We start from the raw sequence: 57,671 nt of genomic DNA, 5'->3' as shown, positions 1-57,671 counted from the left end.
TTCATCTCCCCAATTCGCTCCTACAATAGCCGTTACCGTCAAAGCCGTCGCCTCCCGATCTTGTTTTGAGCTCACAAGAGTTATTATAATAGCAGTAGTAACATTAAAATAATTCATATAACTAATATCATATATTAGGTGAGGTAATGGATATGATCGTAAATATGGAATGGTACCGTGTTTTTTATTGGACAGCCAAGACAGGCAGTCTCTCCCGAGCAGCGGAGCAGCTATTTATTACACAGCCGGCTGTTACACATACGATTAAGCAATTGGAAGCTAAGCTTGGCGGGCCGTTATTCTTTCGCATGGCCAAAGGGGTTAAGCTTACAGCAGAAGGCGAGGTGCTCTACCGATATATCGAGCAAGCGTACCGTTTTATGGAAACGGGAGAGAAAATGCTTGCCGAAATGCACAATCTGCAGAGCGGTGAGATCAGTATCGGGGCAAGCGATACCCTGTGCAGGCATTATTTGCTTCCTTATTTGGAGAAGTTTCATGCAGACTATCCAGAAATTCGTATACGCGTCACGAATCGAACAACACCAGAAACCATTGCGCTCCTGAAAGCGGGTCAAATCGACTTCGGGATAGTGCATATGCCTGCCTCTGACAGCAAACTTGTTTTCCGGGCTAGTCATCCGCTGCAGGACATATTGGTATGCGGTCGTGCTTATACAACAGAGCCTACGGGGCCTAGTATGCAATTGGAAGAGCTGGCTGCACAGCCTTTGCTGCTATTGGAGAAAGGCGCAGGCACCCGCGGCTATCTAGACGAGTATGCCGAATCACATGGCGTGAAGCTAAGCCCAGAGCTTGAGCTCGGCAGCTTCGACCTGCTCGCTCAGTTCGCACACAGCGGCTTCGGACTAGCATTCCTTATTCGGGAGTATATAAAGGATGAACTGGCCTCAGGAGCACTCGTGGAAATCCCGCTAATTCCACCTATTCCGGCTCGCAGCATCGGCATCGCCACTCTCCGCGGTGTACCGCAATCAGCAGCTGCCAAACGATTTCTCGAGCTGCTTCCCTAACCTAAAGTTTCTGACGAGAACTTCAGACGGATACTCGCAGCATTTAGGTGTGTTTCGAGCACAATCTCAAACTTCCGCATATTCCCACACAAAAAAACTTTCAAGTCCATTTCATTAGACTTGAAAGTTTTCCGAACTTACTATTCCTGCGGAATATAGCGCCACCCTCCATAAGCGGTTATATCCTCAGAACCATCTGCTGCATAGGCCTCGCAGACGAAGCCTGACACCTCAGTTCCGTCAAGCAGCTCGACTTTGCCAATGCCCAGAGGAGCCGGTATTAATGATACAAATTCGCCAAAAGCTGCCGCTGACATTTCCCAAAGCTCAAGCTCGATACTTGCTCCGCCTGCCTGCTGCCTGATCATGCCTGGTTTTGCTGGCGTCGTTGGCAGCTTAACCAGTTTGTAGCGCGGAGCTGAGCACGCTTCCTGCAAGAAGCGTGCTTGCAAGCCCTCCATCTGCTTCTCCAGCGGATAGCCGCGCATATGCAAGCCACAAACCGCGACAGTTATCCGCTTATCCACTTCAAGCGCCAGCTTTTGCCCATCACCATCAGCTAAAACCTTACCCTCTGCTGCACGCCTGTTTGCAGCATCATCCTTATCCACCCATGTGCCGCCATCTAGGAACGAACGTGCAGCGGCTTCGATCAGATGCTCATTCTCTGCAAGCGCGAATAGGGTAATACCGAAGGGCAACTGCGGATCAGCTGCAACCGAAGGAACAGCCACCGCGCATAGATCGAGTAGATTACAATGGTTCGTATAACGGCCCATGTCACTATTCGTACCGATCGGATCTTGTCTCACCTGCTCGCGCGTCCAGGTTCCGCCGCAAGTCGGCATGATGAGCACCGCATCCTGAAGCAGTCTTCTTGCCTGCAGCTTATAGTCCTGCAGCTTGTGCATCGCACGGAACACAGCTGCAGCATCATACTCTGCTGCAGCCGCCGAACGCAATATCTGTTCGGTCACAGGAAATGCTGCGCCAGGGTTTCTTTCAATAAACCCGCTAAGATCCGCCCAGCGCTCAGCTACAAACGGCCCTCCATACAACAGCTCTGCTGCAGATGCGAATAGCTCGACATCTACATACTCGACAGAAGTAAATAACTGCTCGAGTCTATCCAACGCAGCAAACCACGCCTGCTCGTATTTTTGTGCAAACGGGCCATAGAATGTAGGCGTTTCGCGAGGCAAGCATACTTTCACAGGCAATGTTTGTTCCTGCCGCTGTATCATTCGCGACCATGGGTCCCTCGCATCAACGCCTCGCGCAATGCTGTCCACAAGCAGCGCTTCGTCCAGACTATGGGCGAAGACCGTCACGCAATCAAGACTTGCGCATGCTGGCACAACGCCTGTAACCGGCCATGAGCCCAAACTCGGCTTGTAGCCAACTAAGTTATTAAGCGCAGCTGGAACTCGGCCGGAACCCGCCGTATCTGTTCCGAGCGAGAATACAGCATGTCCGCGAGCGACGGCGACTGCCGAGCCAGAGCTCGAACCGCCGCTGATCAGCTCCGGACGAAGCGCATTATGTGCTTCTCCGTAAGGGCTGCGAGTTCCGACCAAGCCTGTAGCGAATTGATCCAGATTTGTTTTGCCAATTGGAATTGCGCCTGCAGCAATCAATCGTTCTACAACAGCAGCATGCTCATTCGGCGTATAAGCGAACTCCGAGCAGCCAGCTGTCGTGGGAGTGCCCCCAAGATCGATATTGTCTTTAATTGCAAAGGGAATTCCCCACAGCGGGGCATTTGCCTTGTTGATCTCAGCTAGCTTATCGATAAACGGCTTCATCAGCTCTAGTGAAGGAGGCGTAATCCAAATGTTCATCGCCATATCCTCATTTGCCCGCCGAACGATTTCCTCTGCTACGTCAGCAGGTGTCAATGCTCCACTCTTATATCCGCTTGTCAGCCATTCTGCGGTCAAATGATTGGGAAATATCAGCTTACCTGGATTCGTCATACTGCCACCTCCGTTTCCATATGCTGCTTAATGCCGACAATTAGCTGGCCTGTATGCACCTGCTCTCCGGGCTCTACATGCACGGAGCAAACGACGCCATCACAGGAAGCCTGCTGAGAGAACTCCATCTTCATACTTTCTACAATAATGAGCGTATCGCCTTTCTTCACCTGCTCACCAGGCTGGACTAGCACCTTCCACACACTTCCAGGCATCGTACAGCGAATTCCCGAGGCACCCTCTTCCAGCTCTTCCTCCTGCTCCATTCGAGCTGACTCCTGCTCGGAGACATACTCCGCTAGTCCAAGCTCCTTCCAGCTCTCACGCTCCGCTTGGAATGCAGCTTGCTGCTTTTCCTTGAACACAGCAGCACTGTCCTCGATTTCATCTAAAAACTTCAAATACTGTCCAAGATCGAAGGTTGTCTCCGTAATATCCGCTTCATAACGACCGCGCAGGAAATCCTCACGCAGCTTCAGCAGCTCATCTGCACCAACTGGATAAAACTGAATTTGGTCAAAAAACCGAAGTAGCCATGGCTTCCCAGGCTTAAAGCTTTCTGTGCTGCGCAGACGATTCCACATTTGAATCGTCCGGCCGACGAATTGGTAACCGCCTGGCCCTTCCATGCCATACACACACATGTAGGCTCCGCCGATTCCGACCGCATTCTCTGGGGTCCACGTACGTGCAGGATTGTATTTGGTCGTTACAAGTCGATGCCGCGGATCAACCGGTGTAGCAACGGGCGCTCCCAAATATACATCGCCTAGACCGAGCACTAAATAAGTTGCATCATAAACAATTCGTTGAACTTCATCCATTTCATCCAAGCCATTAACCCTGCGAATAAACTCAATATTGCTTGGGCACCAAGGGGCATCCGGCCGAACGGTTTGCTGATACCGTTCAATCGCAAGCTGTGTAGCCGGGTCATCCCAGGATAACGGAAGACGTACAATACGCGATGGAACTTGAATGGTCTCTAAAGGAGGAAGCTTGCTGTCCAGCTCTAGAATAAGGCTGCAAGCTTCGCTAACTGTAATACGGGAGCGGTCGATATGCACCTGCAAGGAGCGAATGCCTGGTGTCAGATCAAGTATAGGGATGCTTCCCGAGCGCTCGATCGCTTCCATCAGTGCATGCGCTTGGAAGCGGAGCAGCAAATTGAGCTCCAGATCGCCGTACTCAACAAGCAGATTCTCATCGCCGCTGCAGCGAATCGCAATAGGGAAGCGTCGGCCTTCTGTCTCATTCACGAGCAGCGGATAATCCGGCGTCAGCTCAGACACTGCGGGTGGAAGCTCCTCGGAAGGCAGCCCATCGGCAAAAGATCCGCTCCCGATCAACTGCAGCCGCTGCTCCTGAATATCTCTGAGCGCGTCGGCTTCCTCTAGCGTGAGCAGTTGGAATCGTACCTTGTCTCCCGCATGCAGCTGGCCCAGCTTCCAGAATTGTGCCGAAGCCGTCGTAACCGGACATACGAAGCCACCAAGACTCGGACCGTCCGGCCCAAGAAGAATAGGCATATCTCCCGTCAAATCAAGCGTACCGATCGCATACGCATTATCGTGTATGTTCGACGGATGAAGTCCCGCTTCTCCGCCGTCCTCACGTGTCCATAACGGGGCAGGCCCGATTAAGCGTACGCCGGTACGAGAGCTGTTGAAGTGAACCTCGTAAGCCGTCTCCGACAGCTGCTTTAAGTATTCAGGCTTCAAAAATTCGCCCGTGCAATGCGGGCCGGGAATAACGCCAATCGTCCATTCCTTCGTCATTTGAGGCCGTTCGGCCGCAGCAAGCTCAAGGAATTGAAAAGGCCCCGTTCCCGGGCTTAATCTAAGCACATCGCCTGTCCGCAGCGCACGCCCGCCATGTCCCCCGAACCCACCAAGCGTGAAGGTCGCCGAGCTGCCTAGAATACGAGGCATATCGAGACCTCCGGCAAAGAGCAAATACGTACGCAGGCCTGCCTGCGCTTCGCCGAAGCTCAGTACCTGTCCGCGTTTTGCTAGTGTCGGCTTATAATATTCCGCGTGCACGCCATCCAGCTCCGCCTGCATATCAGCACCTGTTATACAGAACCAAGCATCGCTTCTGAACTTATACGAACCGCCCCGCAGCGTCAGCTCAAGCCCAGCCGCATGATCATCGTTGCCGAGGAGCTTGTTGCCAATTCTGAACGAGTACGGGTCCATTGGTCCGCATGGCGGAACACCTACATCCCAGTGTCCAACACGGCCCGGCCAATCCTGAACTGTCGTTTGCACGCCGCCGTCTACAACCTCAATCGCATGCTCAGCCGGCACAAAGCCGTTCAGAAGCTGCGTGTATACTTGACCATCTGCAACCTCCTGATCCGCAAGCAGCGCCTGCAAATATTGCAAATTCGTCGTCAGGCCATACATTCTTGTTTCACCCAGTGCTTGAATCAGCTTGTCGATCGCTTCCTCGCGGTTATTGCCGTGTACAATGATTTTCGCAAGCATGGGATCATACAGCGTTGTTACCGTTAATCCGTCCCTCACCCAATATTCATTGCGCGCATGGTCGGAGAATATGGCTTGGTCAAGCTGTCCCGCACTCGGCCTAAACCCCTGCAGGCAATCCTCTGCGTATATACGAGCCTGAATGCTATGTCCCACAGGCTGCTTCACAAGTGCTTCCAGCTCAGTAAGCTCTCCTGCCGCTTCACGAACCATCCATTCAACTAAATCGATGCCAAGCACCTCTTCAGTTACACCATGCTCGACTTGGAGCCTTGTATTCACCTCAAGGAAATAAAATTCGCTCGTTTCCGGATCATACAAATATTCAACTGTACCCGCACTGCGATAGCCGGCTTCGGCAGCCAGCCGTTTAGCCGAATCAAACATCGCACTCCGAACCTCATCTGTCAGATTTGGAGCGGGACTTTCCTCAATAACCTTCTGATTGCGACGCTGAATGGAGCAATCACGCTCCCCCAGCGTCACGACCTCACCTAAGGCGTTGCCGAAGATTTGAACCTCAATATGACGAGCTTTTGCAATGTACTTCTCCAAAAATAAACCGCCGTTTTTAAAATTGGTTTCTGCCAAATGCTTAACGCCATCATAAGCCGATCGCAGCGCTTCTTCGTCCGCGCATACCCGCATGCCTATGCCGCCGCCACCAGCTGTGCTCTTCAGAATAACCGGATAGCCGATTCGCTCTGCCTGCTTCAGCGCTTCCGCAAGCTCCGCAATCAATCCGGTACCCGGAAGCAGCGGCACGCCTGCGCGCTCGGCTATTTCCCTAGCAGAATGCTTCAAGCCAAACTGCTCCATTTGCTCGGGTGAAGGCCCGATAAACACGATGCCATGCTCGGAGCAGGAGCGTGCGAAATCTGCATTTTCGCTCAGGAAGCCGTAACCGGGATGAATGGCCTGCGCTCCCGCTGCTATCGCCGTCTTCAGAATAAGCTCTGCATTCAAGTAGCTCTCCTTCGCTGGCCCATCACCGATAAGCACAGCTTCGTCCGCCTGATCAACATGCAGGCTGTCTTGATCAGCGGCTGTATAAACAGCCACCGATGATATGCCAAGCCTTCGCAAGGTTCTCTCTATTCGAACGGCGATAGCGCCGCGATTCGCAATCAATATTTTGTTGAACATCGTAACCACTCCTCGACCTGTCAATTGTATATCTACACTATGAATCGATGCTATTGATTCCAGATAAGCACCCGTACCGGCGTCGGATTGTAAGCGTTGCAAGGATTATTAAGCTGCGGACAGTTGCTGAGCAGCGCTGTAGTACGGCATAACGATTGCAGCTCTACATATGCACCAGCCGAGGATACACCATCAGCAAATTGCAAGCCGCCTTCAGCAGTTACGGGCACGTTCATAAAAAAATTAATGTTAGGTGCAAGATCCCGTTTCGAATAACTCTCGCTCCGCGTCGCAAGCTGCAGCATAAACGTATCTCGGCAATTATGCATATGAAGCTTATCGTGTGAATAACGAACCGTGTTGCTTTGAGCTGAGCATGAGCCGCCAACGGTGTCATGCCGACCACAAGTATCCGCTACGATTCTGAGCAATTCCTTGCCCGATTCGGACAGCAGCACGGAGCCCGTCGTCAAATAGATATTTCCTTGCCCGGCAATCGTTGCGACTGCGCTATAATGATCCTCCGGCTGATCAGCATCGTAGAATAGCGTATCCGCTGCTTGATTTCCGTCCAAATCGACGATTCGCAGCACCTGTCCTGGCTGGAGGTCATACATCCAGCCATCACCAGCAGCAATCACTTCATCATATATAGCATCCTCTTCCAGACGCGGGCTCTCCACTCGATTAAATACAGTCATGCTTCATTCCTCCCATTTGCTCGTATTTGAATGCTACAATCCTTGCAGCAAATAATATTCCTGCGTATTCTCATAGGCACGTCGGTTCTCCGGCCGGTAATTCAAGCAATAATCATCAGCTTGAACGGCCTCTGCTTCCAATACTTCCACTAATACAGGCACCGATGGAAATTCAGTTCGCGGGTCAAGCGGATTCGGTGTATTCGACAGCACCAGCAGCACATCCATATCACTTCTAAGCGTGACGGACGCTCCCGCAGAACAATGGTCCATCGCATACTTCATGTTTCCTAACTCATCGCAAAACACCTTGGAGAACAAATTGACCACAGGCATCAAATCCCTTACACCAAGACCATTCCTGACGAGTTCGACCGCCAAATTTTCTTGACCGCTATGCAGCCAATCATTTCTAAGCTCCTGATAAGTCGTCTTTCCGTACTTCTTGTCAGTAAATTCTCTAGTCGTGTAGCCGCAGAGCGGATCATGCCAACCCAGCCCATCTTCGACGATACTCACGAGAGATCGCCCGTTATCACTCATCAATACATTGCCTCTCGTTAGATGTGAGGTATGCTGCGCTTTTAACGTATCCGGCATATTGTAGCGTTCAGTCAAATCCTTTGCGTTATATAAAAGAATAGATACATTCGCTCCCGCTTCAAGAGCTGTAAATTTTATTAATCGATCTCTACTTATCGTTCCTGACCATTTGCCTCCTGGACGGATGGTCGTGCTCCATATGCTGCTCATCACTATTTCCCCCTTGGAAATGAACTTATTTAGATAAAAATAAGCCTAAGAGAATAATCTCCCAGGCTTTTGTCCTTCCGTGTGCTACAGCAAGCTGTATGCCATCTCTCGGACCAGACCAGCGGATGACCGACAGCAAGGTGTTTCACCTTATCCTTCATCGGCCATCTGAAGCGGAACCCTAGACAGCTATTTGTTCTCAATGGCAATCATGAGAACCGATATGCAGTTATTATCCTTATACGAATCAGGTGCCCTTAAACCCACGGGAAAAGTCTGCGATTCAGGAAGGCGAATATTCGGTCACTGATCAAACCAAGCAAGCCAATGACGATGATGCCTACAAATATTTCATCCGTATTCAAGAAACGCTGTGCCTTCATAATCTGGTAACCAAGCCCGCTGCTGACCGCTACGAGCTCCGCAACGACGAGATAGGTCCATGCCCAGCCCAGAATGAGCCTTAGCGTGTTCATCAGCTGCGGCTGGATCGCTGGAATAATGACCGTTTCAATCGCCTTCCACCTTGATGCGCCAAGCGTGAAGGACGCATGCAGCAAGTCATGTGATACACGCCGCGTTAGATCGGATACCATCAGGACAAGCTGGAAGAAACAGCCGATAAAGATCAGCAGCACCTTCGCCCACTCGCCAATGCCTGCCCATACCATGATGAGCGGAATAAAGGCAACAGCCGGCATGTACCGGATAAACTCCATCGGCGGCTCAACGAATGCTTCGCCATATTTGAACGTTCCCGCGAACACGCCAATCGGAATGGCGATGACGCAGGCGAGCAGAAAACCTGCCGATACCCTGAATACACTAATGCCGATGTGGCCCCAATACTCCGGGCTGCCGAGATTGAGAATAAGCTGAATAAGGACGGCATGCGGCTTAGGCAGGAAAATCGGGCTGACCGTTTCTGTATAGCTGAGCAGTGACCAGATGGCTAGCAGCAAGATGAAGGAGAATCCCGCCGTTACGGCAAACGGCCTCGGGCCAATCTCTTTGAAGATTTGAAACTTATAAGGTTTACGACGTAATGGCGTCTCCATCGTCTATCACTTCCCTGCTCTTTTATTTATGAAGCTAGGATCGAACAGCTCATCTACGCTATCCAGCTTGTCGACCATGTCTAAGTTGTACAAGAAATCGGCTGTTTTCTTACCCGTATAGCTGAGCGATGTATAATCCTCGCCCTTCTCGAACGCTTTGATATTATCATCAACCCCGAACAGCTTAATGCTATCGAGTCCAAGCTTGAAGTCCTCCGGCGTTGTCTCCGCTTTATCGGCAAGCAGCTTAATCGCTTCCTCTTGGTTGTCTTCATACCACGCAAGAGCGTCGAACCATGCATCCACGATCTTCTGTACATCCTCAGGACGCTTCTCCACAACCGATTCACGAAATACGAGCAAATCCGGAATGAGCCCTGGCGTTTCCTTGGATGAATAAAGCACCTTGCCTTTGCCTTCCTTTACAGCTGTCGTTTGGAACGGCTCCCAGAGTACCGAGGCATCCGTATTGCCAGAAATAAAAGCGGGTCCAGCGTCGTTCACCGTCATATTTACGAACTTAATATCCTTCTCGTCCATGCCATTTTCAGCTAGCGCCGTCAGAAGCAGCAGATGATCCACCGTACCGAGCTCTGTCGCAACGGTTTTCCCTTTCAAATCCTTGATCGAGTTAATGTCCGGTTTGCTTACAATGGCATCGCCGCCGAAAGAATTATCATTGACCAGCACGGCCTTCAGACCAATTCCTTTGGACAGCGGCGCAAGCGAGTCGCTCAGCGTCTGACTATTTGCATCCACTTTGCCAGCTGCGATAGCCTGCAAGGAATCACTATATACAGGGAAGAATTCCAGCTTCACATTCACATCATGTTTCTCGAAAAAACCTTTTTCCTCAACCAGGTACCACATATACCACCCCGGCCAAGGGCTTAGAGCGATCGTAATCGGGTCGCCTGCAGCCCCTCCATCTGAGTTTTTTGCATTTCCAGAGCATGCAGCTACCAGAACCATCGTAACGATAAGCATAAGTGCCAGTGAGGTTTTACGTACTTTTTTCATTTCTCCCCGCTCCTGTCTTCTTTTTAGTAGCAATCCATTGTCCCTAAGAAGAAACGGCTATCGCCGACCTTTAGCGGCGCGGCGCGTTTCTTTCCGAGAAATATAGAGAATGTATAGCCCAAGGATATACATTCCTATATTTTTCTAAAAAAAAATAAAAGCCCGGGAGAGTGATCTCCCAGGCTTTTATCCTTCCGTGTTATATAGATGCAGCAGCAAAGCCCCTTCATCTATACGCCGTCTCTTGGACCAGACTTAACGACCTGCTCGGCGTTAACGGAACCCTAGACTGCTTGTTGTTCTCATTCATCTTACTAGAGAGAACCGATATTCACTTGTCATAAAACCTTACGTTATACCGAATTATAGTGTGGAACGTACGGATATGTCAATACCAATGTTAGGTTTTATTACATAAACTAAAAAAGCAGCCACGTTATCTTGAACACACCTCCGTTGTTAGTCCTGCCTAACAAATGAGGTACCATTCAATCTCGTGCTGCTTCTTCGCTTTATTTGGCGTCGCGTCTGCCATAGCTTGCTGCAAAGCGCTTCATCCGATTATACGCCGAGCGATCCAGTTTTTTGAGTGGGTGAAACTGCGGATGATTGGAATTAACCTCTAGCACCCATAGCTGCTGCTGCTTGTCATAAGCAAAATCAATACCAAGCTCATGCATGCCGCGGCGTCTCCTACTTAATGTCCTTGATATACGCAGTGCTACTCGTTTCAATTTCTTGACCTGCTCTTCCGTTTCTTCATCGGATAATCCTTGCTCCGAGCCAAGCTTGCTCATAGAATAAATCGCGCCGCCCTGATAATAATTTGTAACGATTTTGTTCCTCCCGCCTACTTTGACCATAAAGCCTGTGCATACCCACCTTCCTCCCGGCTTGCGCTGCACCATAGCCCGAATATCATAAGGACAATCATTTACTTTATCGAGCGATATGCCTTTCTGGATAATTAATCTGCGGCCGCCTTGCTTCTTCAAGTGCTTATAAATGTCTGCGACAGAATCGTAAGTGCGGCGTATCTGGCTCTTATGAACAATTTCATAGAGCTCAAAGCCCGAATCAATCCGCTTGAGCTTACAAATGCCGATCCCCAGCGAACCGATATTCGGCTTAACATACACCATATCAAACCGATCCAGCATCATTTGCAAGTTGTATAAGCTGAAAAAGACCGTTTTGGGCACATATTGCTTTAAGCTGCGATTAGCGGATAAGTACTTGCACACTCTTAGTTTCCCTCTTATTTTACGGCTTGCATATCTTTTTTTGTACACGATCTGTTCACCTCATCTTACTTTATGAACAGAATCCCTCTAGCAATTGTACTTTCGTTTATAGACGGCAGATATAGTTTTATCAAACAACAGAAATCAATGGCTTTTCAGTTGGATTTCCGATCCCGTACTTACAGATGAGATCCGCCACTTGCATCAATCAATTGACCGGTTACCCAGCGGCTGTCCGATGAAGCAAGAAAAGCGGCAATATCCGCCACATCTTCAGGCTCTCCCCACCTTTTGAAGGTTGAAAGATCAGCAGCAAAATCCTGTCCACTCGGATCTTGCAAAGTTCCAGCATTCATTTCTGTATTAATAATACCAGGCTGGATAGCATTCACCGTAATATTACGGTGCCCAAGCTGCTGAGCCAAGACGAGTGTAAGCGTGTCAAGTGCACCTTTGGATATGATGTAGGTGAAAACACTAGGAGAGGCTGCGCGTGTAACAAACGATGAGATATTGATTATGCGGCCGCCATCCTTTAGACGCTTTCCCTTTTCCCATAGTGTACGGCGACGACTGCACCCTCCTGTGCCAAACGTAACGCAATGCCACGACCGATTCCCCGGCTTGCACCGGTTACTAAAGCAATTTTACCTTTCAACTTACTCATACCTTCATCTCCTTGTTTTCAATTCATGATTAGTTATATCACAAGGAGATGTTTGAAATATTGCTCTTTCATTCGGGATTCATAGTACTCATGCCCCCTTTCGCCTAGCGTGAACAAAAAAAGGCCCCTAATAGGGACCGTATTCCAATCATCATGCTTATTTCTCTACGTTCGAATACCACTCATTCACTTCTCTCGTTATCTCGTCGCCGCCGGATGATTTCCAACTTTTCACAAACTCATCGAAGGCAGTTGCCGGCTTCTCGCCGTATATGATTTCATTAAACGTTTGCGATTCCATTTTTTTCAAATAATCCATCCGCGATTTCATTGTTTTCGTGGACGGACCTGCAAACATATCTTTTTTGGAGATCGCTTCTTGCGCAAGCACGACAGTAGCTGCGTAAGCGGTTTGTGGTCCATATTGCGTTACGATCTCTTTCTCACGCGTCGTGGTCGCTTCCTTGCCTGCCGCTAGATTCAGCAACGCTTTGAACTGTGCATCTGGTATTCGAGCGCCGTCACGTACGATAAAGTAACGAAACGGAGCCGTTATGGAGCCGCCCGGCACATCAGCTACATACAAAGGCTTTCCATTTGCATCCAGAGCGTAATCATAGCCTTCGAAAGCACCCAGCTCGAATGGGCTGCCAGCCTGTGGATCAGCCAGATACTCAAACAAATAATTCTGATAGGTAAAGAAAGCTTCAGGATTAGCCATCTCTTTGTTAATTAGAATAACACCGTTTACAAAATGCGTGCCATGGCGCATCGCCATTCCGTCTTTTCCTGTAGGAATAGCGTAAGGCTTCCATACTGCGCCTTCGGCGTTATTCGCTGTATCCAGAAGAGGCCATCCGCTCATCCAATAAGGTCCAGGAATAATGCCTGCTGTTCCCGCTACTGCTGGTTCAGAGGTTTTATTCTCGTCCCACAGCGCTGCTTCATTCGGAATGTAGCCCTTGTCGCGCCATTCTTTCAGCTTGATTAGACCTTCCTTCATACCAGGATTAGTAGAGCCATACTCCAATGTTCCATCTGCTGCTGTATTCCATTGAGCGGGCAGTGTACCGTATGCCCCGAATACCCATGATGGATCACCCATCCACGTACTCATCGACGTCTTGAAACCAATGCTCAGCGGAACAACCTGATCTGGTGCCAATCCCTGCGGATTGCTGTTCTTGAAAGCATCCATAACAACTTCAAGCTCCGTTATCGTTTTTGGAGCCTCCAGCTTCAATTTATCCAGCCAATCCTGCCGAATCCATAACACGTAATCATTGTTATAGGCGTAATCAAGCAGCGGAATACCTATGCGTTTGCCGTCTTTGATATATGCGTTCCAGACGCCTGGGTCAAGGCTCATAGCTGCTTTCCATTTCTCGTTTGCATATTTATCGAACAGCGCCCCAGCGTCTTGGAACATACCTGAATCGATGAGATCCTGGGCAAGCAGCTTGTCTCCAATAACGGCTACATCCGGCATCTTTTGTCCAGATGACATAGCCAGACGCAATTTAGTCGCAAATGCTCCATTCGTGTCTGTAACAGACCAAAGCGATTCTACTTTAATGCCTAACGTATCTAACGCCCATTTGGTTGCCACATTGTTCTCAATCGTTTCGCCTTCACGGAACGTGAGCGCAGGGTCAACTCCCCATACAGTCGTAATGGTAACTGGTGGATCATATTTCTCTTTGTAAACATGGTCTTCCTTGCCCACCGCCTTGTTGTCGATCTCTCTATTGGATGGCTCACGGTTATCGCCGCTATTCGAGCAGCCCATGACAGCAGAGACGATGAGCAGCATACAAATGGTAAACGCGAACCGTTTTTTTATGATTGCACTCATTTGTACTCCCCTTCTTGATTATGGTGTACGCGAAATCTTTATTGCTCTCGGAACTCCTGTGGCGTCATGCCATAATATTTTTTGAATGTTTTGCTGAAATATTGCGGATTCTGGTAGCCTAATTCGCTCGTAATTTCGTAAATTTTTTTGTTCGTATTTTTGAGCAAATAAAGCGCCCGCTCCATCTTCATGCCGATGATCCACTCACTCAAGCTCTCTCCTGTTTCATCCTTGAACAATTTGGAGAGATAAACCGGATGCAGGAAAACACGATCGGCAATCGTCTTTACCGTCGTATCCTGACTAAGATTAGTGGCTACGATTTCCTGCACCTGCTTCACAACGAAGCTTTTGGAGCTTTCTTCTTTCACCGAAAGCTCACTTTGAAGCTTATGAAGTACACTGATTGCCCACTCCTCCAAGCGATCCGGAGACAAGACCATGGCCTGATCCACAATAAAATCGATACCCAGCTCGTTTATCTGCGATACATATTGTCCCTGACGATGTGCAATATACATAAAGGCGTTTGTAAGCGCCAAATAGACCTCATAAAGATGTTCTCTCGAATAACGGGTTTGCTTCAAATCAGCGAATACATCTCTAATCTTCTGCTCCACCGCATCCCATCGTTTGGATTCAAGCAGCGCAATCATCGTCGGCGGCTTATATAAGATTTCCATTGATTTCACGAAGGTATGATCTTGGGTCACACGATCTTCAAGAAATTGGATCGATTGCTGCTCCTCGTTGGCAATGATGAACATCGCACCGAGACCCGCACGGTATGCCGTTGTAATGGATGAGGGGAACTCAAACCAATCGGTAACCACAATCGAGATTTCTCCTTTCAGATAATTGCTGACATTCGCACGAAGAATCCTCGTTGCTTCCACCAGCTTCGTTTTGCGTAAGGTGTGACTCTCTGCGCTGTACTCGCGTATTGCCCCTGACTCATCTTTCGGCTGCGCTATAATTAGCAAATACTCATGAGGCGCTTTGCAATGCCATACGTTGTAATCACTAGCAAACGATTCCTCTGCAATATTACCTACGGCGAATTCCATCAGTGAGGCCGAATGGTAATCCAAATGTGCGAATTGCTTGCCTAATTGCACCAGCATCATAACAGTCGGGCGCTCGATCACAAGCGGAATCTCATACTGTGATAACTTTTCCTTAATCGTTTTCGGAGACAGCTGTCTCCCCAGCACCAGATCAACCATAAAATTCGCACGAAGCACCTTGAAATCCGACTTGCGGTCATACAGCAGCTGTTGATATTTCTCCGCTTGCTCCCATTCGTCCTTCAGCGCCTTAATTGCACTAGAAACCGTTTTGACGAATTCGTCGTCATTAACCGGCTTCAGAATGTAATCGAACGCCTGCAGCTGCACAGCCTTTTTCGCATAATCAAAATCGGAATGTCCCGTAAGCAGTACGCATTTGATATGCGGCCAGCGCTGTCCAATTTCCTGAACAAGCTCCAAACCGTTCATCTCCGGCATCGCAATGTCGGTAACGACGATATCAATGGCGTTCTCCTCCAGCAGTTCCAGCGCTTCGAAGGCAGAGGCAGCTTGATAGACGCTCTTCACGCCCATCGCGGACCACGGAATCGTTTTCTCCAAGCTTCCGGTTACGTATGATTCATCATCGATTAATAGAATTTCAATCATTGCAAATCCCTTCTTTCTCTAAGCTGTTGACCAACTAATCGTAACCTTTAGTCCTCCAAGCTCGGAGGAGGTGAAGCTAACACCTGCGGTTCCGCGGAATCGCAAATGCATGCGCTGATGTACATTCCATAATCCGCAGCCCATATTTTCATCCATTTGATCCCGCATCTTGAGCTGGAGAATCCGCATATCCTCTGCGCTCATCCCTTTGCCGTCATCTTCAACGATCAGTCTAGCGCCATCCGAGATCCACTCTCCGGTAATACGAATGCTCGAAGCATCAGACCATGCCTCCATGCCATGAATAACAGCATTCTCGACAAGCGGCTGCAGCATTAGTGGTGGAATTTCCAAATGTTCCATGTCAGGTGGCATATCAATAGAATAACGAAGCCGCTCCATACGCATCTTCTGAATTTCCAAATAGCTGGTGACGAAATTAATTTCCTCCGACATTGCGACCAGATCTCGTTCCTGTCTAGTCGTGTAACGGTAATAATTCGATAGATGATGAGACATAGCGACAACGGCTTCGTTGCGTTCCAGCTTCGCCATGCTTGAGATAAACGAGAAACAATTATAGAAGAAATGGGGGTTGATTTGCGATTGCAGCTGCTTCAGCCGAGCTTCGCGCACATGAATTTTTTCCAAATAAACCGTTTCAAACAGCTCTTGGATTTGGGCAACCATCAGATTGAATCGTGTATATAGAAAACCGAACTCACTTCTCCCGCGCGGCTTCATCCTTACCGAATAATCACCGTTTTTCAGCTTCTGGAAGCCGATGATGAGTCGCTTAATAGGTACCTGAACCTGTGCGTACAAGAGATAAGCTGCGGTACAGCAAAGCAGCAGCAAGCATGCCATAGAAACGTAGAACAGCTGGTTCGTTTTCTGAATCGGACGAATAATTTCGGATATGGGAATATAATCGATCAAATACCAGCCAATCGTTTCAGATTTGACGATATTGACCATATACTTTTCTTCTCCTACCTCAACGGTTCTGCTTTCCTGATTGCGCAGCGGTTCTGCTCTCAAGACGGTCAGAATTTGTTCCGTAAGCACCTTATCTACCGAGCGATTGAAGATAGTGCCTACACTTTCCATATAATAGAATGGCTCTCTACGCCCGCCGCTCTTGAACTTATCCAGCATATCCTTGATGTTCGAGCTGTCGAATTGCACTTCAATAATAAGGTTTGCACCGCTCGGGTCCAAATAGCTGGAATAGGGGGTTACCGCATAGCGAGAGAAGACGAACTGCCCACTCTGTCCATCGTTAATCGACTTCACCTGCCAGCCAGGCTTCAATCGTTTTTTCAAATCGGCATCATCATACATAACGACATCACTGTCTGTAATATCCCGGTGCAGAATGGGTGAGTAGATATGCAGGCTGCTGCGCCATTTGGAAGAGTTTTCCTGAATGGCCAGCTTCATTTGAATTCTTTTGATTAACGTAATCGTGCTCAAGCTCAGTTCATCCATTTCGGTAAAATAATCACGAAGAGAGGAAATATCTGGATCTTGAATGAGCAGGTCCGGCCAAATCGCCAAAGAATCGATCGTCGTATTGACTTCATTTTGGAAAAAGACTAGCTGATTCGTATTCGATTTATTCAGCTCTTCGCGAAGCACATCTGTACTCGTTTTGTTGGAATAGAAATATAGGAGCAGAATCGGCGTCAGCATAACTAGAATCAAGGCGACGATTTTGGTAAACAAATTGATTTTCGGCATGTCGGTATCGCACCTTTGCTTGATGTGGTATGGGCTGCTGGATTGCAAATTCCCCCGCCCTCTTCACCATACGTGGACACTTATTATATAGCAAGCTGTAAAATTAAAATATATGCAATGTTTTGATAAACTTTTGAGAACGATCTCATTAGAAACATAAAAAAACCGAAGCTTAGGCTAATTTGCCTATACTCCGGTTTCTTCAATACTAGCGAAAGGCTTGAAACAAAGCAGTCGTATAATAAGGGATCGGCTCAATCCGATGGAAGACTGCGATCTCGACACCTTCAAACCTTTCTACGAGCGCTTGGTTCACGAATGTGTGCACCGTTCCTTTACGCAAAGGTGTAATTGACAGATGCAGCTGCTTGTTCTCCAAATCATCCTTGAATTGCTTCAAGCCAATTGGCCAAGCCTCTCCGTAATGAATATGATCCGTAAGCATACGGTTATCCAAGTAAGCCGCAGCAACATCACCATCGTACTCCACCTGTAGGAATATATCCGACACATGGCTTGGCCAGTTCGTATCCAGCTCGACGAGGGCGCTTCTCTCCTGCGGTTTGTTCACCGTTATGGACGGCTTATAGACAGGAACTTCGATCTTGTAGGTTTGGAATATGCCTGCTTGTTCTGTTTGAACGGTCCCCTCGCTTGCTTGCAGCAGATGTTTTGGAACTTCAGGCGCAATCGATACGCTCCAGCTTGCCTGTCCCTCAGAGGTTGAGATTAGACGTTCATCCTTCGCATACAAGCGACTGTCGCTAATTACAAGTCTATCCTCGCCCCATAGCCGGAATTTGTAGGTACTAAGCGCTTCCTCTCTCGATAAGACGAGAACGCTAACCCTATTCCCATTCGTCAGCTCTACTGTCCATGCATGCTGCCTGCCGATTCGCGGTGTTACGACTATAATATCATCTTCGATGGACAGCTGAGCATCATCAAGCGCAACCGATGCCACGCTTGAGCGGGCGAACACAAGCTCCGGTGCGAGCGAAGGATGAGCATAAAAGACGAGAAGAGGTTGATCGTCCACACTCAGCTTCGTTAATGGTTGAACGGTTGCACTTACGATAAGCGCGCCTTCCAGCTCAAGTTGGAAAGGCAGAACCGCGCACACATCACGTTTTAAGGTTAATTCACCTTTGTGTGGGAATGAGACTTTCCCTTGTGCGGTATCCAGCTCGATCCGAACCTCTTCACGGTCTGGCAGCTCCAGATGATCTTGGAAGTTGTTCAGGAACAAGAATCCCGAGCCATCCTTCTGCCTGACGCACCAGCGAAGTGACTCCGTGTCCTCCGGGTGAATGGCGGACTGCCCTTGCGGGAGCACTGTTCCCATCGGTGCCACAATCGATCCGAATGCGTCCATAAATAAGGACAAGGAACGAATGCGATCATAAGATTTGCCAACTCTGCCGAATTCACCGAGCGGGGATTGATAGTCATAGGTTAATTTGGGAAGGCCATATTCATTGAGATAGCCGCGTTTCCCTACTGGATTGGAGCCGCCGTGATACATATAGTAGCCTAATAAATTGCTGCCGCTGGCCAGCTTGACCAGCGTCATCGCTTCTACACTTTCTGCGCTCACATTAGGACGGGCTGTATAGCTGACTTGCATGCCGCCTGCCATCTCACAATACGCAACCGGATAATCGAGCGTATCGTAATTGACCTCTTCTGACGGTTTCACATGCAAATCACGATAAATATACTCGCCGCTCGGCGGCTGGTTTGGGATCCATGGCGTATAAGCATAGCCTGCAAGCATCGGCAGCGTATCCGACTCTGGCACCGCAGCACCGCCCCATGCAGTAGCTGTGAAAAACATAGGCACGATGCCCGTTTCCTCTGCGAGCCGTCTAAGCTCGGCCAAATGCTCGTTGCCGCCTTTCCCCGAACTCATGAATATGCCGGCTTTATATCCCCAAGAATCAAGCGGCGCACCACAGTGCATGAACTCGTTCTCAAGCTGCACAGCAATAATCGGTCCTCCCTCTGCGAACAGACTGCCCTTTACCTGCTTCGCAATTTGACGGTAAAGACGTCTCGCATAGAAGAGATACAGCTCGTCATTCGAGCGAATCTCAAGCGGCTTCTCGAATACCCAATCCGGGATGCCCCCGTTTCTGACTTCCCCATGACAGAAAGGTCCGATACGGAGTACCAAAGGCAGCTCATGCTTTGCACACAGATCGACGAAGTGCCGCAGGTTCCGATTCTCGTTCCAATTGAAGCTGCCTTCCTCTTCCTCATGATAGTTCCAGAAAATATAAGTCGCGATGACATTCACGCCGCCAGCCTTCATCTTCAGCAATTCTTCCTCCCAGTGCAAGTAAGAGAACCGTGAAAAGTGGAATTCGCCAACGACTGGAATAATCGGCAGTTCATTGCGCAGCATATAAAAATTAGTAAAACCAAAGCTTTCTCCCTTAGGGTTCGTACCTCTATTACCTGCCAGTTTGCCTGGCTTAATCTCTTTGTTAGGACCGTCCAGCTTGAGTGAATAAGTTGTCATTGGTTTGCTTCCTCTCTGAGCCAGCATCTTTAATTATTATTTTATAACGCAGCCTTGGCAGCTAGTTCGCTTTAGACTAGATTCAGCAAACCTTTGCACGCTGAAAAACCAGTCGGCCGGAGGATATCGAAATGGAGCTCACCTGCAAATGACGGGCGTACCTCCACATCGTCCTTCGTAATGACCAAGCGGTACTCTTCGCCTGGCTGCATCAGTGGAATCGCATATTCGCTGCGGCTTCCGTCCGAGCTAATAAGGATGAACCGGTATCCATTGACAGCGTGCTTAGGAATATCATTCCGAACAGACAACACTACCGACAGTTCTTTCTCTTTCTTCAAAGTGGCCTGCTTTACGGCAATCGGCGAGCCAATCTCACGCAGCGCTTGGTAGGAAGGCTTAGGGTTGCCGTACAGATCGGTTGTCCCATGCACCCGCTGCCGCAGCCTGCCTGTACCCTCTTCTCCCATTTGCGTGCGGTAATCATTTAGGCTGAAAAAAATAAGCGCTGCAATACCCTCATGCTTGCGGTATTCCTCCGTCTTTTCCTGCAAAATGTTGATCCTTCGTTCATCTCCGCCTGTAAAAGCTGGCTCACATAAGCCATACTCCGCTACGATAAGCGGTTTATCTGGATAGGCATTATCGATGCTTTGAATGACCTCCACCATGTCCAGATCACCATGCCAGGTTCCGATATAATCATTCCACATCAGCAGATCACCCGTACCAGTTGCATCGATGTCCGGCTTGAAATGAACCGAGTTGCTCACATAATTAATAAAGCGATGCTCGTCAAGCGTTAACATGTAGGACTTAAGCTGTTTCATGTAATGAACTGTACGCTCGTCCTGCCCATCCACCTCGTTGCCCATCCCCCATGCATAAATAGACGGGTGATTGTAATGCCGGAGAATCATTTCCTCTGCATGCTGTTTCGCAAGTGGAAGCAAGCTTTCATCTGGCTCTGCTGGCTGCTGCCAATGCGGGATCTCCTCTTGCACGAGAAGACCGTTTCGGTCACACCAATCCAGCAGACGGCTGTCCTGCTGCCAGTGGAATCTCGTAATTACGCAGTTTGCGTGCTTGATTTGCTCCAGCACCTCTATAAGCTGCTCCTCCGTCTCTGCCACGCCCCTATCGGGATGGGAGCCTGGCATCCATTCTACGCCCATTAACCGCACAGGCTCACGATTGAGCAGCAACTGATGACCGGCCGTTCGAATCTCGCGAAAGCCTACATTTATTAACATGCGATCTGTTTCATTGCCCGCTGTTACAAGCGCAACATGTACGTTATACAAGTTAGGATGGTCGAAATGCCAAAGTGCTGGCTTGTCTATTCTCATTTCCTTCAACTGCAGCTTACCATCCTGTGGATATGCTTCATAACGCTCTCTGCCGATTAACACATCTTCCCGCCAAACGGACAGGATCACCGTAATCGGCAGTTGCTCGTCTATTGGGATCTTCCACAGCTTGATTTGGCCATTCAGAATGCCTTCCTGTACAGAATGCTCAGGGCCAGTAAAAACGGGAATCGCATCCAGCTTCACGTAGTCGATGGCTGCCGCTCCCGTCACAATCATGGATACGCCACGGATAATGCCCCCGTCATCCGCCCAATCAAAGCTGTTGCGAATCGGCAAAGCCGTCTCACTATTTTCATTGGAAACAGAGACGACGAGCCGATTGGACTGCCCGTAAACCACGTAATCTGAGATTTCGATCGTGAATGCCGTATATCCAGAGCCTCCATGCTTCCCAGCCTGACGCCCGTTCACCCATATAACCGAATCCCGATATACCGCATCGAACTGAAGACGAATGATCCTCCCCTCATACTCATGAGGGATATGAAACTCACAGTTGTACCACGCAAGTCCTCGATACTCCTCGAGACCTTCCTCTACATTCCATGTATGGGGAATGCGTACGCTTCGGGCACTCGGTAAACCGTGTTCGAACCATTTCTCTCCCATACCAATGCCATCAGCATCCGCTTGAAACTGCCAGTGCTCTGCTAAAGCTGTCGTTATCCGTGTATGCATAGCTAGTCTCATTCCTTTCGCTTATCCGTATATATAAACCTGCGGTGCTAGGCAGAAGATTCTGACAGGCACCGCATTTATATTTATTCGCTCATACGCTTATGAATCGCTGCTCCCATGTGACTGCGATCCATTGAGATCGCAAGCTCGAATTGCTCCTTTGCCTCCTGTTGCCTGCCTAAGCCTAGATGTCCCAGTCCCATCATGAAGCGGCAATGAATCACATTGCGTCTGTTCAAATCCTCTTCAAAGACGAGGAAATCCGGCAGCGATACCGCAAAATAATCGATTTTGACATCGTCGAACAAATGCTTCTCAGCGAAATCAATCAGCTTGTTGAAGCGGCGCTTTGCTTCTTTAACGTTAGTCAGCTTCAGCCAAGCCAAGCCTTGATAAAAAATCATTTCTGGGGGCTGGTCGTTATAATACATGGCGCTGGCCGGATCCTCCAGTCCATCGGATGCCGTCTTGAATGCAGCTTCTGCTTCGGCCGGTTGTCCAAGCGACTCAAGCGCGCATCCAAGATAATAATAAACATTGTTTTCTTGTGCGCCTGCAAGCTTCGCTTCACCTAGATTATCCGGATTATTCAGTGCCATCCTCAGCAATTCAACTGCTTTCTCGTACTGCTTCTCTGCCAGCTCTTTTTTCGCCAGTTCAACAAGTGCAAGTACATATTGCCCAAGCGTCTTGCCTTCTCCGCCTTCCCAAGGATGAAATCTGTGTGATTGGAGCAATTCAAGCGCTGATTCATGCTTCTCCAGCACATTATGCAGCGTCACATATTCCAAGTACAGATCGTCTCTAGCCTCAACGAGCGGCATATGCTGCTGCAGCAACGCCAATCTTTGCTCCGCCCCAAGATCTATTTTCTTATATAGCTGATCCAGCTCATAGAACACGCGCGCGTCGGACTTGTCGCAGACAAAAGCCTTTTCAAGTGCCTGCCTCGCTTTCTCTGGTTCGTTCAGCTTGTTAAAGTAAGCAAGCGCTGCATTCCGGTGCACCACAGAGAAAGATGCGTCACTAGCAATGGAACGTTCCCATAGCGCTACAGCTTCTAAATGTCTTTTCTTGTCATAGTAGAAATTGCCCAGGAAATAAAGCGCTTTGGCATCCTCTGGACGCGCTTCGACAGCATACTGCAGCACAATGAGATCAAATAGGCTATTCGGGAAGCAATAGTCTGGGTTCGCCTTATTGCCTGCTGTCAAATAACGAGCTGCCGATTCCTTATCGTTTTGTTTGTTATAGCAGTATGCGATTGTGTAATGAACCAAAGGATACACATCCGCCTGATCATCCGGTGCAAGGAACTGCAGCACTGTGATCGCCTCATCATATAGTCCTGCACCCGCATAGTCCGCTGCAAGCGCAATATGGTTATGAGCATCCCCGCGAAGCAGCGTCTTCATATCCTTTAACGCCTTGCTTGCGCTTCCCAAATCTCCGGCTTCCGTATAAACTAGGGACAGTTCGTTGTATGCGCCGAAGTCAGCAATATCAAGCCCCAGCGTTTCTGTCGCATAAGCGATTGCAGCATCCAATCGGCCAAGCTTCCGAAGCAGTGCCGTTTTCAGATCCCTTGCTTTATAATTGCGGGAATTCCGAATCAAGGAACGCTCTGTAAGCTCAAGCGCTTCCTCGTACGAACCTTTTTCAGCAGCAATCTGTGCTAACGAGAAGTATCCGCTGTCCTGCCATGCAGCCGACCACACTGATTTGTACAATGCCGTGAAAGCTTCCTCCAAACGTCCTTGAAGCTTCAGCGTTAGGCCAAGCTGGTAATACGCTTCGCTGTCATAAGGGTTCGGATTGCGCCAAGTCAGGCGACTGATCGCCTTCCGGAAATGCGCTTCGCTCTGCTGGAACAATCCTCTGCGCAGCAGCAGCGTTCCGTAAGCGACATTCAGGCGCGAATCCGAATCATCACGCTTCAGTCCTTCCAGGTAATAATCCTCCGGCTCAAAGGTTGCGTGGCGATACTGCTCAAGATGAAGCCCAGCAAGATAGAGTTCCTCATTCGTTTGGAGCTGATGAGGCTCTGGAAGCGGCTTCGCTGCATCCGGCGTTTCCTCTATGCTAGGCTTCTTAGGCTGATAGCTGACCAGCACCCTGCCCGCGGAATCCTTCACCGTAAGTCTCAAATCATGCTCCTCATCATCGGAATGAATCGGAACGATTGAAGTAAAGGTTGCGCCCGGTGACAAATCCACTGTCTCCAGCACATAATTTCTACGGCGGCTCTTGAGCTCAATAGTAGCGGCTGCATACGCAGAGGTCGTATAGACGTGAATAGCAGCAGTACCCGCCTGTGCATCAAGCTCTAGATTAACAGCAGCATCAATAGTTGCGTTCTTGACGACACCGATATTTTTATAGGGCATGAAATACTGTTTGAATGACTTCTCCTCATAGGGCTGGAGCCATGTGAAGTCCGGTTGATTGTCCGTATACACGCCCGTCATCAGTTCAATATATGGGCCATCCTCGTCCGTCAGGCTGCGGTCCCAAGCTTGACCGAATTCACCGTTACCCCAAGTCCATTGCTTCTTACCTGGAGAAATATGATGATTGGCTACATGCAGAAGTCCCGCTTGTACAGAGTGGTCATAACCACCGACGAAGTTATAATCCGATTTGTAAGCCATATACGAGGTCGGCACTGGAATGTTCTTATACCTCGAAATATCTACGCCTTCTGAATAATCCATCTTATAGTAGGTTCCTGTCGCGATCGGAAACTTCGATACATCGCGTTTGCCGTGATCGAAGACAGCCGTTACATCCGGAGGAAATACCGATTGTGTATGATCATTGACCGCCACGGCTGGGTTAGCCCACCATAGGAAGGTTTGCGGCTCCGGTGTCCGGTTATACAGCTGTGCGTGAATTTCGAGATAGGCCTTTCCTGGATGGAGCGTAAACCCTGCCGTAACCTTCGTTCCATACATGCGATCGATTTCGCTTACCCATACCGTAGCGCTGCCATCCTCGTTTTCTTCCAATCGATACTCGACAGGACCGAACGTATTCGGACGGTGATGCTGGGGCCAGTTAAATTCAATGCCGCCAGAGATCCAAGGTCCAGCAAGACCAACAAGCGCCGGCTTAATCACCTGGTTGTAATAGACGAAATCATATTGATTCGTCTTGTCTACCGCTCTATAGATACGTCCCCCAATTTCGGGCATGATTTCAATATGCAAATATTCATTCTCAAGTATGACCATTTTATAAGGCTTTGGCACCTTCTCGTCGTCAATCTTATCAATGACTGGATGCGGGTAGACGCGTCCTGAACTGCCTTGATAGACGCGCTTTTCTAGAAACATCGGATTCTTATCGGGCTTGCCTACCCCGTAGGTTGGAATATGAACGATTTCCTCCCATACGCGTGAACGTGCTTCTTGCTTATTCAATTCACTCACTCCCTCTGGTCGGTTAACTATTGTATAGCTATACCTTACTGGAGCAGGACATCACTTACCATTGATTATACGCTGTACATGATGGACAATAGTCTGATTTTAAAAGGTGGGTAAGCTTGTTATTGTGCTTGAGGAATTGTAAACTACTCGTAGTTGAAAGGGAAGGAGACTTGATTTCTATTCGTAAAAAAGCAGATGGCTTTCATGGTGAAAAAATCATTGTGCTGCCGCAATACCAGCTAAGCGAAATGATCGCGAATCCGCTGATCAGCGGAACCTATATAACCGATATTGGCTATTACCAGCGTGCGGCAAGTCACTTTCGTGAACGTCAGCAAGGGAGCGATTCTTATATTGTTATATTCTGTGTAGGCGGACAAGGCTGGATCAAGCTTGCTGACCAAAGCACGATTTCATTAAATGAGCAGACCATTGCGGTTATCCCGCCTGAGCTGCCGCATGCATACGGGGCAGATGAAACGAACCCATGGAGCATTTACTGGTTTCATCTCAAAGGTGACCAGGTTGGCGCTCTCATCCAAAGCAGTGGTCTTGATGCTGGTCCGCTTCAGGTTTCCTTAACCGATTCGGACAAAATTAGGGAGCTGTTCAATCAATGCTATGACCTGTTGTCCTCCAAGGCTTATTCCGTTTCGCATCAAATCCATGTCTCGCATACAATGCGTTATTTGCTCAGCTTCATCGGGCTTATTCCGCGTAGAAAGCAGGAGGCCAAGACGCTGGCCTATATCGAGCAGGCCATTCTGTACATGCAGGAGCGAATTGAGAACAATATGACCATCGACGAGCTCATTTCGCATATCCGCATCTCTAAGCAGCATCTGAATCATCTCTTCAAGCATGCAACCGGCTTCGCCCCTATCGATTATTATTTGCGTCTCAAAATGCAAAGAGCATGCCAACTGCTTGATTTGACCGACAACAGCATCAAAGAGATCAGCGTGTCTCTCGGACTAAGCGACCCTTATTACTTCTCTCGTTTGTTCAAAAAAATTATTGGCAGCTCACCATCGGACTATCGCAGCAAGCTGAAAGGATAAAGTGCTCTCTTAAGGCAATAACTCACTCCTTGCGTGGCTTCATGATCCAAGCTCGATATCGAGATCCCATGAATAGGTTTCATAGGGCTCAAGCGTTCTAGCAGTTCCGTTCTGGACAGCGGTATTCAAAGAATCGTAATAACCTATTCCAGGCTCAAGAGCGCAAACCGAACGATCATTAAACATACCCTCGTCAATCCAAATGCCTAAGTAAGGTGCTTTCTCTACTGCCCAGCTTATTTTCAAATAATTGCCCGATATTTGCTCACGCAGGGTGGACCAGCCTTCCGTAGCGTGATCTGGATAATAAAACTTTTTCCCATTGCCCGTTACCTCCGGATGCAGGTAACGATGTTCAGAAGCAAGATAGCTCTCTCCAGCTATAAGCTGTTTGCCGCCATATACACATTGCAGTTTCTGCATATCAGATGGAAGTATCATTTCAGTCGGTTCCGTTATAACAAATTGAGGATGGGCTGCCCACAGAAAAGAAAGCGGCTCTTTGCTTTCGTTTTTCACTTCATAAGAAAGCTTGATCGTATCTTGAGCTGACAGGCTCACCTGTCGGCTGAAACGGTACGGCAGCAACACGCCCTCCACCGCACACGCAATAGAAACACCCGTTTTCTTGCAGGACCAAGGCAATGACCACAGTTCACCATGATCGGGCAGCTCCACCCCGCTCTCGAATCTACAGCTATCAATCGTAGGAAAACATTCATCCCATCCGCTCATATCCCATTCTCCAAATGCTGAAGCAAAGGCAGGAGCAACGAGCGGTCTGTTTCCTGAATCGACCAGCCATTCTTTTCCTGTTGGTTTATAAACCAATGAAACGAGCTTCGCTCCGATTAGAGGCACCAGCTCCAGCCGCAATGTATCATTCTCCATGACAATGGAGGAGTGTCCTTTATAGACACTATCAGAGATTTCAATTTTATCAGTTGACATTTCATTCTCCCTTTCACAATCATTTACTTTCTTATATCGGCAGGAAATGGACAAAATAAATCCCCTCCGCGAAGGCGAAGGGGATTTATTATTATTGACCTAACAATATTTTGGCATATGGTGAATCGATTGGAATCATAATGACAGGCTGATTCTGAAGCGTGGTGGTATAGCTTTCGAGCGTCCGATAGAAATTGTAGAACTGCGGATCGCTGCCGTACGCTTTGTTATAAATAATGGCTGCTTCCCGCTCGCCTTCTGCTACAATTTTTTTGGCGTCTGCCTGCGCCTGAGCAAGCAGCTCAGTTGCGGTACGATCTGCTTTGGACGTTATTTTGCGAGATTCCTCATCACCCTCAGACAAGTAGCGCGCCGCAATCGATTGACGGTCGGAGATCATACGATTATATACGCTCTGCTTGTTCTCCTCAGGCAAATCAGTGCGCTTGATACGAACATCAATGACTTCTATTCCGTAGTTATCTCTCGTAAGCGCTTGGATAACATCCTTCGTAATCTCGTCGTTAATGTTGCCCCGCTCTGTGTTCTCGCTAATGATATTATCATAATTGATTTCGGATAGCTTCCGTCGAACGGAGTTGTATACCGCCTCGTCGATCCGCTGAATACCTCCGCTAACGGACTGAACCGTTCTCAGAAACTGCGATGCATTCGTAATACGCCATACGGTATAGTTATCTACGACGATCGGCTTCTGATCCTTCGTCAGGATGTTCGTCGGGCTGCTCTCATAGGTCATTTGATACTTAGGCAGCGTCGATACGTTCTCGATGAACGGCAGCTTGAACTTCAGTCCTGGATCGGGAACTGCTCTTATGGCCTCTCCGAATCGAAGTACGACCTTATACTCGCCTTCTTTGACAATAAACATGGAGCCTGAACCTATAATCACAACGAACAGCACAACGATGGCGGCTACCCACTGGTTTCTTTTCATTGTGCGTCACCTCCTTTAGGTGCTTCCACCACTGGTGGTGTCGCAGCTGGCGGTGTAGTTGCCGGCGCTGTAGTCGTATTGCTGCTGCCCTTAAGCAGCTCGTTCAAAGGCAAATAGTTAACGGTATCGCTGTTGGAATTGGTAATGAAGATTTTGGCGTTCGGCAAAATTTTCTCCAACGTCTCAAGCACTAAACGGCTTTGTGTAACGTTTGGATTGTTTTTGTATTCACCGAATATCGCGTTGAATCTGGCGACGTCACCTTCCGCGTTCAAGATACGCGACTTTTTCTGACCCTCTGCGTTCTCAAGCAGCGCCTGCGCCTCACCACGTGCTTTCGGTATACGATCGTTTTCGTATTTGGCAGCATTATTGATTTTCGTATTTTTTTCCTCGCGCGCATTCGTTACTTCACGGAACGCCTCTGCTACTTGCCCGCTTGGCGGCTCGATATCCTGGAACTTAATGTCGATGATCTGAATGCCGGTTTCATATTTCGCCTGCAGCTCAATCAGCTTCTCGCGCACCTTATCCTGAATAACCGTTTTTCCGTCCGTAATCGCATAATCAAGCTTCTCAGAGCCGATTACCGCACGAATAGAAGAGCTTGCTGCATTACGCAAAAATTGCTCCGCATCCGAGATGTTGTATAAGTAATCATGAATATTGCTAATTTTCCATTGAACAACCGCATCTGCGGACACGATGTTCTCATCCCCTGTGATCATCATCGCTTCCTCATCGACTGGAATAGATTCCGAGCCCTCTTGACGGTAGCCGATATGAATCCGTTGCGTCAACTCTGCCGGAACGGTAATAACCTGTTGAATTGGATAAGGAAATTTGAAATGAAGGCCTGCGGAGGTCTCATTCGAATATTTGCCAAACGTAAGAATGGCAGCCCTCTCCTGCTCCTGCACCGTGTAGAAGGAAGTTGATCCTACATAAATAACAACAACTGCTGCCGCAACACCAAACAAAATTTTCTTTAAGGTGCCTGGCTTTAATTCTGGAGGCCGGCGGCCGCCGCCCATACTATGATTCTGCGGCTGGTTCTGGTTCTGATCCATGAAGCTCAATGACATCTCTCCCCTTTCAAACATCTCTTTGAAATGGCGATCACAATCGCTATAGAGGATAATACGGGAAAGTAAGCCAAAGGTCACGGATTTTTCGCAAATTTTATTGTTTTTCTGATTAAATAATCAATTCTCTTCGTTTCTCTGCCGATTAAGCTGTCTATATCGTAATTAAGCTTGTTTGAAAAGCAGAAGCTTCGACTCGGCAGGTTCCAGTTCGATGCCATGCTCACCGCTTCCCGCTTCAAGATGCACCTCTTGCCCGCTCCACAAGTCCCGAACTACTATCCCCTTAGAGGAATCTATGCCCAGTCTTGCAAATGATGCAACAATCGTGCTCCCGGCATCTCCATCAAAATTAAATGCAGCTGCATATGTGCCATGCTCGGCATGAAGCATAAATAAATTCTCCCCCTGGGTGCCGCTTCTTCCCTCAACGGGCTTAAACGTTTCGCCTAAGCGCGCAAGTGCCATAACTTCGCGGTTCGTCATCCATTCCTTCGCCCGCCTAGCAGCCTCCGGCTCTCTGTAATCATCACCTAGCAGTAGTGAAGTACCTGCAATGACTGCGCTGTTCAAACGGCTTCTGCCTTCATGCTCTGTAGTCGATCGCTGGTTGTCGCTCTTGTACAGCACCACATGGTCCGGATCGTTAAACCGATAGAGGCTGTCGTTGATCCACCAGCCGTAAGTAAGAGCATTAAGCATATATTCGGTATCGCTAATCATGCCGAATGCGTCACAGGATACACGGCGGCTGTGCGCATAGCTATGCGGGAACAACGGCGCAATAGACAAATTTATGAAAAAGGGACGTCCGACTCGCTCTGGAGCAAGCGTATCTCTTACAAGTGCCATCCCTATATTGTAGGCTTGAATGCCCGTCCGCACGCCCGCATTATAGAAACAGCCTTCCATCGCCCCATGCGTCAGGAAGTCGAGCTTCACATAGTCAAATCCGAGCTCCACAAAGCTATCCAGACTTCTCTTAATCCGCTCTTGTGCTTCCGGATGCGTCGGATCGATCGGGAATGCGCCATCCAGCTTCGGCAGAGGCTGTCCTGCACTATCTTTCGTAAGGATTTCTCGGTACAGAACCTTGCCCTCCGTTCCTTCAACTGGCGTATCAGGGTCACTTCCCCAGAACGCAAATGGCGTATAATAGATACCCGGCTTCTGTCCATTTCCCTTCACTCGGCGCACCGCATCCTTAAGCTGCTCTTCAGGGAGGCTGTTCCAGAACGCATCAAAATTCACATACAAGCTGTCGTTGTCATCAGCGAAGCCGCTTTGCTGCAGCTCCTTGGCAAAGAAATCGGAGGTATGCGTATACACATCGTAATCCAGCTTGCTCATAACAGCCGACCAGCTGTTCCAGCCCATCGGAATGCCCCCTTCCCATGGAAGTGCTGGTGTAAGTACAGCATTTGCCTTGCCATATTGCTCAAGTCCGTCGCGATAATCGGCGAATGCGCCTACGAAGATTGTCGGCGATACGATGCTTTTCCCGCGAAGAGAGCCATGCGCGACAGTGTCTCTCGTCTGCATGTCGGCTGCGCCCCCAAAGACACGGAGTCGCCCAACGGCTTCCGCAAACGTACCTTCGACGACGATCCCTGTTTTCCATGTATCATGTGTAACTGAACCAATAACAAAGCCGTTTCTGCTCTGCGAACGATAAATAGCTGTCGTCTCATAACTCTGTACGCTGCATGGAATCGCATGGGAAGCAAACCGCACCCACTTATCATTATCGAAGGGGATAAACAGTGTTCTAATCTCCTCCACTGGCTCTGAGCTATCTCCGAATTCAGCTACACTTCCATCATTCAAATAGGCAGCTAGTGGCGTCAGCTCGTTCGTTTCCCATTCCGTTTCACTCTCTGCGCTAAGCTCTGTCAGCAAATAAGGCAGCTGCTCATACATTCGGAAATGCTGACGCAGCGTCGGCTTTCCAAGCTCTGTATGCTCGAAACACCAACGCAGGCCTTTGCCAAAGCCATCCTCGATCGGCTGAATTTCAGCCTCATGAACGAGATGGCTGCTGTAATAAGTAGAGCGCAGCTGCGCGAGACCATAGCGTGCTTCGGCATAAAGACCGCTCAGTGCTTCGCCGCTGCTCCAGCGCAGCGTAAGCTCACCACTCGCGAGATTTGCCTTTGCTTGAATAACCTCATTAGCCACAATAAATTCGTCTTGACCACGCTCAATCTTGAATGCTCCAATTCCCATTTTCTTCAGCTCCTCTATCCATTTAAAAGGAGGCCGACTGAGCCGGCCTCCTCTATGCGCCGCTTGGATTATTTCCAAAGCTCCACGCGTTCTTTGTAGTTAGTTGTAAAGATCGCTTCAACCTTCTCATCGCCAGCAGCTTTCATGTCGCTCAGCATTTTGTCATAGATTGTGCCCGCATCCTCAGCGGTCTTAGCCATAATCGCTTTCGTCAACGCTTGTTTCGTAATGTCGTTCACCTTCTGCTCATTCAGTGCTTCAGGTGTTCCGCTCTGAGGCCCTAATGCATCATAGAGTACGGTATCGTAAACGGAATCAGATAAGTTCTTAATCGCCATCTGGTCGACAACACCACGCTCATAACGTCCAGCTAGGTCATAAGGCATTCCATCTGTGCCTTTACCGTTCTTGATAAACCAAGTCCACTTGCGGATACCGGTAGATTTCGCATAGTTGTTGAAATCATTTTTAAAGCCTTCCAGCACTTCAGGACGTGGCGTGCGTTTGCCATCCTTCATATCCCAGTGAACGTTCTCAACACCCCACATCAAGAGGTATTGTCCTTCCTCACTAGCAAGGAAGTTCATAAATTTCATTGTGCGCTCTGGATTTTTGTTTTTCTTCGTGATCGTAATCGCATCCCAGCCTAGTGAGCTTCGTCCACCATACGTTGTTTTGCTAGGGTCTACGCCGTCTGCAACTACCTTATACGGGAATAACTGCGACTGCTCGCCGCGATCCTTCAATAGAATCGTATTTGCCGCACCTGGGTCCCAGTAGGAGCCGGTCGTTGAGAACACGTTACCCGTTGCGAGCTTCTGCTCCCACACTTGCTTCTTGTTAATCGCCCATTCCTTATCGAGCAGGCCGCTGCGGTACAAATCGTTCATATACATAACCATGACACGGTATTTAGGGTCTTTGACATCAAATTGAATTTGACCATTATTCTCGTAGAACTGCTTCAGGCCAAACATGCCCTTGAATGTGCCGAACGATCCGCCAAAGTTTTCACCATCCATCGTAAGCGCGGTCGTATCCTTGCCTTCGATCGTCGGGTATTTCGCCTTGAAATCTTGAAGCAGCTGCTTGAACTCAGAAGCCGTGAACGGTACGCCACCCTCCGCTTTATCCGGAGCAAGCTCTTTCAAAATATCTTTACGAATATTAAAGCCATATACAGGTTCGTTCTCAACGCCATACCAATTGGAAAGGTAGTAGTTTTTTCCGTCCTTATAGCGTGTTTTATTCAATACATCGCCATACATCGTCGTTACGTCCGGACCATACTCGTCAATAAGACCATTTAAAGGAATAATGGCGCCTGATTCAATATATTTGTTAACTAGATCACTGCTGCGGTCAAACATAATCATGTCCGGCAGATCGTCGCTCGCCAGCATCAGGTTTAGTTTCTCTGCTGGATTGCCCGTCGGCTGTTGAATTTCAACGGTAATGCCCGTACGCTTCGTAATTTCCGCCGCAACAGCATTACTGAATTTATCGCCCGTATTTTTATCAAAAAAAGTGATGGTCAACGGCTCATTACCGTCCTCAGCACCAATTGCATCATTCCCAGTAGCCGGAGCATTACTGTTATTTTTTGTATGATTGGAGCCGCACGCGGACAACACCGAAATTACAACGATAACGCTTAGAAACATAACAAACCATTTTTTCATTTTCATCGTATAAATCCCCCTTGTTCGTGATCTTATTATAGTACATTTTCATTTCAAATTATTGAGAATGCGCGATCGCATCACCTCCACTAATCGTGTTTTACAACACTAGCTCTTAACTGCGCCCAGCGTCATACCCTTCACGAAATACTTTTGAAGGAATGGATAAACCATCAAGATGGGAAGTGTTGCAACCATAGTTGCGGCCATCCGAATCGTATCCGGCGATACCGCCATCCGTTTCGATGCGTCGGCAAGCTGCTGAGCATCGCCAACCATAGCCCCTGTCTGGTATTGATTCAAAATTTTGACCAGCACCGCCTGCAGTGTTTTCAGATCCGAGCTATAGGTGAAGACGTAGGAATCAAACCACGAATTCCAATGCATAATTGCGGTGAACATACCGATCGTTGCCAGCACAGGCGTCGTTAGCGGCAAGATGATTTTGAAAAAAATTTGCATATAATTGGCGCCATCTATTTTGGCAGACTCGTCCAGCTCCTGAGGCAGCTGCTGCATGAAGGTCCGCACGATAATCATATAGAAGACATTCATCATGCTCGGCAATATAAAAACCATAAAGTTATCGATCAGGTGCAAGCTCTTCAGCACCATGTAATAAGGAATCAGACCCCCGCCGAAATACATGGTGAATACAAAGTACAGTGACCAGAAGCGATTGCCGACCAGCTCTTTCTTACTAAGCGAGAAGGCAAGCATGCTGATGACTACGACTGCAAGCGGCGTACCAATGAGCGTTCGCAGCACAGTTACTTTAATCGCCGTCCAAATCTCGCTGTCGGATAAAATCTGCTTGTAGCTCGCTATGCTGAAATCCCTTGGCCACAGATATAAATTGCCGCGCAGCGTATCCTCAGCGCTATTCAATGAAATAATGAAAATATTCCAGAACGGATAGAAGGTGACGATAAATACAGCGATGATAAATAAGTAGACGCCGGACATAAACAGAAAGTCATTTTTAGACTTAATCATAGCGTGATCTCCTCTTTCTTTTTTACTAGAACAACGACTGCTCATTCATTTTTTTGGCCATCGTGTTGACGCTTAATACGAGGATGAAAGCGACGACCGATTTGAACAAACCGACAGCTGCACCGTAAGAGAACATCCCGTTTTGCAAACCGTATTTATACGTGTACGTATCGATAACCTCTGAATATTGAAGAACCGTATTGTTCTGCAGTAAAAACTGTTGATCGAAGCCTGCGTTCAAAATACCTCCAACAGCCAAAATCGCGAGAATGATAATTGTAGGCTTGATTGATGGCAGCGTTATGTGCAAAATTTGCTTCAATCGACTTGCTCCATCAACCTTTGCCACTTCATATAGCTCGGGGTTAATAGCCGATATGGCAGCCAAGTACATAATGGCGTTAAAGCCCATATCCTTCCATGTGTTCGATATGGCGATAATCCACCAGAACAACGGCCCCTTCTGCATAAATTGAATCGGTTCATCTATCAAGCCGATACCCGTCAGTATATTGTTGAGAACGCCTTCGGATGAGAGTACCGTAATGATGATATTGGCCGCGATAACCCACGAAATAAAGTGAGGCATGTAGGATACGGTTTGAAAGGTTTTCTTAAACCAGCCGTTCCTCAATTCATTGATCATGAGTGCTAGAATGATTGGCATTGGGAAACCGAACAGCAACGATAGGAAGCTTTGCGCCAGCGTGTTGCGCATAACCCGGTAGAAGTCGCCATTCGTAAAGAAATAGTTGAACCATTCCAGTCCGACAAATTCTGTTGTGAAAAACTGTCCGAAGAACGAACCGCCGCCAGGCGAGTAATTAATAAATGCCATGTACAGCCCGAACATCGGGACGTACGAGAATAACAATGTGACGATTAGCGCTGGCAGCATGAGTACATACAACAGCCGCTGCTCCTTCAGCCGCCCCCATACGCTGGCCTTTCTTATACCGCCCTTTCCACTCGGGGTTAAGGATTTGCTTGGTTCCGCTTTCAATATTGATTCCATGTGATAGCCTCCTGCCAGTCTTGCGCTTCTTTGTGTTCTCATTATAGGTCGGTAAGAGCGGCTCATTCTATACAAGCATTTACCGATTCATAACACAAAGCTACACACTTGCGAATGCTCCATTGTTGAAATGCGTCATAGCGGATAAACTAGTTAAACATCCCGTTACATGAGATAAGAGGTGGGGACAGGTATGTATCGTATTTTATTAGTAGATGACGAAGCGATAGAGCTTGAGACGATAGAGCATTATGTGCCGTGGGACAAAACCGGCATCACCGTGGCGGGAACCGCGCGCAACGGAAAGGAAGCGCTTGGCAAGCTCGCCGAGTTGAAACCTGATATCGTGTTGACCGATGTCCGCATGCCGATTATGGATGGACTTGAATTCGGCAGACGCGCGAAGCAAATCGACAAAAATGTAAAAATCATCTATTTAAGCGGACATAACGAGTTTCAATATATTAAGGCTGCGCTCAATCTTGAAGCTGCTGGCTATCTATTAAAGCCGATCGATATGGAGGAGCTGCTGGTCCTCCTTGAGAAAGTGAAGAAGAAATGCGAGGAGGATCAACTGGCCGATCAGAGCGGAGATTGGGTACGCGAGAAGCTGATGATGCGAATGATAAGCGAGCCGGACCCGACCGCCCGGTCGGAATGGATTAAAAAGTGGGAGCAAAGCGCAGTCGACTTTGTTGCTGGAAAGTCGTTCACAGCGGCTTACATGACCTTTGATCCGCCAGTAGACTATCCTGCAGTTGCAGCGTCGGTATCTGTTGCTGCTCCTGCCGACAAGCTTGATCTCATCCGAACCCTAGCACGTCAGTCATGGACATCCGCTACGATCGTTGAAGCTGCACCGCATGCGTTGTTCGTTCTCCATCAATGGAAGGATGCGCCAATGAAAGATGCTGCGATCTGGGAAAGCTTCCAAGCGCAGCTTTCCCTTACTTTCGGATTCGAGATCACGATAGGCTTGTCTTCACCGCGGATGGAGCTTGAACAGATTTGGGATGCCTATGTGCAAGCCCGCTCCTGCAATGAAGAGAAGTTCTACCGAATAGGCGGCAGCGTCATTGCCCCTGAAGACCTTAAACCGACCGTGCAAGCCGATGGAAATATTGATCTAACCGCTGCGAAGCTCTCCTCCTCTATCCAAGCTGGCAACATGGAGCAAATCCGTATAGAGCTTGAAACGCTATTTATGAACATTCAAAAAGAACGCATGGATCGAAACTTTGCAATTCGGGGTATTATCCGTTTATTGACTTCATTGGAGCAGCATTTCTCTATGCTGCTTACAGGCTCACTTAAGGAGCTGCTGCTAGCTGATCATTGGAAAGCGATTTCGATGATGCCCTCTGCAGCGCATATTCAGGCTTATGTTCTTCATTTCTGTGATGAGATGAGAAGAGCATCCAGTGAAAGAGAGATCGATCGCAATCAAGCAATCGCTGAGCAAATGGTTAGGATTATCGCCGAGCGGCATCATTTGCCGTTAACGGTTGAAGAAATAGCCAAGGAGGTATATCTCTCACCGAACTATATCCGTACGATATTTAAAGAGAAAATGGGCGAAACCATTCTTGATTATTTGACAAAGGTTAGAATCAATCACGCAGCTGAGCTGCTGAAGGATAAAGCGCTCAAGGTGCGCGAGGTTGCCCATAGCGTCGGATATGAGAATGTCTCTTATTTTTGCTCAATCTTCCATAAGCATAAGGGCAGTACCCCTAACGAGTTTCGGAAAATGTATTTTTAGGCTGGAGTGAGTACGCATGAAACGGCTAACGGGCTGGCTGACCAGGCCCTTTAATAATTTACGACTGAGAGAAAAGCTGTTTCTCATGTTTTTACTCGGTGCGATTATTCCCTTGCTCTTCTTTGTTTCCTATTCCTATCAAACGGTCAAAAGTGAGCTTTCTGACCAGATGTATACGAATTCCGTATCGTCAGTTGCCCAGATTAACTCGAACTTAGAGAACAAGCTGGATACCTACACGAAGCTTTCGGCAACGCTCTATCTAAACAGCACACTCCGTGCCTATTTGACGAACGATTATTCAATTGATCCATCCTTGTACGTGGATGCGTATCAATACATTAACAGCACCTTCTCCAACATGCTGACAACCAATCCAGATATTAAATCAATTTCGGTTTATATCAACAACGACTCGCTTCCAACAGACGATATTTATATCAGAAGGATGGATGACGAATTCCGCAAATCGGTCATATATAGCTCGCTGCTCAACACCTATGGGAATGTTCGATTCCTATCCACGCCGCCGATCATCGATCAGCCTTCGATGTTCACCCTCGCGCGCATGTTGAATGTCGGTAAGCTAGATACGGTATACGGCATCTTGACGATCAACATCCTTGAATCGGATATATTTCGTTTGATGGAGAAAGAGTCCGCGGACAAAACCGTTCTCATCGTGAACGAACGAGGCATCATTATGTCTACGAAGGATAAAAGCATGCTTAACCTTCCTTTGCAGCAATTTATAACGACTGACTTTCCTGATAGTGCGGAAGGGCGCTTCGACAGCACTTTTCATGGTGAAAAAATGCTGGTCGTCTATAACACGACCAAGTTCGGCTGGAAAAGCGTCACGCTCGTTCCTTATAGCAGCTTCCTATCCAAAGCTAATAACACGGCAAAAAGGATACTTATCTTTGCGCTGATCAGCTTCAGCGTTATGGCGCTGCTTATTTATGTGACAGCTAGGTTGTTCACTAAGCGCGTCGAATATTTAGTCGGCATCATCCGCCGTATTGAGCGGGAAGAATTCGAGCATATTGACATTCGTCCGCTTGGCCGTGACGAGATCGGACAGCTTGGGAATGTACTTCGCAAAATGTCACAGCGGCTGAGCAATCTCATCTCTGATGTGTACAAGAAGGAAATCGATAAAAAGGAAGCGGAAATGAATGTACTGCAAGCCCAGATTAACCCGCATTTCCTGTACAATACGCTCGCTTCTATCTCGTCGCTTGCCATTCGTAATTCAGATCCTAGAATGAATAAAATGGTCACCGATCTCGCTAAGTTTTACCGCATTTCCTTAAATAAAGGGAAAAACAAAATATCGATCCACGAAGAAATACAGCTTACCCGTTATTACGTAGCGATCCAGCAGATTCGCTTCGCCGAGCTTATTCGCGTTCATTATCAGATCGACGAATCCGTTTTGCCTTGTCCGATCGTCAAGCTGACGCTGCAGCCCTTCGTAGAGAATGCGATGAACCATGCCATTTGGGACGATAAGCTCGGTATCAACATTATGATCAAAGCTTACCGGGAAGGCCCAGATATTATCCTCAAGGTCATTGATGACGGAATGGGTATGCGCATGCAGGAGAGCCGCTCTCAGGAGCTTCCAGCAAGAGGTGACGCATTATCCGGCTATGGGATTCGCAACGTCGATAATCGGATTAAGCTGCTGTACGGCGATTCTTACGGTGTATCGATATACAGCAGGCTCGGCATTGGCACTACTGTTACGATTCGTATTCCCGGGCGGTAAGCATATTGCACTGACATAAATGACCAAAGAACCCCCTTCGGCATAAGAATGCCGAAGGGGGTTCTTCGATTAAGCGCGGCGTACGATTCCTACTGTTTTACCTTGATTTTGAAAAGCTTGGACTGTGCGCCAAGTAGATTTACTTGCAAGCATCCCGCCGGTTGCTAATCCGGGAATTGATGAGGCAACGATATTTAGACCACCACATATGTCGCCGCTTATTCTTTGACCGCCTTCAGCATTTCACCCATTGCACCAATGCTTCCGAGCGTATCAACAACTCTGGTTGGAATGAATATTTTATTCGCCGGCCCCTTCGCTATTTCGGCTAATGCTTCCAGCGAACGGTACGTCAAAATATGGTCATCAAGTCCCGCCGATCGTATAAGCTCAATTCGGCTTTTCTCTGCTTCGGCAATGGACTGTATCGCCTTCGCTTCCCCAAGCGCCTCAAGCTCCTGCGCATGACGCTGACCTTCCGCTTGGCGGATACGCGCTTCTTTGTCACCTTCAGCCTTTAATATTTTACTTTGCTTATCACCTTCCGCCCGCAGAATCATATCCTGCTTCGCGGCTTCCGCATCTAGTACCATCGCCCGCTTGCTGCGCTCAGCTTTCATTTGCTTATCCATTGCATCCTGAATATCAACAGGCGGCTGAATATCAATAACCTCGACCCGCTCGATGCGAACGCCCCATTTCTCAGTCGCTTCATCGAGTGCAATCCGAATGTCTGATGATATTTTCTCCCGTCCAGACAATGTCTCATCCAGCTCCATCTTGCCAATAATTTGGCGCATCGTTGCCGTACTGATGTTCCGTACACCATATACATAATCGGAGATGCCATATGTAGCCTGTTCCGGTCCCGTCACCTGATAGAAAATAATCGTATCGATTTTCACTTGGACGTTGTCTTTCGTAATGACCGTTTGCGGTGGTACGTTAGCCTGTTGGATCCGCAGATCATGATAGGTGCGAACATGATCGATAATCGGAATAAGAATGTTGACGCCTGGCGTCAGCAAACGATTAAACTTTCCGAGGCGTTCTACGACGCCAATTCTTTGCTGCGGCACAATCTTTATCGATAAGGAGACGAATACGATAACGATCACTAACAAAATAACAGCTACAATAATGCCCATTTACAGCTAACCTCCCCATTTTTGCACGCGGAGCATCGCGCTTCCCCGACTAATGACAACAACAGCCTCGCCCTTTGTAAGCTTTTCCGTAGACAGTGCGCTCCATGTTTCATTCCCTACCTTAACGATGCCAGGTGAATCTGCTCCGATCTCCTCCAGCACAATGCCATGCTTGCCAACTAATTCATCAACCGCATCTGTGAAACCAGCAGCCAATTGGAAACGGCGAGTGATCGGCTTCGTGAAAACCATAAGCACTAATACGATAATAGAAGCCACCAACAGCTGAAGTACCAGCGAGCCTGGCCAGATCCAGTCCAGAATGGCTGCTACAATGGCTCCTACGCCCAACCATAGCAAATAAAAAGTAAGCGTAAGCATCTCAACGACCAGCAAAATACCGGCAAGCACGAGCCAGATTGCCCAAAGTTCCATGCAGTCACCGCCCCTTCTCCATTAATATATTCACGCATGTTCATCCTATGATTAAGAAAACACTTGCCAAACCGATAATGAGTATGTAGAATCATCAAGGGTCTTTTCACAAACTACATATTATTGGAGGCAATCTTGACCATGAAAAACACAATCGGGGTTCTAGACCGACCACCTGCACTGCAAAGCTTTCTGCTAAGCTTACAGCATCTATTCGCCATGTTTGGCTCCACCGTACTCGTTCCAAACATTCTCGGCGTCGATCCGGCTGTCTGCTTGCTTATGAACGGAATCGGCACGCTGCTCTACTTGTGGATATGCAATAACAAAATTCCTGCTTATCTTGGATCAAGCTTCGCCTTTCTTGCACCTGCTGGTGCTGTCATCGGCGACCAAGCTGCTGGGGGCGGCAACTACGCAGCTGCGCTAGGCGGATTTATAGTATCAGGCGTTATCTTCACGATCGTCGCGCTCATTATTCAAGTAGCTGGCACCAACTGGATTAACATTGTATTCCCTCCAGCAGCTATGGGAGCAATCGTTGCCATTATTGGACTTGAACTGATTCCCGTAGCTGCACAGATGGCGGGCTGGATCATGCCTTCAGGCCTGAATTCTGCAGAAGCCGCAGCTTGGACTATGGATCCTAAGCTAGTCATGCTCTCTACCGTTACACTTGCCGTAACCGTTCTTGGCTCTGTGCTGTTTCGCGGCTTTATGCGTATCATTCCGATTCTGATCGGAATCGTCACAGGATATGTGCTCGCGCATTTCATGGGCTACACCGACTTCAGCAAGCTTTCGGAGAACGGGTTCGTACAATTGCCGCATTTTACTTTACCTGAGTTTCAATGGACAGCGATTATTGCAATTGCCCCCGCAGCGCTTGTTGTCATCGCAGAGCACATCGGCCATCTCGTTGTAACGGGCAACATTGTGGACAAGGACCTATCGAAGGATCCTGGACTACACCGCTCTATGCTGGGCAATGGTATATCTACCATCCTATCCGGCTTCGTGGGTTCCACACCGAATACGACCTACGGCGAGAATATCGGCGTACTCGCCATTACGAAGGTCTATTCCACATTCGTTATCGGCGGTGCAGCAGTAATTGCTATCGTACTCTCATTCTCCGGTAAATTCTCGGCGCTTATTTCAGGTATTCCGACGCCGGTAATGGGAGGCGTATCACTGCTGCTATTCGGAGTTATCGCCGCATCCGGCTTCCGTATGCTCGTTGAATCCAAAGTAGATTACAGCAAGCCAACCAACCTTTTCCTAACGACGGTTGTTCTCGTAACAGGACTAAGCGGCGTGAAGCTGACGATCGGCGAGTTCTCTTTAACAGGCATGGCACTCGCAACTGTAGTCGCGATCTTACTGAGCCTATTGTTTAAACTGTTCGAGGTGCTCAAGCTCTCGAACGACTTCGAGTCTTCGGGTCATTAACAACAAAGGCTGTCCATGAAGGTTATTAACCTCACACGGACAGCCTTTGTTCAAGCCTGAAGGACAGACTTCAATTTTATGTTCATCAACGCTGCAACTGAGCATCGGCTTATTATCCAATACTCAAACTTGCGGGCCCACTAGTTTCAAATATTCTTCCAGCTCTTCCTCCGAAATGACCTTTATACCGTTTCGTCTAAGCAAAGCCGTTGTGACACCGTTACCTGCTGCTTTTATCCCTTTGAACTCGCCATTATAGACCATAGCGCTCCCGCAGGAGGGGCTGTACTCTTTCAGAACGACTACAGATGCCTCAACCTCTTGAGCTTTACTGAGCGTCATATAAGCGCCTTTCACATAGAGCTCTGTTACCACTCTGCCAGAGAGCTCCACCACTTCCGCCGTTCCATTCAGCACGTCATCTCCGTCCCCGCCGATGACTTCCGCAGGTTCTCTTGGCGTCATGAAGCCTCCGAGCAATTCAGGACATACCGAAACCGCTTTGTTCTGGTTCAACAGCTCTCGAACAGTATCATTCAGACTATGAGTTCCGTTATATCTAACCTCAAATCCAGCTAAGCAAGCACTGACCACAATCATGAATTACACCTCATTCTCCCGCTCGAAAGGCACCTGATGTCGTTTACAATCTACTTTTCTATACGTAAGTTCTCATTATCCAATGCCTGTGTAACACTCGCCGTTCTTACAGCCATATACGACGACAGCCCCCGTATCCTCATCGATCATTTCCGCTTCAAAATCCGCTGGTTCCCTTTTTTTCAGCTCCTCTACCAGCGCATATGCAATCGCATCCACGTCCTTCTGCTCCTGATAACCACCAATTGCAAAGCCGCTTTGGCCTTGATAGGCGGACAAGCTCCACTGGTTTCCTGCTGTGTCCTCAGCCTCAATCCTATACATGAAGCCCTGCTCATAATCTTCCGATTCATGGCTTGCAGGGCCGAACATCGTTATCAACTGACCTCTGTATTTCGCGATTTCTTTTCCCTCCAAGCTAATGCTTGCTACCTTCGAGGAGCCGAATAACTGGTCATGCTCTTTCATTAATGTGAATTGCAGTCCCTTATACCGGGCTGCACGTTCTTTTGCTCCATTCTGAATCACCTCATATTCATAGCGCCATATAAATGATGTGTATGTCCATGTATCGGGATTAACAGCATAACTCGCTACATGCTCTTGATCCGTTTTAGTCGTTATGATTACGCTAAGATCACCGTTGTAATCGAGATCTCTAGATTCAATCAACAAATTGGAGTCAAGACACCATTTCTCGCAATCCTTTTTCACGATACTAATGGCTTGTTCGACCATCTGCGGATCCAAGGCTTGTGATCGGCCCATCATTGCTGCTGCAATAATAATAAAAATTAAGATACACGCCGGCACGAATAGATGCTTCATTTCACTATTCAACTCTCTTCTCTATTAAAACTCATATGCAGCCATAAGATAAGTTTACCATATCCGCTAACCATCTTAGCTGAAAATATTGTTGATCCCCGCTGCTGTCTTGATTCCTATGCTTCCCACACCGTTCATTTTGCTCATAGTTGAAGCAAATAGCCTCCCCACTTCATAACATAAACACAAAGGAGTGGAGTCAAATGCCCAACTACCGTATCATCGTCGATCTTTCCGACCGGATGCTGCATCTGCTTGATGACAATATCGTCACGCGCTCATTTCCCGTAGGGATCGGAAGAATGGTTACTCAGACCCCTACAGGCGAGTATTTCATCATTAATAAGCAAGCTAACCCCGGTGGTCCGTTCGGAGCCTTCTGGATGGGACTATCAAAGCCTCATTATGGTATTCATGGCACTAATGATCCCGCTTCGATCGGTCATCTCGTGTCGCATGGCTGCATTCGTATGTACAATACGGACGTTGTCGCACTATCAACCATAGTGCCTATCAATACACGAGTCACCATACGCCCTTAGCTGCCTGCTCACTCCAAAAAGTCCGTTCTATTATGATACACTATGAACAGGAACCAACTTTTTGAAGTGAGGATGTGACCCGGCTTGTCTTACATTCATAACGTCAATCTAACAGATGCTCCATTTTATTTTGCATACAAACGTAAGAACGACAAGCCTGATTACTATGAAGGGACTTTTCATGCCCATCAAGGGCTTGAACTGCTCATTATACATGAGGGCACAGGAACGCTTATTGTCGAGCAAAAAAGCTATACGCTTGCGCCAGGCATGATCTGCATATTCCAGCCCTATCAACTGCATCATGTACAGGTGGAGCTTAGTCCTGACACACCTTTCATTCGTTCCATCGTGCATTATGAGCCGACTTTGTATGAGGGTTATCTGGAGAGATGGCCGAGCCTTCTGGCCTTCTACAAACATATTCATATGGGTAGCCTGACAGAGTCTTGCATATATACTGCAGAAGAGGCAGAACCGCTCGATTACTTGCTGAGAAGCTGGGAGCAGACTCTACCCTCTATGTCCAAAAGCGATTATTACGAGGAGTTTTCTTTGTTTCTTATTGCCTTCCTGAGAGCCTTCCGGCCTATGTGGGAGCAGCGTCAAAAGTCTTCATCTGCAAAGACACCATTAAGATTGCCTCATCAAGCCGAACGAATACTGGAATGGCTGCAGCTGCATTACAAAGAACCGCTGCGGCTGGAGCAGATGGCCAGCGAGCTTCACTTGTCCCCCCACCATCTCTCCCACTTGTTCAAGGCTTGCACGGGAAGCAGCATATCCGACTATATTGCCGCCAAAAAAATACAACAGGCCATATTGCTCCTGACCTCTTCAAACTTTTCAATAAGCCGAATTGGAGAAGAAATAGGCCTGACAAATAGCTCATACTTCTGCAAGCTGTTCAAATCACAGCTTGGCATTACGCCGCATCAATATCGGAAGCAGTTCCGCAGCAAGCGTTACCCTATGCCTACTTAGCTCTGCGCTTTATAATCACTGCCCGCTGTAATTGCCTGTTCAGCGAAATTGGCAATTGAGCTGGTCTTCTCATAGAAATGAATAGCATTCGCTTGCATGCCGCTGCGCGAGTAGAACGGATCCTCCGGCAGAATCGGGAAGGAGACAAGCTGCTTTGTACTCGCCGCTTTATATATGCCAACGATGACCTCCAGCGTCTGTCGGCCGCTGTCGCCGTCAATAAGCAGTGGCGCGTTACCCTCTACTGCAGCTAGTAGATTGTCGATTTGACCGGCATGTCCTTCATAGACAACCTCTGGCAAAGCCTCATACACCTGCTGCAGCTCTGTTTCCAGCCGCTTATTAGACTCTGGGAAACCATTCTTCTTTGACGTAGATGCAGCTACCCGCCAAGGCGCTGATACACGAGCCTTCGTCCCTTGGAAAATAAGCTGCTGCTCTTCCCCATCATGCACGACCGAGCTCGTAACCTGGGCGAGAGCACCGTCTCCGTAACGAAATATACCGATGGATATATCCTCCACTTCAGCATTGTCATGCGCTGCGTTCGTCATGAAGGCTTGAACCTCCGCAGGCCGACCCATCATCCACACCAAAGCATCAATATGGTGAACCGCGTGGTTAAGTGTGCAGCCGCCGCCTTCCTTCTCCCACGTTCCGCGCCACCATAAATCATAGTAGCAATGACCCCGCCACCAGTGGGAATCAATCTGGGCATGGACGATTGAACCAGCTAGACCGCTATCAAGCACCGACTTTAGCTTCATTAATGGTGTCTTGAAGCGGTTCTGAGCAACAACCGACAGCAGCTTCCCGCTTTTCTTCGCAGCCTCGTTCATTTCGTCGCATTCTTCTAAGGATGAGGCCATTGGTTTCTCAACCAGCACATTCACCCCAGCCTCGAGAAAAGCAACAGCCAACTCTGCGTGGGTATACGGCGGTGTGCATATCGATACGATATCCAGATCCTGCTGCAACAGCTCCCTATAATCACTAACAGCATGCGCATCCAATTGATGATCCTCTATGCGAGCTTGCGCTTTTTCTACATAAATGTCGCTGACCGCGACAATCTTGCACCGCTCCGGAAACGTTAAATAAGCTTCAATATGTGCATTCGAAATGGCTCCTGCGCCAATAATAGCTACTTTAAGCACCGTCTTACCCTCCTTCATCGTCATGCTATCAACTTAACAAGGAAGCGCTCCCAAATGTATGCATACCTTGTTGAAAAATAGTGCTACTTTGCGGTTTTCTTTAAGGCTATTGTAAAGTAATCGTACAACTTGGAGGTCCTTTTATTTGAAAATAAGAGTGAGTTACCTGTAGAAGTGAAAATGAAGGTTATTGAAATGAGGTTTCAGGCATGCCTGTATAGGGCGTGATAGAACAGTTGCTCTTTCGTATTCAAACGAAGCTTAAAAACCAGTCACCGACTTAATATCGGCAACTGGTATCTTAGTTAGCTGTTCATTCCTGTCACAAAAACAGAGGTCACTTCCAACCAACCAAGGGCTTTTGTCATGTCTACATTTTATTACTACCGCTTATCGTTCTGTAAAAATACGATAAATAAGTGCTGCTGCTTCCTGCTTCAATGTTATTTTCTTCGGCCTAAAGCTGCCGTCCTCATAACCTTTCATAATGCCGATTTTTTTCGTCAGCGCAACGCTGTCCTTCGCCCAGGCGGACACGGATTTGAGATCGGTGAATACGGTATCCGCCGCTTCTACCGCTTGCTCAGCACTTGTCACATTGGAGTATTGCTTCAGTGCGCGTGCCAAGATCGTCGCGATTTCCTCTCGGGTTACGCTTCTCTGCGGCGCAAATGTAGTCTTGGTTACACCATTGAAAAGCCCCGCCTGGTAAGCTGCTGCAATATCATCGGCGAACGGTGTTGACTTCGTTACATCTTTGAAAGGCTGACTCAACCCATCCACACTAAGCCCGAGCGCTTTGACCAGCCAGGAAGCCAGTTCTCCGCGTGTGACTCCCTGCGCTGGATAGAAGCGATCGGCCGATTGTATAATTCCTTTGGCCAGCAAATAATGAATCTGCTGCTCACCCCAGTTCGCCTTCGAAATATCAGTGAATGTGCCCCCTGAGAGCATAACTGTATATACGCTGAAATGACTCCGCTTCACGTGAATCATTCCGCTTTCAGCATCATAGATTCCACCTGTCGCTTCCCACTTACCAGTCCTCTCATTTAGGACAAAAACTGTAAGCTTTGATTGCTGATTGATTGGCAGCTTGTCGATCATACTAGAGTCCAGCGGAATCGACATCGTAATTGGCTTGTCGAACCGGGTAACCGTTTCACCACCGACTGCGACATGAAACTCCAGCACTGGTGCTCCACTCAATTCGGAGGCAGATGTCGGAATTGTTCCGTTCGCCTGTGCAAGCGGCGTAATATTAAGCAAGAGATTCCCTGCTTTCTGACTGTTGACGAAATCAGGGCTGAATGCAAGGTTCGCAAGCTTATGCTGAATCGTTACGTAATCTATGCCGCTCTCTTTCGCAATACGCATCAGGTCGGCTGGGAATTCTGCTGCAATTCCAAGTTGTGTTCCCACATCCTTGAATGAGATGGTAAGGTGCTTCATAACTTTACCGTCAGACAGTTCTCCAAGATTTGCTGTCAACGTTTCATTGATCTCGTCAGCAGCTTGCTTGACAGACATAATACGCTGACTCAGCAATGTTGTATCAAGCACGATGGAAGCTGTGCTTCCCTCGAGCTTTAGTTCATCCTTACTCACGCCAACATCGCCATTCTTATTCACAGCGGCTTGTCCAACCGCAATGATCGCTTCGCGAACACTGTTGATCAAGACTCCTGCCTCTGATGCTTCTTTCCATAGTACTCCTGCTTCTCTAATCAACTTCTTAGCCATATCCACAGCCGCAGCACCGTCACCCGCAGCATTAACCGCGGAGGTCGCATTGTTGCGTACAACTTCAGTGACAGCCTGAAGCCCTTTTTCATAATCAGCACCTTCTAGCTTGGAGGCAATGAGCTGGACCTTATTTAAAAATACACTGATTAGCTCTGCTGCCGCTTTGGCTTGCTCGGAAGTAGTAATATTGGCAGTAATCTCCTGCATATCTTTCGCAATGAGCTGTACCGATGCTGACTTATCCGCAGACGAAGTGGACGATTGGAGCAAATGATCCAGCTTGCCCAGCTTCTGGTTCATCTCTTGTAAAACTTGGTCGAATTGGGAATTAGACGTTCCCGTCGTCGATCCCGATCCTCCTGTGCCCGGATTCGTACCTGGGTTCGTACCTGGATCCGTATTCCCTCCATCCGAAATCATCTTGATCATGACCTCATTGGAAGCCGGGCTATCTCCTCCCTCGTTGACCGCTTTTACGGTGAAGTAGTAAGTCGTTCCGTCCCCCGTCAGGTCAGTAGCTGTATAGCTGTTGACAGAGCCTGAAACGGTCGCAAGCTCGGATTCGTATTCACCGGGTTCCGTACTCATATATATTTTGTAGCCCGTTGCTTCATTTACGAATGTCCAAGCGAGCATCGCCTTCGCATCGCCGGCAGTTCCAGTTAGTTCCGGTGCTGTTGGCGGTGAAATATGAGCAACAGTTACTTTGGATGTCATGCTCGTATCCGAAGATGTCGCCGCGCCAATTGTATTCTTAACAACTGCATAATAGTACAGAGTACCTTCTGCACTGGTCGACGGCACATAGGTTTCGTTCACCGCTCCAACGATCATCGTTCCATCTGTTGTGCTATCTACATTACTACTGTACCACTGGTAGCTCAGCTGTCCACCATCACTCACCGATGTAGGCACATGCAGTGTGACGCTGCGGTCAAGATTCACTAAAAGCTCCGACGGCTCAACTTTAAGAGGCGCAGTTACCTCCTCTGCTATAACAATCAACGTTTTGCTGTCGATCACGCCTGCAATATTTTTCCAGTCATTTCCGTTCCATTGCTGCTTCTGGAAGACTGTATTAATCGTATAACTGCCGGCATCATCTATTTGATAGACGGCTTGATAGCGCCCGCCAATAACTTTAAATAATCCAGCTTGCTCCGATGCTTCCGACGAGCTCCAACTGATCGGCACATATCTCTCATCACCTGTCATTACACCTTGCTCGAATTGCCGATCACCATTTGCAGTCAATTCAACAGCAGCCCCTGATACTGACTTCTTAGCACTCGCACTGACAGTATTGTTATCAGTTTGAGCAGTGATTGGTGCGTTATCATAGACCATGATGTTCAACTTATTTTTTTCATAGCTACTTTTGTTATCCGCATAGGCCACATACAGCTTGCCGTCGTAAGATACTGATGACAACTCGTTTGCAGCGCTATCCGTAAATCCTGCGTTGCCAAGTTGTACCCACCCGCTACCGGTATACTTCAACGCAGTCGCTCTGTCGCCATTTACCTTGTCTACATAGGTCAAATACAATTGACCACCTGATTCGGACAACTTCGGATTGCTCGCATCTCCTTGCGATAGCTCTTTTCCTACTGATACCCAACTGCTCCCATCGAATGTTTTGACATTAACTTGGTATACAGTTTGGCCCGGAGTCTTCGACGAATTCTCGAGATAAGCCACGTACAATTGACCGTTGAATGACAGAAGGGATGGTGTAAGCGCAAGCCCTTCATCCGAGATTTTATTCCCGCCTATGTACTCCCACTTGCCATTATTTAAGGTTTGGACGACAAGTCTGGTGTTCACCCCTGTATAGCCATCCGTATATGCGACATATAACTTGTTGTCCATAAGCTCAATTGAAGGTGGACCAGGGTTTGCCGGGGCAGTGAAAGCTTGATACCCTGTAGACCATCCTCCACTATATGTCGTTAACGATAGGCCGTTATATTTGTCCATGTAGACAGCGTATAAATTCCCGATATCGTCCGTATCAAAGGAGAGGAAATTGACATAGCTCATGCTGACCCTATCACCAAGATATTCCCACTTGCCACCATAAAACCGTTGGACAGACAGTTGGCCGCCATTAGAATAATCTGCATACGCCACATAAGGAATACCGTTAATTACCTTAATGCTCGTATACGAAGCCTTTGTTTTGGTGAAATACTGATTCCCTACGTACTGCCAGCTGTTTCCGTCATACATCATGACCGAAATGGAACCTTGGTACCTATCGACATACGCCACATAAGTCAACCCATCATAGCTATCAATCGAGATGCCCTCTTTATAACCTGAGAACGGATTGAATCCGCCTATCAACCGATTTTGACCACCTAAATCATGCCAATATTCATTTGCGCTGATCGCCTTGATATTTACAGTTTTGGTTTCTGTAGTATCAGTAATATCTTTCCATGCAACGCCGTTCCACCTCTGTTTCTGGAACGTAGCCGTTATCGTATATTCCCCCACCTTAAATGGGTTATAAGTAGATGTGTATAGGCCGTTCTTCAAGCTAAACGATCCACTCTGACCCACTTCTGTCGATCTCCATGAAGTCGGTACGAACCGCTCGTCACTGTCAACTGCTCCTGTTACCGATTGACGGTCGCCTTGAGCAGTTAGTGTCATGGGCATACCCACTTTTACGGTCGCAGAGCTTGCGCTTATACGGTTATTCGAGCCATCGGCTGTCACAGCTGGCATTCCCCCAGGCTTCTGAGGTTCTGTCGCCTGAAGTACTTTTACCTTCGCCGCATAGCTCGCGGCGGCTGTTACTCCACCTGTGTACGAATCGCTGATTACCGCAAAATAGTAAGTTGTGCCGGCCGTTTCTGTAGGCGCATGGAATACGACTTGATTCGCTCCATCTATAACCTTGGCATCCGAAAGGTCGTAGGTCGAGCTGCTGTACCATTGATAGCTGAACACATTGACGTCGCTTGTTGCAACATAGACATTTAGCGTGACGCTTCCGCCTTCGCTAACACGTGCGTCCTGCGGATGTCCAGTAATGACAGGCAATGCAGCTTTAACATTAAGCTCCATGGATTTGTCTGCCGTCTGCTCAGTGTTGACCCATGAACTGCCGTCCCACACTTGCTTCTGGAATGTTGCCGTAACCGTATATATGCCCGGTGCCTTCGGTGAATACTTAGAGGTGTATCCACCCATTGCGAGTGTGAATGCCCCGTTCTGTCCGTACTCAGAGGAGCTCCAGACCGTCGGCACGAACCGCTCGTCTTTCAGATGCTGCCACGGTTCCGATTGACGGTCCCCCCATGCCTGAAGCGTCGCTTGCGCTCCCAGCTCTAATGTCGCTGAGTTTGCCGCGATGACGTTGGCATCAGCGCTCGCTGTAATCGGCTTCAAGTATGATTGAATGGCCTTAATTTTATTTTTCCTACCATCGTTCACACCGCCGATATAACCTAAATACAGATTATCTTCACTGCTAACCAGCTGTATATTATTCGTAATGAATGTGTTGGTAATATCGAAATTGGAGGCGACCTCCATCTGAATCCATTTGCCACCCACATATTTTTTCACAATCGCCTTGTTTGGTCCGCCGCTTTGGTACAAAGAATCCCGGTATGCCAAATACGGTACCCCATCATTTAAAACAAGAGAGGTATAGCTCACGGCAGCTGCTGAGACTCCTGCTTGGCCTCCAAGCGATTCCCATGAAGCTCCGTTATACTTCATGACCACCGCTTTCTGGCTTGTTCCGTTATCGGTGTAACCGACATATACAGTACCGTCAGTCACATCAAGCGATACATAATCAGCCGCACCGGCCGAGAAGCCAGCATTGCCCATAGACGTCCATTCGTCCCCGTCCTCATTCCATGTTACAACCGTCGCCTTCCCTTCATTAGCCAAATCTTTAAACGCGAGATATAGTGTACCGTTCACTGCCTTCAAGACTGGATAATCAATCTTGTCGGCCGAGAAGCCTTTGTTGCCTACGGGCTCCCATGTGGTTCCATTAAACTTCATGACTGTCGCCTTAGAGCCATTAGCCACATCGATGTATGCCAAATAAAGCGTGTCGTCCTTGCTGTCCATAGCAAGGCTAAGCTTATCGGCTCGGCCGTCGGAGAAGCCCTTGCCCCCCAAATCCGCCAGCTCAAATGAGTCGAAAGCTCTTTTCACCACTGTGGCCTTACTACCATTATCTATATCTTGATATGCTAGATAAGCGGACTTATTCTTCATTACAAGTGACGGATAAATACCATGGATAACACCATTTGAGACTGTGCCATCAAGAAACGTATCCCAGCGATTCTGTTCTGGAATATAATATTCAATTGCTAGATTGGAGTCAAAATACCCACTGTAAGCCGTATACAGTGTTCCGTTATCGGCCGCCATCGAGAACCCTTTGACCCAATAGTCCGCAAAGTCTTCCGTGCTATTAGTCCCGAGATTGGACCAATCATCCGTGATCGTTATCGTCAGCAATTTCTTATCAATATCACCGGCAATATCCTGCCATTGGGTGCCACTCCAACTTTGTTTCTGAAAACTTGCTTCCAACAAACCACTAGAAATCGATCCATTACCGTTAAACACGTAAGTTTTCTTCGCTTTATCGTACTTGAACGGATCAAGCGGCATGTACCGTTCATCTCCAACCGTGATTCCCTTCTCCGCCTGACGGTCTCCTTGCGCCGTTGCCGTATAAGTTTCTGACTTCATTATACTCATAGAACTAATACTTACCTTGTTGTTCTCTGCATTTGCTTTGATCGGACTGACGCCGACTTGAATGACAGCAGTTGAATCTTCGGACGCGAAGACAGATACGCCGTTAAACAAACTGCTCCATAACATGCCGAAGAGTGCGGCCCATACCGCTATTTTTATTATTCGTTTCTCGTTGTACAACAAATTCGCCTCCTAGTGTGTTCTCACAATGAATGGGTTACTATACTTATCATTGTACGAATTGCACTGACGAATCTCTGACAAAATTCGCATTTTTCATTCGAGAACGACACCGATTCACGAGGTTTTATCATCTTGCTGACGAATCAATTCGAAAAGTGTCCATTTTTGCACTAATGCAATAGGCAGATGCAGCAGCATCCATGTCGATATCGAACTCCTGCACACACAGTTGCTCAAGCCAGTCCGCCAAGCGCCTGAGTTCGCTTAAACCTCCGCCGGTATACGCGCTTCTCAGCAGCAGCAGCTGAATCTCTTTAATTGGTTGTCTCACCAGCAACTTCATGCACCATTCAATTGACGATCCAAACCGTTCTTCCTCATAACTGTTTTTCGCAAGCCACTTCAGCACATCCTCATATTTTTGCGACAAGCTAACTTGCGAAAGTTGCGACCAAGGCCAGTCCTGATTCCCCATATAGTCCCCATGGTATAACGAAGCTGCATTCTCAAGCAGCGTTTGACTCGGATTCACAAGAAGGGCATCGTACTGCAGTTCGAATTCCCTCACATCTAAGGACAAATGCCCAATCGTCAGCGAATAGCAATCGTCCGAAAATGCAAGATAAAAGATATCCGGACTTAAAGTCCCCAAACATTTACGCAAAGCATAGATGCTTGTCTGAAGGTTAACCAGCGCTTTCTTCGGTTCTTGGCCCGGCCACAATACTTCACAAATCTCATATTTATGCTTCTTCTTTCCGTTGCAATGGAGCAGATAAGCGAGCAGCTCCTTTGCCTTGGAACGGCTCCATCTTACTGAATGACCATTTATCGTCACCTCAAAGTCGCCCAATGTTTGAATAGACACGTTCCCACTGACGGCTCCATGTTCCTGCTCTTGGCTCTGATTCACAGCCAGCCGCTGCACCGACTTCGCAAACCTCGCCGGATGAATCGGTTTCAGCAAATAATCCAGCGCATTCACCTCAAAAGCCTGCGTAGCATAATGATTAAACGCGGTAATAAAAATGATCTGCACATTCGGCTTCCGCTCCAACAGGCGTTCGGCTAAATCCAGTCCATTTATGCCAGGCATTTCGATATCCAAAAACACGCAATCCGCATCGCTCTCTTCTATTGATTCAAGTGCATCCCGCGGGTTCGTATATGTACCTACTAGTTCAATACCATTCTCGAGCAGTAACGCTTTTAGTTCTTCCAATGTTTCGTATTCATCATCAACGATGAGTGCTCTCATTCGCGTCTGCTCCATTCTTGACCGCTTGGAATCATGATACTTACTTTTGTGCCTGACCCTGGTATGCTTTCGATGCGCAGCCCAGTTCCGTACAGGGCAAGCAGCCGTTTATTAATATTACTGAGACCAACGCCTTTTTCTTTGCTGCCTTGCAACAGCTTTGCTAAACGTGCTTGTTCGATACCAACACCATCGTCCTCTACAACTATGATGATCAGATCCGCATCCTGCTTGACACTTAAGTGAACCGTACCGCCTTCCACTTTCCCCATTAATCCATGTCGAACCGCATTTTCCACAAGCGGCTGAATCGCGATCATCGGAACAAATGCTTCAATATCCGGATCCATATCATAAATGACGTTCAAACGGTCTTTAAAACGTTCCTTCTCTATGGTCAGATACGCCTCCACCGTCTGAAGCTCCTCCTCTAATGAGACGAGTCCTCCTTTATTGTCGAATTGAAAGCTGCCTCTTAAATAATCCGACAGGTGGAGCACTAGCTCCTTTGATCTTTGCGGAGATCGAATACTTAACGAGGAAATGACGCTTAACGCATTAAAGAGAAAGTGAGGCTTGATCTGCGCCTGCAAAAAGGAAAGTTCTGCGGTCACAAGCGCACTTACGGATGCTCGGAGCTGAAGCAACGTATTCATCCGAGCAATCAACTCTTCTACCTCAAATGGCTTGGGGATATAGTCATTCGCCCCGGCTTCCAATCCTGCCCGAATTTCTTCCTGTCTGGTCTTTGCTGTTAGCAGCAAGACAGGAAGCTCGATGAGGGAGAAACGCTCCCGAATGCTTCTTAGCACCTGCAGTCCCGTTATACCAGGCATCATAATATCGAGAATAACCAAATCATACTGACGAAAGCTGTCGATATAGTCCAGCACTTGCCGTCCATCCCGCGCCGTATCAATTGTGAAGTCCTCATCCGTGAGCAAATTCAAGATTGCCCTCATACTGGCTGCATCATCCTCAGCGATTAAGATAGAATAGCGGCCTCGCCGCTTGCCACTAATAGAGAATGGAGGATTCGGCCACTTTTCCGCTATGCTTGTTGCCTCTTCCATCTCCGCTTCAATGCTCTCCATACGTACCGTATCGGCAGAAATATCTCGGCTAATTACTTCACTAATCGGCAACGTGAAGCTGAATCTCGATCCTCTCTCTGGAATGGATGATACCTTAATTTTCCCCCCATGCAGCTCGACCAATTGCTTCGTTATTGAAAGTCCCAATCCCGTTCCATGAACGGCTTTATAATCGTTATCATCCGTCTGATAGAAGGCTTGGAAGATCAACTCTTGCTCCTCGAACGCTACCCCTCTGCCGGTATCCTCAACCCATAGCTCCAGCATCATGCCAATCTGCCTGGCACCTACCTCCACATGGCCGTTGGTTGTGAATTTCAGCGCATTGCCAAGCAGATTGTAATAAATCTGACCCAACCGATCCTTGTCAGCCAACGCAGCAGGCAGCTCTGCAGGTATCGCGTTTATCAAGCTAAGCGATTGGGCATCAGCCCGAGGCTTCATCACATCCATGATGGTATCTACCATGCTGCTTACGTCTACAGGCACAGGATAAATCGATATCATACCAGTCTTCAGACTGGACATATCGAGAATGTCGTTGATTAAATTGTTCAGGCGCCGCCCAGCCGATACCACAATCTCCAAATCCTCCCGATGAGTGGTAGCCAACTGATCGCCTGATTTGTTCAGCACCGACTGCGTCAGATTGATCATGCCGTTAAGCGGTGTCCTTAGATCATGGGAAGTATTTGCCAGAAATTCATCTTTCAACTTGTCGAGCGACAACAACCTCTTATTCATATTCTTCATAGAGAGAAATGCGTTATTATAGTGCCGCGATAGAATCATCGACGTAATAAGTGTGAACATCACATACGATCCATTGCCCAGATAGTTGTCGCTCTTCACGTTATTCACATAGAGCATGCCGTCCGCTAAGGATAGAATGACACAAATAAAAGCGACCAGCAGGTAAACGACACCTCTCCTCTCCAATCGACCATAGCGGCCGCGAGCTAGAGCTGCAAACAAGCGCATAACGATAGTAGTGTAAAGAACAAGTCCGAACAACAAAAACATGTTTTCCACCCGGGTTATGATATCAAGCGGCAGCAGAATATAGAAAAGCGCATATCCGCCCATAAATATAAGAATCGTCCGCAGTAGCCAACGCGGCAGCAAGTGATCCATAATTTCCTTCAAAAATAAGACGACAAACAGTATGGTCGCATACATCATCGCATTTTGCAGACGGAACAAGATGTCCGCAGGCCAATCGGGAAACAACTGCAGCATCAGCTTTTCACCATACATCAGCTCATATAGTCCACCTGTCAGGCAATAGCCGCTGTAATATAGGAAGCTGACATCCTCGCGTCTGCCAATATAGACGAACAGATAATACAAACCACTGACCAGCAGGCAGGCTGCAATCATCGTGTTAATAATGATTAGGCGATTGGACATCGTTAGAATATCAGATGCGCGTCCCAAATAGATGCTCTGGACGATTCCTCCGGCTTTATAGTCGAAATCGGCGACATGGATCGTAATCTCTAATTCGTCGCCTTTTGGAGTAAACACCGCCGAATAAGGCCTGTTAGACATCGTGTACTCCTCTACGGTGAGACTAGGGTGTCCGCTTGCTCCGACCTCCTCACCATTCACGAATATCCGGTGCGACATTCGGATGCTGGTCATTCTGAGCCCCAACACCTCACCTGCATCCTTGATCTTGACTCGGACATGATAGGTTGCCGCTCCATAGTCTGTCGTCTTATGAAGTGGATCTTTTGTCCAGGCTGAAGGCACATTCATATATTCCGGGCTTACTCCTGGTATGTCTCCGGATCGGAGCTGTGCCGGCATCTTGAGCTGCTGCCAGTAAAACTCCCATTCGCCATCCAGCTTCACCTTGCCATCACTATTGAAATCCCAATCAGAGAGATCCATATAGCCCTGCTTGGCAAGAGGATGATTGGGTTCCGAATGACTAACACTTACCCCAATCATGCTTAAAATTACTGCGGCAAACATAATCGGAACGGCATACTTGAACCGTTTTATTGTTGAGAACAATTTCACTAGTTTTGTCGTGTTCATCATGATACCATCCATTTCATTCTTCTCTATTAATCCTCGGCTAGATTGGTTCATCTTGTTAACGCTTTGAGCCAAAAGATATCACTTGCGAAGTATATGGCTATGTAATGAATAGTTTTATGCTATACGGTACTGCTACGAACAAGTTAACGTATAATTTCACATCGTAACTATTCACAAAAATAAAACAAAAAGAACCCTTACCGTAGTAAGAGTTCTTGGGTTTTTATGGTTTGGTGCGGTAGACAGGATTTGAACCTGCACGTCCATTGGACACTACCCCCTCAAGATAGCGTGTCTGCCGTTCCACCACTACCGCACATTTGAAGTTTAAGGTTCCATTACTCGTACTTGCTAGCAGAGTAAATGGTGAGCCATGAAGGACTCGAACCTTCGACACCCTGATTAAAAGTCAGGTGCTCTACCAACTGAGCTAATGGCTCTCACTGTGACGTGATCTGAGCTCATTAGAGCTGATACACATTGAGGATGAATGGTGACCCGTAGGGGACTCGAACCCCTGTTACCTCCGTGAAAGGGAGGTGTCTTAACCACTTGACCAACGGGCCGT

Annotated in this window: 36 protein-coding genes, 3 tRNA genes, 1 pseudogene and 2 riboswitches (1 of these 42 running past the window's edge); of the genes and pseudogenes, 7 read left to right on the top strand and 33 right to left on the bottom strand. The window is 48.0% G+C overall.

Annotated elements, in window-relative coordinates; all coding sequences use genetic code 11:
• A protein-coding gene (locus FGT79_RS20495) for an adenylosuccinate synthase (RefSeq protein WP_138754701.1) crosses the window boundary here: on the bottom strand, positions 1–42 show its start. Its footprint begins 1,239 nt before the window's first position; only the first 42 of its 1,281 coding nucleotides appear in the window; it begins with the start codon at positions 40–42; its stop codon lies beyond the left edge, outside the window.
• A 110-nt stretch (positions 43–152) separates the two neighbouring features.
• Between FGT79_RS20495 and FGT79_RS20490 the strand changes: the two genes are divergently transcribed.
• Positions 153–1,034: a LysR family transcriptional regulator gene (locus FGT79_RS20490; protein WP_138754700.1), complete on the top strand. Its 882-nt coding sequence runs from the start codon at positions 153–155 to the stop codon at positions 1,032–1,034.
• Positions 1,035–1,174: 140 nt separating this feature from the next.
• Here the strand turns inward: FGT79_RS20490 and atzF are convergent, their stop codons facing one another.
• The 14 genes and pseudogenes from atzF to FGT79_RS20420 all read right to left on the bottom strand — a co-directional run bounded on the left by atzF (position 1,175) and on the right by FGT79_RS20420 (position 25,362).
• A complete protein-coding gene (atzF, locus tag FGT79_RS20485; RefSeq protein WP_138754699.1) occupies positions 1,175–3,010 on the bottom strand; it encodes an allophanate hydrolase in 1,836 nt (611 codons plus the stop codon).
• Positions 3,007–6,645: an urea carboxylase gene (gene uca, locus FGT79_RS20480; protein WP_138754698.1), complete on the bottom strand. Its 3,639-nt coding sequence runs from the start codon at positions 6,643–6,645 to the stop codon at positions 3,007–3,009. Before uca ends, atzF begins: the two co-directional genes overlap by 4 nt.
• Before the next feature lie 50 nt (positions 6,646–6,695).
• Entirely contained in the window at positions 6,696–7,346 is a 651-nt protein-coding gene (locus tag FGT79_RS20475) for an urea amidolyase associated protein UAAP2 (protein WP_138754697.1), read from the bottom strand.
• A gap of 33 nt (positions 7,347–7,379) precedes the next feature.
• On the bottom strand, positions 7,380–8,099 hold the full coding sequence (locus FGT79_RS20470) for an urea amidolyase associated protein UAAP1 (RefSeq protein ID WP_138754696.1): 720 nt from the start codon (positions 8,097–8,099) through the stop codon (positions 7,380–7,382).
• Positions 8,100–8,155: 56 nt separating this feature from the next.
• A riboswitch (guanidine-I (ykkC/yxkD leader) is annotated at positions 8,156–8,295 on the bottom strand.
• A gap of 61 nt (positions 8,296–8,356) precedes the next feature.
• Positions 8,357–9,157 carry an ABC transporter permease gene (locus FGT79_RS20465; protein ID WP_138754695.1) on the bottom strand — a complete coding sequence of 267 codons (801 nt, stop codon included), beginning with the start codon at positions 9,155–9,157 and terminating at the stop codon, positions 8,357–8,359.
• Between the two features lie 6 nt (positions 9,158–9,163).
• Positions 9,164–10,177: an ABC transporter substrate-binding protein gene (locus FGT79_RS20460; RefSeq protein ID WP_138754694.1), complete on the bottom strand. Its 1,014-nt coding sequence runs from the start codon at positions 10,175–10,177 to the stop codon at positions 9,164–9,166.
• 173 nt (positions 10,178–10,350) lie between these two features.
• A riboswitch (guanidine-I (ykkC/yxkD leader) is annotated at positions 10,351–10,476 on the bottom strand.
• 213 nt (positions 10,477–10,689) lie between these two features.
• Positions 10,690–11,469: a YheC/YheD family protein gene (locus FGT79_RS20455; protein ID WP_138754693.1), complete on the bottom strand. Its 780-nt coding sequence runs from the start codon at positions 11,467–11,469 to the stop codon at positions 10,690–10,692.
• 131 nt (positions 11,470–11,600) lie between these two features.
• Positions 11,601–12,088: pseudogene (locus FGT79_RS20450) on the bottom strand (SDR family NAD(P)-dependent oxidoreductase).
• Positions 12,089–12,245: 157 nt separating this feature from the next.
• Positions 12,246–13,943, bottom strand: coding sequence for a type 2 periplasmic-binding domain-containing protein (locus tag FGT79_RS20445; protein WP_246096521.1), 1,698 nt, complete (start codon positions 13,941–13,943; stop codon positions 12,246–12,248).
• 38 nt (positions 13,944–13,981) lie between these two features.
• A complete protein-coding gene (locus FGT79_RS20440; RefSeq protein ID WP_138754692.1) occupies positions 13,982–15,622 on the bottom strand; it encodes a response regulator in 1,641 nt (546 codons plus the stop codon).
• A gap of 18 nt (positions 15,623–15,640) precedes the next feature.
• Positions 15,641–17,365 (bottom strand): sensor histidine kinase, encoded by a 1,725-nt coding sequence (locus FGT79_RS20435; protein ID WP_138754691.1) that lies wholly within the window; start codon positions 17,363–17,365, stop codon positions 15,641–15,643.
• Between the two features lie 208 nt (positions 17,366–17,573).
• A complete protein-coding gene (locus FGT79_RS20430) occupies positions 17,574–19,889 on the bottom strand; it encodes a beta-galactosidase (protein ID WP_138754690.1) in 2,316 nt (771 codons plus the stop codon).
• Positions 19,890–19,960: 71 nt separating this feature from the next.
• Complete coding sequence (locus tag FGT79_RS20425) at positions 19,961–21,940, bottom strand: glycoside hydrolase family 2 protein (RefSeq protein ID WP_171056347.1); 1,980 nt, start codon at positions 21,938–21,940, stop codon at positions 19,961–19,963.
• An 83-nt stretch (positions 21,941–22,023) separates the two neighbouring features.
• Positions 22,024–25,362 (bottom strand): DUF5107 domain-containing protein, encoded by a 3,339-nt coding sequence (locus FGT79_RS20420; protein WP_246096520.1) that lies wholly within the window; start codon positions 25,360–25,362, stop codon positions 22,024–22,026.
• Positions 25,363–25,541: 179 nt separating this feature from the next.
• On the opposite strand from FGT79_RS20420, the gene FGT79_RS20415 reads away from it, so the two are divergent.
• A complete protein-coding gene (locus FGT79_RS20415; protein WP_342778510.1) occupies positions 25,542–26,432 on the top strand; it encodes a helix-turn-helix domain-containing protein in 891 nt (296 codons plus the stop codon).
• Positions 26,433–26,471: 39 nt separating this feature from the next.
• On the opposite strand, the gene FGT79_RS20410 is transcribed toward FGT79_RS20415, so the two are convergent.
• From FGT79_RS20410 to FGT79_RS20380, 7 genes are all read right to left on the bottom strand, one after another.
• A complete protein-coding gene (locus FGT79_RS20410) occupies positions 26,472–27,383 on the bottom strand; it encodes an aldose epimerase family protein (RefSeq protein ID WP_138754688.1) in 912 nt (303 codons plus the stop codon).
• Positions 27,384–27,474: 91 nt separating this feature from the next.
• Positions 27,475–28,341 carry a protease modulator HflC gene (gene hflC / locus FGT79_RS20405; protein WP_138754687.1) on the bottom strand — a complete coding sequence of 289 codons (867 nt, stop codon included), beginning with the start codon at positions 28,339–28,341 and terminating at the stop codon, positions 27,475–27,477.
• A complete protein-coding gene (gene hflK, locus FGT79_RS20400; RefSeq protein WP_246096535.1) occupies positions 28,338–29,411 on the bottom strand; it encodes an FtsH protease activity modulator HflK in 1,074 nt (357 codons plus the stop codon). Before hflK ends, hflC begins: the two co-directional genes overlap by 4 nt.
• A 180-nt stretch (positions 29,412–29,591) precedes the next feature.
• Entirely contained in the window at positions 29,592–31,652 is a 2,061-nt protein-coding gene (locus FGT79_RS20395; RefSeq protein WP_138754686.1) for an alpha-galactosidase, read from the bottom strand.
• Between the two features lie 68 nt (positions 31,653–31,720).
• Positions 31,721–33,340 carry an extracellular solute-binding protein gene (locus FGT79_RS20390; protein ID WP_246096519.1) on the bottom strand — a complete coding sequence of 540 codons (1,620 nt, stop codon included), beginning with the start codon at positions 33,338–33,340 and terminating at the stop codon, positions 31,721–31,723.
• Positions 33,341–33,442: 102 nt separating this feature from the next.
• Positions 33,443–34,330: a carbohydrate ABC transporter permease gene (locus tag FGT79_RS20385; RefSeq protein WP_138754685.1), complete on the bottom strand. Its 888-nt coding sequence runs from the start codon at positions 34,328–34,330 to the stop codon at positions 33,443–33,445.
• 25 nt (positions 34,331–34,355) lie between these two features.
• Positions 34,356–35,345, bottom strand: coding sequence for an ABC transporter permease (locus tag FGT79_RS20380; RefSeq protein WP_138754684.1), 990 nt, complete (start codon positions 35,343–35,345; stop codon positions 34,356–34,358).
• Positions 35,346–35,538: 193 nt separating this feature from the next.
• Here FGT79_RS20380 and FGT79_RS20375 point away from each other — a divergent pair, with 193 nt between their 5' ends.
• Together FGT79_RS20375 and FGT79_RS20370 are read left to right on the top strand one after the other, a co-directional pair.
• A complete protein-coding gene (locus FGT79_RS20375; RefSeq protein WP_138754683.1) occupies positions 35,539–37,107 on the top strand; it encodes a response regulator in 1,569 nt (522 codons plus the stop codon).
• Between the two features lie 16 nt (positions 37,108–37,123).
• A complete protein-coding gene (locus tag FGT79_RS20370) occupies positions 37,124–38,881 on the top strand; it encodes a sensor histidine kinase (RefSeq protein ID WP_138754682.1) in 1,758 nt (585 codons plus the stop codon).
• A 218-nt stretch (positions 38,882–39,099) separates the two neighbouring features.
• Here the strand turns inward: FGT79_RS20370 and FGT79_RS20365 are convergent, their stop codons facing one another.
• Entirely contained in the window at positions 39,100–40,029 is a 930-nt protein-coding gene (locus tag FGT79_RS20365) for an SPFH domain-containing protein (protein WP_138754681.1), read from the bottom strand.
• 6 nt (positions 40,030–40,035) lie between these two features.
• The gene (locus tag FGT79_RS20360) at positions 40,036–40,464 is read right to left on the bottom strand and encodes an NfeD family protein (protein ID WP_138754680.1); all 429 of its coding nucleotides are present in this window, start codon (positions 40,462–40,464) and stop codon (positions 40,036–40,038) included.
• A gap of 141 nt (positions 40,465–40,605) precedes the next feature.
• Here FGT79_RS20360 and uraA point away from each other — a divergent pair, with 141 nt between their 5' ends.
• Positions 40,606–41,916 (top strand): uracil permease, encoded by a 1,311-nt coding sequence (uraA, locus tag FGT79_RS20355; protein WP_138754679.1) that lies wholly within the window; start codon positions 40,606–40,608, stop codon positions 41,914–41,916.
• A 123-nt stretch (positions 41,917–42,039) separates the two neighbouring features.
• Here uraA and FGT79_RS20350 read toward each other — a convergent pair whose 3' ends face one another.
• Together FGT79_RS20350 and FGT79_RS20345 are read right to left on the bottom strand one after the other, a co-directional pair.
• Positions 42,040–42,516: a 2-thiouracil desulfurase family protein gene (locus FGT79_RS20350; RefSeq protein ID WP_138754678.1), complete on the bottom strand. Its 477-nt coding sequence runs from the start codon at positions 42,514–42,516 to the stop codon at positions 42,040–42,042.
• Between the two features lie 75 nt (positions 42,517–42,591).
• A complete protein-coding gene (locus FGT79_RS20345) occupies positions 42,592–43,344 on the bottom strand; it encodes a hypothetical protein (protein ID WP_138754677.1) in 753 nt (250 codons plus the stop codon).
• 203 nt (positions 43,345–43,547) lie between these two features.
• Between FGT79_RS20345 and FGT79_RS20340 the strand changes: the two genes are divergently transcribed.
• Positions 43,548–43,886, top strand: coding sequence for a L,D-transpeptidase (locus FGT79_RS20340; protein ID WP_138754676.1), 339 nt, complete (start codon positions 43,548–43,550; stop codon positions 43,884–43,886).
• A gap of 84 nt (positions 43,887–43,970) precedes the next feature.
• Positions 43,971–44,870 (top strand): AraC family transcriptional regulator, encoded by a 900-nt coding sequence (locus FGT79_RS20335; protein WP_138754675.1) that lies wholly within the window; start codon positions 43,971–43,973, stop codon positions 44,868–44,870.
• Here FGT79_RS20335 and FGT79_RS20330 read toward each other — a convergent pair.
• The 7 genes from FGT79_RS20330 to FGT79_RS20300 all read right to left on the bottom strand — a co-directional run bounded on the left by FGT79_RS20330 (position 44,867) and on the right by FGT79_RS20300 (position 57,669).
• Positions 44,867–46,027: a Gfo/Idh/MocA family protein gene (locus FGT79_RS20330; protein ID WP_138754674.1), complete on the bottom strand. Its 1,161-nt coding sequence runs from the start codon at positions 46,025–46,027 to the stop codon at positions 44,867–44,869. The genes FGT79_RS20335 and FGT79_RS20330 overlap by 4 nt on opposite strands.
• Before the next feature lie 390 nt (positions 46,028–46,417).
• The gene (locus FGT79_RS20325) at positions 46,418–52,699 is read right to left on the bottom strand and encodes an S-layer homology domain-containing protein (RefSeq protein WP_138754673.1); all 6,282 of its coding nucleotides are present in this window, start codon (positions 52,697–52,699) and stop codon (positions 46,418–46,420) included.
• Between the two features lie 130 nt (positions 52,700–52,829).
• Complete coding sequence (locus tag FGT79_RS20320; protein WP_171056346.1) at positions 52,830–53,960, bottom strand: response regulator; 1,131 nt, start codon at positions 53,958–53,960, stop codon at positions 52,830–52,832.
• A complete protein-coding gene (locus tag FGT79_RS20315) occupies positions 53,957–57,154 on the bottom strand; it encodes a hybrid sensor histidine kinase/response regulator (protein WP_138754671.1) in 3,198 nt (1,065 codons plus the stop codon). The genes FGT79_RS20320 and FGT79_RS20315 overlap by 4 nt, the downstream gene beginning before the upstream one ends.
• Positions 57,155–57,334: 180 nt before the next feature.
• Positions 57,335–57,419 (bottom strand) — tRNA-Leu (locus tag FGT79_RS20310).
• 48 nt (positions 57,420–57,467) lie between these two features.
• Positions 57,468–57,543 (bottom strand) — tRNA-Lys (locus tag FGT79_RS20305).
• Between the two features lie 51 nt (positions 57,544–57,594).
• Positions 57,595–57,669: transfer RNA gene (locus FGT79_RS20300), tRNA-Glu, on the bottom strand.
• Positions 57,670–57,671 lie beyond the last annotated feature (2 nt).

Source organism: Paenibacillus sinopodophylli (assembly GCF_005930355.1).
Taxonomy (GTDB): Bacteria; Bacillota; Bacilli; order Paenibacillales; family Paenibacillaceae; genus Pristimantibacillus; species Pristimantibacillus sinopodophylli.
Note: the sequence above shows the minus strand (reverse complement) of the source record. Positions and strands in the feature narration are given on the sequence as shown.

Bases quoted from the DNA above. Each gene is read 5' to 3' on its own strand.
- FGT79_RS20465 (WP_138754695.1), bottom strand. From the start codon at position 9,157: ATGGAGACGCCATTACGTCGTAAACCTTATAAGTTTCAAATCTTCAAA.
- FGT79_RS20380 (WP_138754684.1), bottom strand. From the start codon at position 35,345: ATGGAATCAATATTGAAAGCGGAACCAAGCAAATCCTTAACCCCGAGT.
- FGT79_RS20385 (WP_138754685.1), bottom strand. From the start codon at position 34,330: ATGATTAAGTCTAAAAATGACTTTCTGTTTATGTCCGGCGTCTACTTA.
- hflC (WP_138754687.1), bottom strand. From the start codon at position 28,341: ATGAAAAGAAACCAGTGGGTAGCCGCCATCGTTGTGCTGTTCGTTGTG.
- hflK (WP_246096535.1), bottom strand. From the start codon at position 29,411: ATGGATCAGAACCAGAACCAGCCGCAGAATCATAGTATGGGCGGCGGC.
- FGT79_RS20435 (WP_138754691.1), bottom strand. From the start codon at position 17,365: ATGCCGAAAATCAATTTGTTTACCAAAATCGTCGCCTTGATTCTAGTT.
- FGT79_RS20320 (WP_171056346.1), bottom strand. From the start codon at position 53,960: ATGAGAGCACTCATCGTTGATGATGAATACGAAACATTGGAAGAACTA.
- uca (WP_138754698.1), bottom strand. From the start codon at position 6,645: ATGTTCAACAAAATATTGATTGCGAATCGCGGCGCTATCGCCGTTCGA.
- FGT79_RS20440 (WP_138754692.1), bottom strand. From the start codon at position 15,622: ATGATTGAAATTCTATTAATCGATGATGAATCATACGTAACCGGAAGC.
- FGT79_RS20475 (WP_138754697.1), bottom strand. From the start codon at position 7,346: ATGACTGTATTTAATCGAGTGGAGAGCCCGCGTCTGGAAGAGGATGCT.
- FGT79_RS20370 (WP_138754682.1), top strand. From the start codon at position 37,124: ATGAAACGGCTAACGGGCTGGCTGACCAGGCCCTTTAATAATTTACGA.
- FGT79_RS20490 (WP_138754700.1), top strand. From the start codon at position 153: ATGATCGTAAATATGGAATGGTACCGTGTTTTTTATTGGACAGCCAAG.
- FGT79_RS20445 (WP_246096521.1), bottom strand. From the start codon at position 13,943: ATGAGTGCAATCATAAAAAAACGGTTCGCGTTTACCATTTGTATGCTG.
- FGT79_RS20315 (WP_138754671.1), bottom strand. From the start codon at position 57,154: ATGAACCAATCTAGCCGAGGATTAATAGAGAAGAATGAAATGGATGGT.
- FGT79_RS20410 (WP_138754688.1), bottom strand. From the start codon at position 27,383: ATGTCAACTGATAAAATTGAAATCTCTGATAGTGTCTATAAAGGACAC.
- FGT79_RS20430 (WP_138754690.1), bottom strand. From the start codon at position 19,889: ATGACAACTTATTCACTCAAGCTGGACGGTCCTAACAAAGAGATTAAG.
- FGT79_RS20345 (WP_138754677.1), bottom strand. From the start codon at position 43,344: ATGAAGCATCTATTCGTGCCGGCGTGTATCTTAATTTTTATTATTATT.
- FGT79_RS20470 (WP_138754696.1), bottom strand. From the start codon at position 8,099: ATGAGCAGCATATGGAGCACGACCATCCGTCCAGGAGGCAAATGGTCA.
- uraA (WP_138754679.1), top strand. From the start codon at position 40,606: ATGAAAAACACAATCGGGGTTCTAGACCGACCACCTGCACTGCAAAGC.
- FGT79_RS20350 (WP_138754678.1), bottom strand. From the start codon at position 42,516: ATGATTGTGGTCAGTGCTTGCTTAGCTGGATTTGAGGTTAGATATAAC.
- FGT79_RS20390 (WP_246096519.1), bottom strand. From the start codon at position 33,340: ATGAAAATGAAAAAATGGTTTGTTATGTTTCTAAGCGTTATCGTTGTA.
- FGT79_RS20425 (WP_171056347.1), bottom strand. From the start codon at position 21,940: ATGCATACACGGATAACGACAGCTTTAGCAGAGCACTGGCAGTTTCAA.
- FGT79_RS20375 (WP_138754683.1), top strand. From the start codon at position 35,539: ATGTATCGTATTTTATTAGTAGATGACGAAGCGATAGAGCTTGAGACG.
- atzF (WP_138754699.1), bottom strand. From the start codon at position 3,010: ATGACGAATCCAGGTAAGCTGATATTTCCCAATCATTTGACCGCAGAA.
- FGT79_RS20340 (WP_138754676.1), top strand. From the start codon at position 43,548: ATGCCCAACTACCGTATCATCGTCGATCTTTCCGACCGGATGCTGCAT.
- FGT79_RS20395 (WP_138754686.1), bottom strand. From the start codon at position 31,652: ATGGGAATTGGAGCATTCAAGATTGAGCGTGGTCAAGACGAATTTATT.
- FGT79_RS20365 (WP_138754681.1), bottom strand. From the start codon at position 40,029: ATGGGCATTATTGTAGCTGTTATTTTGTTAGTGATCGTTATCGTATTC.
- FGT79_RS20460 (WP_138754694.1), bottom strand. From the start codon at position 10,177: ATGAAAAAAGTACGTAAAACCTCACTGGCACTTATGCTTATCGTTACG.
- FGT79_RS20360 (WP_138754680.1), bottom strand. From the start codon at position 40,464: ATGGAACTTTGGGCAATCTGGCTCGTGCTTGCCGGTATTTTGCTGGTC.